The sequence below is a fragment of the Pseudochrobactrum algeriensis genome, from assembly GCF_018436245.1.
GTDB lineage: Bacteria > Pseudomonadota > Alphaproteobacteria > Rhizobiales > Rhizobiaceae > Pseudochrobactrum > Pseudochrobactrum saccharolyticum.
The window spans coordinates 3,150,001-3,206,661 of record NZ_CP075361.1; the positions used below are offsets into that span (position 1 = coordinate 3,150,001).

58 protein-coding genes and 2 tRNA genes (2 of these 60 cut by a window edge) are annotated in these 56,661 nt (G+C 51.3%); 30 read left to right on the top strand and 30 right to left on the bottom strand.

Annotation, left to right across the window (positions count from 1 at the left end):
• Positions 1 to 169, bottom strand: partial view of a 3-isopropylmalate dehydratase small subunit gene (leuD, locus tag KHQ09_RS16660; RefSeq protein ID WP_022709609.1) — the beginning only. 437 nt of this gene lie to the left of the window's left edge; only the first 169 of its 606 coding nucleotides appear in the window; the start codon lies at positions 167 to 169; its stop codon lies off the left edge, out of view.
• A gap of 243 nt (positions 170 to 412) precedes the next feature.
• Between leuD and KHQ09_RS16665 the strand changes: the two genes are divergently transcribed.
• Together KHQ09_RS16665 and KHQ09_RS16670 are read left to right on the top strand one after the other, a co-directional pair.
• Positions 413 to 1,282 carry an HpcH/HpaI aldolase/citrate lyase family protein gene (locus KHQ09_RS16665; protein ID WP_213599426.1) on the top strand — a complete coding sequence of 290 codons (870 nt, stop codon included), beginning with the start codon at positions 413 to 415 and terminating at the stop codon, positions 1,280 to 1,282.
• Positions 1,283 to 1,317: 35 nt separating this feature from the next.
• Positions 1,318 to 1,524, top strand: a complete 207-nt coding sequence (locus tag KHQ09_RS16670; protein ID WP_022709608.1) for a DUF1737 domain-containing protein — start codon at positions 1,318 to 1,320, stop codon at positions 1,522 to 1,524.
• Between the two features lie 40 nt (positions 1,525 to 1,564).
• On the opposite strand, the gene KHQ09_RS16675 is transcribed toward KHQ09_RS16670, so the two are convergent.
• The gene (locus KHQ09_RS16675) at positions 1,565 to 3,601 is read right to left on the bottom strand and encodes a M3 family metallopeptidase (RefSeq protein WP_213600071.1); all 2,037 of its coding nucleotides are present in this window, start codon (positions 3,599 to 3,601) and stop codon (positions 1,565 to 1,567) included.
• 155 nt (positions 3,602 to 3,756) lie between these two features.
• On the opposite strand from KHQ09_RS16675, the gene KHQ09_RS16680 reads away from it, so the two are divergent.
• The 4 genes from KHQ09_RS16680 to typA all read left to right on the top strand — a co-directional run bounded on the left by KHQ09_RS16680 (position 3,757) and on the right by typA (position 9,197).
• Entirely contained in the window at positions 3,757 to 4,224 is a 468-nt protein-coding gene (locus tag KHQ09_RS16680) for a MarR family winged helix-turn-helix transcriptional regulator (protein WP_213599428.1), read from the top strand.
• Positions 4,225 to 4,268: 44 nt separating this feature from the next.
• Positions 4,269 to 5,537, top strand: coding sequence for a multidrug effflux MFS transporter (locus tag KHQ09_RS16685; RefSeq protein WP_213599430.1), 1,269 nt, complete (start codon positions 4,269 to 4,271; stop codon positions 5,535 to 5,537).
• Between the two features lie 231 nt (positions 5,538 to 5,768).
• Positions 5,769 to 7,157: a magnesium transporter gene (gene mgtE, locus KHQ09_RS16690; RefSeq protein WP_213599432.1), complete on the top strand. Its 1,389-nt coding sequence runs from the start codon at positions 5,769 to 5,771 to the stop codon at positions 7,155 to 7,157.
• A gap of 222 nt (positions 7,158 to 7,379) precedes the next feature.
• Positions 7,380 to 9,197, top strand: a complete 1,818-nt coding sequence (gene typA / locus KHQ09_RS16695) for a translational GTPase TypA (protein WP_022709449.1) — start codon at positions 7,380 to 7,382, stop codon at positions 9,195 to 9,197.
• A gap of 66 nt (positions 9,198 to 9,263) precedes the next feature.
• Here the strand turns inward: typA and KHQ09_RS16700 are convergent, their stop codons facing one another.
• The gene (locus tag KHQ09_RS16700) at positions 9,264 to 9,713 is read right to left on the bottom strand and encodes a universal stress protein (RefSeq protein ID WP_022709763.1); all 450 of its coding nucleotides are present in this window, start codon (positions 9,711 to 9,713) and stop codon (positions 9,264 to 9,266) included.
• Between the two features lie 393 nt (positions 9,714 to 10,106).
• On the opposite strand from KHQ09_RS16700, the gene cysK reads away from it, so the two are divergent.
• Together cysK and KHQ09_RS16710 are read left to right on the top strand one after the other, a co-directional pair.
• Complete coding sequence (gene cysK, locus KHQ09_RS16705; RefSeq protein ID WP_213599434.1) at positions 10,107 to 11,075, top strand: cysteine synthase A; 969 nt, start codon at positions 10,107 to 10,109, stop codon at positions 11,073 to 11,075.
• A gap of 345 nt (positions 11,076 to 11,420) precedes the next feature.
• Complete coding sequence (locus tag KHQ09_RS16710; protein ID WP_213599436.1) at positions 11,421 to 11,864, top strand: DoxX family protein; 444 nt, start codon at positions 11,421 to 11,423, stop codon at positions 11,862 to 11,864.
• A gap of 117 nt (positions 11,865 to 11,981) precedes the next feature.
• Here KHQ09_RS16710 and KHQ09_RS18515 read toward each other — a convergent pair whose 3' ends face one another.
• From KHQ09_RS18515 to KHQ09_RS16740, 7 genes are all read right to left on the bottom strand, one after another.
• Positions 11,982 to 12,110: a hypothetical protein gene (locus KHQ09_RS18515; RefSeq protein WP_272491713.1), complete on the bottom strand. Its 129-nt coding sequence runs from the start codon at positions 12,108 to 12,110 to the stop codon at positions 11,982 to 11,984.
• A gap of 216 nt (positions 12,111 to 12,326) precedes the next feature.
• Entirely contained in the window at positions 12,327 to 13,208 is an 882-nt protein-coding gene (locus KHQ09_RS16715) for a 3-hydroxybutyryl-CoA dehydrogenase (protein WP_213599438.1), read from the bottom strand.
• A gap of 179 nt (positions 13,209 to 13,387) precedes the next feature.
• A complete protein-coding gene (locus KHQ09_RS16720; RefSeq protein ID WP_213599440.1) occupies positions 13,388 to 14,317 on the bottom strand; it encodes an electron transfer flavoprotein subunit alpha/FixB family protein in 930 nt (309 codons plus the stop codon).
• 23 nt (positions 14,318 to 14,340) lie between these two features.
• Complete coding sequence (locus tag KHQ09_RS16725) at positions 14,341 to 15,090, bottom strand: electron transfer flavoprotein subunit beta/FixA family protein (protein WP_213599442.1); 750 nt, start codon at positions 15,088 to 15,090, stop codon at positions 14,341 to 14,343.
• A gap of 521 nt (positions 15,091 to 15,611) precedes the next feature.
• Positions 15,612 to 16,217, bottom strand: coding sequence for a cob(I)yrinic acid a,c-diamide adenosyltransferase (locus tag KHQ09_RS16730; protein ID WP_213599444.1), 606 nt, complete (start codon positions 16,215 to 16,217; stop codon positions 15,612 to 15,614).
• A 35-nt stretch (positions 16,218 to 16,252) separates the two neighbouring features.
• The gene (locus KHQ09_RS16735) at positions 16,253 to 16,444 is read right to left on the bottom strand and encodes a twin transmembrane helix small protein (protein WP_022709359.1); all 192 of its coding nucleotides are present in this window, start codon (positions 16,442 to 16,444) and stop codon (positions 16,253 to 16,255) included.
• Positions 16,445 to 16,675: 231 nt separating this feature from the next.
• Positions 16,676 to 17,533, bottom strand: coding sequence for an SDR family oxidoreductase (locus KHQ09_RS16740; protein ID WP_151159005.1), 858 nt, complete (start codon positions 17,531 to 17,533; stop codon positions 16,676 to 16,678).
• Positions 17,534 to 17,702: 169 nt separating this feature from the next.
• On the opposite strand from KHQ09_RS16740, the gene KHQ09_RS16745 reads away from it, so the two are divergent.
• Entirely contained in the window at positions 17,703 to 18,548 is an 846-nt protein-coding gene (locus KHQ09_RS16745) for a YihY/virulence factor BrkB family protein (RefSeq protein WP_022709357.1), read from the top strand.
• Between the two features lie 53 nt (positions 18,549 to 18,601).
• Here KHQ09_RS16745 and KHQ09_RS16750 read toward each other — a convergent pair whose 3' ends face one another.
• Positions 18,602 to 19,633 (bottom strand): aspartate-semialdehyde dehydrogenase, encoded by a 1,032-nt coding sequence (locus KHQ09_RS16750; RefSeq protein WP_022709801.1) that lies wholly within the window; start codon positions 19,631 to 19,633, stop codon positions 18,602 to 18,604.
• 104 nt (positions 19,634 to 19,737) lie between these two features.
• Positions 19,738 to 19,896, bottom strand: a complete 159-nt coding sequence (locus KHQ09_RS16755) for a hypothetical protein (protein WP_210215493.1) — start codon at positions 19,894 to 19,896, stop codon at positions 19,738 to 19,740.
• A 360-nt stretch (positions 19,897 to 20,256) separates the two neighbouring features.
• Between KHQ09_RS16755 and KHQ09_RS16760 the strand changes: the two genes are divergently transcribed.
• Entirely contained in the window at positions 20,257 to 22,134 is a 1,878-nt protein-coding gene (locus KHQ09_RS16760) for an MFS transporter (RefSeq protein ID WP_213599446.1), read from the top strand.
• Between the two features lie 77 nt (positions 22,135 to 22,211).
• Here KHQ09_RS16760 and leuB read toward each other — a convergent pair whose 3' ends face one another.
• The 5 genes from leuB to KHQ09_RS16785 all read right to left on the bottom strand — a co-directional run bounded on the left by leuB (position 22,212) and on the right by KHQ09_RS16785 (position 26,424).
• Positions 22,212 to 23,324, bottom strand: coding sequence for a 3-isopropylmalate dehydrogenase (gene leuB / locus KHQ09_RS16765; RefSeq protein ID WP_213599448.1), 1,113 nt, complete (start codon positions 23,322 to 23,324; stop codon positions 22,212 to 22,214).
• A 388-nt stretch (positions 23,325 to 23,712) separates the two neighbouring features.
• On the bottom strand, positions 23,713 to 23,904 hold the full coding sequence (locus KHQ09_RS16770) for a Trm112 family protein (RefSeq protein WP_022709272.1): 192 nt from the start codon (positions 23,902 to 23,904) through the stop codon (positions 23,713 to 23,715).
• A gap of 24 nt (positions 23,905 to 23,928) precedes the next feature.
• On the bottom strand, positions 23,929 to 24,627 hold the full coding sequence (locus tag KHQ09_RS16775; protein ID WP_213599450.1) for an LON peptidase substrate-binding domain-containing protein: 699 nt from the start codon (positions 24,625 to 24,627) through the stop codon (positions 23,929 to 23,931).
• 73 nt (positions 24,628 to 24,700) lie between these two features.
• Positions 24,701 to 25,768 carry a thioredoxin gene (gene trxA / locus KHQ09_RS16780; protein WP_213599452.1) on the bottom strand — a complete coding sequence of 356 codons (1,068 nt, stop codon included), beginning with the start codon at positions 25,766 to 25,768 and terminating at the stop codon, positions 24,701 to 24,703.
• Between the two features lie 140 nt (positions 25,769 to 25,908).
• Positions 25,909 to 26,424 (bottom strand): prolyl-tRNA synthetase associated domain-containing protein, encoded by a 516-nt coding sequence (locus KHQ09_RS16785; RefSeq protein ID WP_213599454.1) that lies wholly within the window; start codon positions 26,422 to 26,424, stop codon positions 25,909 to 25,911.
• Positions 26,425 to 26,812: 388 nt separating this feature from the next.
• On the opposite strand from KHQ09_RS16785, the gene KHQ09_RS16790 reads away from it, so the two are divergent.
• Positions 26,813 to 26,887: transfer RNA gene (locus KHQ09_RS16790), tRNA-Gly, on the top strand.
• A gap of 202 nt (positions 26,888 to 27,089) precedes the next feature.
• Positions 27,090 to 27,164, top strand: a tRNA-Gly gene (locus KHQ09_RS16795).
• Between the two features lie 145 nt (positions 27,165 to 27,309).
• On the opposite strand, the gene KHQ09_RS16800 is transcribed toward KHQ09_RS16795, so the two are convergent.
• From KHQ09_RS16800 to KHQ09_RS16815, 4 genes are read right to left on the bottom strand one after another with little or no spacing between them, the layout of a single operon-like run.
• Positions 27,310 to 28,158 (bottom strand): metal ABC transporter permease, encoded by an 849-nt coding sequence (locus KHQ09_RS16800; RefSeq protein WP_213599456.1) that lies wholly within the window; start codon positions 28,156 to 28,158, stop codon positions 27,310 to 27,312.
• Complete coding sequence (locus KHQ09_RS16805; RefSeq protein ID WP_116088567.1) at positions 28,155 to 29,018, bottom strand: metal ABC transporter permease; 864 nt, start codon at positions 29,016 to 29,018, stop codon at positions 28,155 to 28,157. Before KHQ09_RS16805 ends, KHQ09_RS16800 begins: the two co-directional genes overlap by 4 nt.
• Complete coding sequence (locus KHQ09_RS16810) at positions 29,018 to 29,911, bottom strand: manganese/iron ABC transporter ATP-binding protein (protein WP_213599459.1); 894 nt, start codon at positions 29,909 to 29,911, stop codon at positions 29,018 to 29,020. The genes KHQ09_RS16805 and KHQ09_RS16810 overlap by 1 nt, the downstream gene beginning before the upstream one ends.
• Entirely contained in the window at positions 29,911 to 30,831 is a 921-nt protein-coding gene (locus tag KHQ09_RS16815; RefSeq protein ID WP_272491714.1) for a metal ABC transporter substrate-binding protein, read from the bottom strand. The genes KHQ09_RS16810 and KHQ09_RS16815 overlap by 1 nt, the downstream gene beginning before the upstream one ends.
• Positions 30,832 to 30,964: 133 nt before the next feature.
• Between KHQ09_RS16815 and irrA the strand changes: the two genes are divergently transcribed.
• The 6 genes from irrA to KHQ09_RS16845 all read left to right on the top strand — a co-directional run bounded on the left by irrA (position 30,965) and on the right by KHQ09_RS16845 (position 36,690).
• Positions 30,965 to 31,441 carry an iron response transcriptional regulator IrrA gene (irrA, locus tag KHQ09_RS16820; protein WP_238481676.1) on the top strand — a complete coding sequence of 159 codons (477 nt, stop codon included), beginning with the start codon at positions 30,965 to 30,967 and terminating at the stop codon, positions 31,439 to 31,441.
• A 143-nt stretch (positions 31,442 to 31,584) separates the two neighbouring features.
• A complete protein-coding gene (locus tag KHQ09_RS16825; protein WP_213599461.1) occupies positions 31,585 to 32,433 on the top strand; it encodes a metallophosphoesterase family protein in 849 nt (282 codons plus the stop codon).
• Entirely contained in the window at positions 32,433 to 33,614 is a 1,182-nt protein-coding gene (locus tag KHQ09_RS16830; RefSeq protein WP_213599463.1) for an ABC transporter ATP-binding protein, read from the top strand. The genes KHQ09_RS16825 and KHQ09_RS16830 overlap by 1 nt, the downstream gene beginning before the upstream one ends.
• On the top strand, positions 33,607 to 34,539 hold the full coding sequence (locus tag KHQ09_RS16835; protein WP_213599465.1) for a carbohydrate ABC transporter permease: 933 nt from the start codon (positions 33,607 to 33,609) through the stop codon (positions 34,537 to 34,539). The genes KHQ09_RS16830 and KHQ09_RS16835 overlap by 8 nt, the downstream gene beginning before the upstream one ends.
• A gap of 12 nt (positions 34,540 to 34,551) precedes the next feature.
• Complete coding sequence (locus KHQ09_RS16840; RefSeq protein ID WP_213599467.1) at positions 34,552 to 35,373, top strand: carbohydrate ABC transporter permease; 822 nt, start codon at positions 34,552 to 34,554, stop codon at positions 35,371 to 35,373.
• 51 nt (positions 35,374 to 35,424) lie between these two features.
• Positions 35,425 to 36,690, top strand: coding sequence for an ABC transporter substrate-binding protein (locus KHQ09_RS16845; protein WP_213599469.1), 1,266 nt, complete (start codon positions 35,425 to 35,427; stop codon positions 36,688 to 36,690).
• Between the two features lie 31 nt (positions 36,691 to 36,721).
• Here the strand turns inward: KHQ09_RS16845 and KHQ09_RS16850 are convergent, their stop codons facing one another.
• Complete coding sequence (locus KHQ09_RS16850; protein ID WP_213599471.1) at positions 36,722 to 37,597, bottom strand: DMT family transporter; 876 nt, start codon at positions 37,595 to 37,597, stop codon at positions 36,722 to 36,724.
• Positions 37,598 to 37,697: 100 nt separating this feature from the next.
• Here KHQ09_RS16850 and KHQ09_RS16855 point away from each other — a divergent pair, with 100 nt between their 5' ends.
• Positions 37,698 to 38,198, top strand: coding sequence for a YaiI/YqxD family protein (locus KHQ09_RS16855; protein WP_213599473.1), 501 nt, complete (start codon positions 37,698 to 37,700; stop codon positions 38,196 to 38,198).
• An 8-nt stretch (positions 38,199 to 38,206) separates the two neighbouring features.
• Here the strand turns inward: KHQ09_RS16855 and KHQ09_RS16860 are convergent, their stop codons facing one another.
• Together KHQ09_RS16860 and tlpA are read right to left on the bottom strand one after the other, a co-directional pair.
• Positions 38,207 to 38,827, bottom strand: a complete 621-nt coding sequence (locus tag KHQ09_RS16860) for a LysE family translocator (RefSeq protein WP_213599474.1) — start codon at positions 38,825 to 38,827, stop codon at positions 38,207 to 38,209.
• An 80-nt stretch (positions 38,828 to 38,907) separates the two neighbouring features.
• Entirely contained in the window at positions 38,908 to 39,621 is a 714-nt protein-coding gene (gene tlpA, locus KHQ09_RS16865; RefSeq protein WP_213599476.1) for a thiol:disulfide interchange protein TlpA, read from the bottom strand.
• A gap of 45 nt (positions 39,622 to 39,666) precedes the next feature.
• On the opposite strand from tlpA, the gene argH reads away from it, so the two are divergent.
• The 3 genes from argH (at position 39,667) to KHQ09_RS16880 (ending at position 44,046) form a co-directional block, all read left to right on the top strand.
• The gene (argH, locus tag KHQ09_RS16870) at positions 39,667 to 41,067 is read left to right on the top strand and encodes an argininosuccinate lyase (protein WP_075653840.1); all 1,401 of its coding nucleotides are present in this window, start codon (positions 39,667 to 39,669) and stop codon (positions 41,065 to 41,067) included.
• Between the two features lie 170 nt (positions 41,068 to 41,237).
• Positions 41,238 to 41,420: a lipoprotein gene (locus KHQ09_RS16875; protein ID WP_022709648.1), complete on the top strand. Its 183-nt coding sequence runs from the start codon at positions 41,238 to 41,240 to the stop codon at positions 41,418 to 41,420.
• Between the two features lie 118 nt (positions 41,421 to 41,538).
• Positions 41,539 to 44,046 (top strand): TIGR02302 family protein, encoded by a 2,508-nt coding sequence (locus KHQ09_RS16880; RefSeq protein ID WP_213599478.1) that lies wholly within the window; start codon positions 41,539 to 41,541, stop codon positions 44,044 to 44,046.
• A gap of 163 nt (positions 44,047 to 44,209) precedes the next feature.
• Here the strand turns inward: KHQ09_RS16880 and hpt are convergent, their stop codons facing one another.
• Positions 44,210 to 44,755 carry a hypoxanthine phosphoribosyltransferase gene (gene hpt, locus KHQ09_RS16885; protein WP_213599480.1) on the bottom strand — a complete coding sequence of 182 codons (546 nt, stop codon included), beginning with the start codon at positions 44,753 to 44,755 and terminating at the stop codon, positions 44,210 to 44,212.
• 408 nt (positions 44,756 to 45,163) lie between these two features.
• Here hpt and ftsE point away from each other — a divergent pair, with 408 nt between their 5' ends.
• The 5 genes from ftsE (at position 45,164) to ppa (ending at position 49,248) form a co-directional block, all read left to right on the top strand.
• The gene (ftsE, locus tag KHQ09_RS16890) at positions 45,164 to 45,823 is read left to right on the top strand and encodes a cell division ATP-binding protein FtsE (RefSeq protein ID WP_033315839.1); all 660 of its coding nucleotides are present in this window, start codon (positions 45,164 to 45,166) and stop codon (positions 45,821 to 45,823) included.
• A complete protein-coding gene (locus tag KHQ09_RS16895; RefSeq protein ID WP_022709652.1) occupies positions 45,816 to 46,811 on the top strand; it encodes a cell division protein FtsX in 996 nt (331 codons plus the stop codon). The genes ftsE and KHQ09_RS16895 overlap by 8 nt, the downstream gene beginning before the upstream one ends.
• Positions 46,812 to 46,934: 123 nt before the next feature.
• Positions 46,935 to 47,657: a YdcF family protein gene (locus KHQ09_RS16900; protein WP_238481677.1), complete on the top strand. Its 723-nt coding sequence runs from the start codon at positions 46,935 to 46,937 to the stop codon at positions 47,655 to 47,657.
• A 135-nt stretch (positions 47,658 to 47,792) separates the two neighbouring features.
• A complete protein-coding gene (locus KHQ09_RS16905; protein WP_022709654.1) occupies positions 47,793 to 48,602 on the top strand; it encodes a lysophospholipid acyltransferase family protein in 810 nt (269 codons plus the stop codon).
• 112 nt (positions 48,603 to 48,714) lie between these two features.
• A complete protein-coding gene (ppa, locus tag KHQ09_RS16910) occupies positions 48,715 to 49,248 on the top strand; it encodes an inorganic diphosphatase (protein ID WP_022709655.1) in 534 nt (177 codons plus the stop codon).
• An 88-nt stretch (positions 49,249 to 49,336) separates the two neighbouring features.
• Here the strand turns inward: ppa and KHQ09_RS16915 are convergent, their stop codons facing one another.
• The gene (locus KHQ09_RS16915) at positions 49,337 to 49,630 is read right to left on the bottom strand and encodes a YggT family protein (protein ID WP_022709656.1); all 294 of its coding nucleotides are present in this window, start codon (positions 49,628 to 49,630) and stop codon (positions 49,337 to 49,339) included.
• Positions 49,631 to 49,791: 161 nt separating this feature from the next.
• Positions 49,792 to 50,331 (bottom strand): gamma-glutamylcyclotransferase, encoded by a 540-nt coding sequence (locus KHQ09_RS16920; RefSeq protein ID WP_028233312.1) that lies wholly within the window; start codon positions 50,329 to 50,331, stop codon positions 49,792 to 49,794.
• A 312-nt stretch (positions 50,332 to 50,643) separates the two neighbouring features.
• On the opposite strand from KHQ09_RS16920, the gene KHQ09_RS16925 reads away from it, so the two are divergent.
• Positions 50,644 to 51,660 carry a DUF2125 domain-containing protein gene (locus KHQ09_RS16925; RefSeq protein WP_213599484.1) on the top strand — a complete coding sequence of 339 codons (1,017 nt, stop codon included), beginning with the start codon at positions 50,644 to 50,646 and terminating at the stop codon, positions 51,658 to 51,660.
• Between the two features lie 172 nt (positions 51,661 to 51,832).
• Here the strand turns inward: KHQ09_RS16925 and KHQ09_RS16930 are convergent, their stop codons facing one another.
• Complete coding sequence (locus tag KHQ09_RS16930; RefSeq protein WP_213599486.1) at positions 51,833 to 52,762, bottom strand: prephenate/arogenate dehydrogenase family protein; 930 nt, start codon at positions 52,760 to 52,762, stop codon at positions 51,833 to 51,835.
• Between the two features lies 1 nt (position 52,763).
• Complete coding sequence (locus KHQ09_RS16935) at positions 52,764 to 53,873, bottom strand: pyridoxal phosphate-dependent aminotransferase (protein WP_213600074.1); 1,110 nt, start codon at positions 53,871 to 53,873, stop codon at positions 52,764 to 52,766.
• 427 nt (positions 53,874 to 54,300) lie between these two features.
• Here KHQ09_RS16935 and metX point away from each other — a divergent pair, with 427 nt between their 5' ends.
• Positions 54,301 to 55,482, top strand: coding sequence for a homoserine O-acetyltransferase MetX (gene metX / locus KHQ09_RS16940; RefSeq protein WP_213599488.1), 1,182 nt, complete (start codon positions 54,301 to 54,303; stop codon positions 55,480 to 55,482).
• Between the two features lie 4 nt (positions 55,483 to 55,486).
• Complete coding sequence (metW, locus tag KHQ09_RS16945) at positions 55,487 to 56,158, top strand: methionine biosynthesis protein MetW (protein WP_213599490.1); 672 nt, start codon at positions 55,487 to 55,489, stop codon at positions 56,156 to 56,158.
• A gap of 22 nt (positions 56,159 to 56,180) precedes the next feature.
• Here the strand turns inward: metW and KHQ09_RS16950 are convergent, their stop codons facing one another.
• A protein-coding gene (locus tag KHQ09_RS16950; protein ID WP_213599493.1) for a class I SAM-dependent methyltransferase crosses the window boundary here: on the bottom strand, positions 56,181 to 56,661 show its 3' portion. It continues 299 nt past the right edge of the window; 481 of the gene's 780 nt are visible here — the last part of the coding sequence; the start codon falls outside the window, past its right edge; it ends in the stop codon at positions 56,181 to 56,183.

Below are 56,661 nucleotides of genomic sequence, written 5' to 3' on the forward strand. Positions count from 1 at the left end.
CCGGATTTTCGGAACCGTCTTCATTAAAGCGCATTTCCGCGAATAGACCTTTACCAAGACCTGTACGCTTGATTGTCTTCAGATAATCCTTAGGGATAATCATATCCGTATCGATATTGATGATCGGCAACGGAGCGGCAACGCCGGTAAGCTTGGTAAATTTTTCCATCGGTCTCGTAACCTGTAAGTCAAAATGCTTTTCTCATTGTGCTTTACACCAGCTTTTTGCAGAGTCAAAGACCTGAAATCCAAGCGAAGTGCCGCACCATGATAATAATGCGCCCCTCAACCCCAAAGGCAACTACCTTTTCAATGATTGCCTATGATATTCAATTCAAACAATATCCTGTCATTTTTGACTGGTTTTCAGATCAAAAATAACACGAACATCTTTGCCAGGGAGAAATTCTGAGTGACACTTTATCAGACGCGCCGTGCCGTGCTTTATGTTCCGGCCAGCCATCAGAAAGCCCTCGCCAAAAGCACACAACTACAGCCCGATGCCATTATATATGACCTTGAAGACTCTGTTGCCGAGCAAATGAAACATGAAGCACGTGATAATCTGCGCAAACATTTTCAGGAGCAGCACCAAACAGAACAAAGCCCGCTAAAAGCTATCCGTATCAACAGTCTTGCCACGCAATGGGGTGAGGATGATCTGAAACTGGCGGCAGAACTCAAAACTGAGGCTATTGTTCTGCCGAAAACAGAAACGCCGCAACAGGTGATAGATGCTGCCCGCAAACTTGATGATTATGATGCACCGGAGACCCTCGGCATCTGGGCAATGATTGAAACACCGCGCGGTATTCTCAATGCGGATGAAATTGCACGGCTGGCGCAGAAATCCGCTGCACGCCTCAAATGTTTTATCGTCGGCACCAATGATATTGCTCTGAGCACTGGCGTTAAAACCGTCAACCAACGCAGCGCATTACTGCCATGGATGATGCAGATTATTCTTGCCGCCCGTGCGGGTGGTATTGATGTATTGGACGGTGTTTATAATAATTTTCAGGATCAGGAAGGCTTCAAAGCCGAGTGCGAACAAGGAACAATGCTTGGTTTCGACGGCAAAACTCTGATTCACCCTTCCCAGATTGAAACCGCTTTGAACAGCTATTCCTCAACTGCCGAAGAAGCCGCATGGGCAAATCAGGTAATTGCTGCTTTTAATCTGCCGGAAAATGCTGCCAAAGGTGCCATCTCCTTGAATGGCTCTATGGTCGAGCAATTACATATTCGTCAGGCAGAACGCGTTCTTGCGCGTGTGCGCTGATTCTTTCGTGTTTCTGCAAACTACAGGAGTTTCCTATGCAGCTTTATCGTTTTCTCACCGGTCCGGATGATTCTTCCTTTTGTCATCGTGTTACCGAAGCCCTGAACAAAGGCTGGATGCTCTATGGCTCGCCAAGCCACAGCTATAATGCCGAAGAAAAGAAGATGTATTGCGGTCAGGCCGTAACCAAGACCGTTGAAGGTCATGAATATTCGCCGGATATCAAACTCGGTAGTTTCTAAAAATGAAAGCCCCTGCATATCTTGCAGGGGCTTTTTTTATTTAAAGGCCGCGTTTTTCGATCATCGCCTGCGGGCTTGGCATCCGACCACGGAATGTTTTGTACAATTCTTCCGGATCTTTGGAACCACCCGCCGCATAAATATGGGTCTTCAGCTTTTCTGCCAGATCGGCATTGAAGACATCGCCGCTTTCTTCAAAAGCCGCAAAAGCATCGGCGTCCAGCACTTCCGACCACATATAAGAATAGTATCCGGCCGAATATCCGTCACCGCTGAACACATGCAGGAAATGCGGTGTGCGATGGCGCATGATAATCGCTTCCGGCATATCCAGCTTTTTCAGAACTTCCGCTTCAAAAGCCAGCGGGTCAGTCACAGGCTTGTCACTGGTATGGAATGCCATATCGACCAGCGCCGATGAGGTGAATTCCACCGTGTTGAAACCGGCATTGAAAGTCGCCGCTTTCAGCACTTTATCAATCAGATCCTGCGGGATTGTCTCACCGGTTTTATAATGTGTGGCGAATTTCTCCAGCACCGGACGTTCGGTCAACCAATGTTCATAGAGCTGGGACGGCAGTTCGACAAAATCACGCGACACTGCGGTGCCGGAAATTGCAGGCCATGTCACATCGCTCAGCAGTCCATGCAGGGCATGGCCGAATTCGTGGAACAGTGTATGTGCATCATCCAGCGACAACAGAGCCACCTCACCTTTCGGCGGCTTGGCGAAATTCATCACATTATAAATGATCGGTGGCTGACCATCATCCAGACGATGAGACGACTGCAAAGCGCTCATCCATGCACCGGAGCGTTTGCTCTGACGGGCAAAATAGTCACCCAAGAACAGGCCGCGTCGTGAACCATCTGCATTGAACACTTCCCACACACGCACATCCGGATGCCATGTCTGAATACCCTGATGTTCTTTGAATGTCAGGCCGAACAAACGTGTTGCAACATCAAAAGCTGCTTCAATAATTTTATTGAGCTGCAGATAAGGTTTGAGATCACCCTCATCAAAAGCGAAGCGCTCGGCACGCAGTTTTTCTGCATAATAGCGCCAGTCCCAACCGGCTACCGGATGATTAAGCCCCTCACCGGCAATCAGCTTTTCCAGATCAGCCTGTTCTTCCGATGCGCGTTGTTTGGCTTTATCCCAAACCGGCATCAGCAAATCCATCACCGCATCCGGTGTTTTGGCCATTGTGTCATCGAGCTTGAACGCAGCGAAATTTGCATAGCCCAGCAGCTTTGCCTTTTCATCACGTAAGGCAACAATCTCTGTCACCAAAGACCGGTTATCAGTCTCACCACCGTTTTCACCGCGCTTTGCCCATGCTTCATAGGCTTTTTCACGCAAATGGCGAACAGAGGAGAAAGTCAGAAACGGTTCAACAATCGCACGGGAAAGCGTAACTGCCCAGACATCTTCACGACCGCGCTCTTCAGCTGCCGCTTTCATCGCAGCCCGCAACTGCTCCGGCAGACCGGCAAGCTCGGCCTCATCAGTAATGAACAGAGCCCATGATGCTTCGTCTTTCAGCACATTCTGGCCGAAACCGGCACCAAGACCGGCAAGCTTTTCATTAATATCAGCCAGCCGTGCCTTGTCCTGTGCATTCAGCTTGGCACCGTTACGCACAAAGCCTTTCCAGCTCTTTTCCAGCACACGCAGCGTTTCTGTATCCAGTCCGAGATCGGCACGGTTCTGATAAAGCGCATCAATTCTGGCAAACAGCGCTTCATTCATCATAATGCGTGAGTGATGGCGGGACATTTTCGGCGCGACTTCGCGCTCCAGTGCCTGAATATCCTCATTGGTATGGGCACCGGCACGCATCCAGAAAATCGCGGCAATGTGGGAAAGATCACGACCGGAAAGCTGCAATGCTTTCAGCGTATTCTCAATTGTCGGCGCATCAGGGTTCTGCAAAACAGCCTCCACATCCGCCCAGTCTTTTTCCAGAGCAATATCGAAGGCAGCCTTGAAATCCGCATCACTGAATTTACTGAAATCCGGCAGACCAAGCGGGCCGCTCCACTGGCTGAGTGCTGAATAGGCGGGCGTCATCTGATTGTGCTGCTGCATATCTCACGGTCTCCGGTTTGCAGAATTACATTTCAAACATTTAAGCAGCCCGCTTATCCGCCACAAGTGATTTATGCGGATAATTGACCGGTTTCAAAATAAATAGTAAGGAAACCTTATTATAAGGATGCCTTACAATGTTTACAGGAAAATCCTACGATCCCGATAGTTTCGGTTTCGTCGTCTATGATATCAGCCGGCTTTTCAGCCTTGAGCGGGAACGTAAGATTGTTGCTGCCGGTCTTGAGCTGACAGCTTTCGAGTCACGAACACTGGTTCATGTGGCGCGTTATCAGCCAGCCCGCCAGTCTGTCCTTGCCGAGAGCATGAATATCGAAGCCATGACCCTATCCGGCTATCTCGACAGGCTGGAAAATCGTGGCTTGCTGCGCCGTGAGCCTGATCCCGATGACCGCCGCGCCAAACTGATTTTTCTCAATGATACAGCCGTGCCGGTTCTGGATGAACTGAAACGCATTGCGAAAGAAACCATCGCCGATGCTTCACAGGCGCTGCCGGCGGAAGAATGGCAGAGATTTTTGAATAATCTGCTGACCGTCCGCGCACATTTAAGACAACTCAATCAGGAAAACCGGAAAAGCTGATCCGATTATCCGCAATTTAACTCCCAGCCATAAAGCATGCCGCTATGCCCGATTCATCACCCCGCGAAAAAACATCCCCGCTTGTTATTATGTCCGAGCGCCGCGTTGGCATTATCGGCGGTTTTCTTGCCGCCATCGGCCCGCTGGCTATGTCGCTCTATACACCGGCGATGCCGGAAATTGTCTCGGATTTCGGCACCACGGAAGCGGCAGTTAAGCTGACCCTGACCGCCTATTTCGGCGGCTTTTGTTTTGCTCAGCTGATCTGTGGCCCCTTATCAGACGGCTATGGCCGCAAACCGATCACTATTCTTTTCATGTCTGTCTATCTGGCAGCCAGTGTGCTGGCATTGTTTGCTCCGACGATTGAGATCATGGTGCTGGCACGTCTGTTACAGGGTGTGGGCGCTGCGGTCGGCGTTACCATGTCCCGCGCGATTGTCCGTGATCTGTTTACCAGCGACCGCTCGGCGCGGGTGATGAACCTGATTGGCATTGTCCTCTCCGTCGGCCCTGCCATCGGCCCGACACTTGGCGGGTTGACACTGGAATTCCTCGGCTGGCATGCGATCTTTCTGGTGATGATTTTGCAAGGGGCAGCCGTCATTCTCATGATGTTGCTGTTTGTACAGGAAACCGGCAAGCCCGATCCTTCCCGTGTCCGGCCACGGGCACTTGTGCAATCCTATTTCAGCCCGCTGAAAACCCCGCACTTCCTGTTTGCCAGTCTGGTGCTTACCGGCGCTACCGGTGCGCTTTATACATCAGCCACCATTATGCCCTTTATTCTTATGACGCGTGTGGGACTGTCACCGAGCACTTTCGGCATGGGGATGTTGTTACAAACTGCTTTCTATATTTCAGGCGGCATTATTTACCGCATCCTGATGCAGCGCGTGACCGTTTTCCAGATGTCCTGCATCGGGTTGCTCTGCACCGGCTCCGCCAGTATCCTGCTCGCTGTGTTGCTGCGCATTTATGAACCGGGCTATCTGCTGGTGATGTTACCGATGGGGCTTTACGTGATGGGCATTGCCTTTCTCACGCCGCAGATGACAACGGCAGCCATGGCACCTTTTCCGAAAATTGCCGGTTCGGCTTCCGCTTTGATGGGCTTTTTCCAGATGGGCGGTGGTCTGGTCGGCGGCATCATCTCAGCCTCTATGGGCGATCCGGTTATCGCCATGGCAACATTATTGCCGCTGATGGGATTACTGTCATTAATCAGCTATATCATGTGGAACAGGTTCAAACTGCCTCTGGCCCCTACCTTGGAGCATCCGATCACCCCTGAAAAATCTGCAGACCGGTAAAGTCAGACTCTCATAGAATTGTCAGGCAAAACAGCAGGGTTGACAAGCGCGGCCCGAGAGCACAAAACACGCCCAGACCATCAGGTCTGATTTTAACCGGAGTTTTACTCTTATGCCCAGCGACAGTCACAGTCGATTGTTTATGCCGTCAATGGCAGATCTGACCTGATCGCAGGAGCGATTGGTTTGTCACGATCTGCCATGACGGCGGATCGACAGAGAGGCAAACCAATGAACAACAATAACGGCACCTTCCGTGCTGCTCTCGATACAACGAATCTTGCAATCTCCGCGCTGCTTGAGCAGATCGGCCATTTGCGTACTGGTGATGCTGTTGAACTGATTAACGAGCTTGATCTCGACGATCAGGTCACTTTATTCCGCAGCATTTCAACCGATCAGGCTGTTCTTTTTCTGGATCAGCCGGAACTGCATTATGCAGACCAAATCATTGACAGCCTGGATAACGGACGCGCTGCAGAGATCCTGAACGGCATGTCTGCAGACCGCGCCACTGATATTTTCCATGATCTGGACTGGCCGTCCCGCAACCGTCTGTTTTCAGTTCTTTCGCCGGAAACCAAAACCGCACTGAAAAAACTGATGGGTTATCCGGCTGATACTGCCGGTGGTCTGATGACAACGGAATTTATCGCTGTGCCATCCACATGGACAGTCGAACAGACTTTAGCTCATATCCGGCAGGTCGAGCGCTCCCGTGAAACGGTCTATGCCATCTATGTTGAAAATCCGGAAACCCGCATTTTACAGCATGTGGTATCACTGCGCCGTCTCATCACCGCCAATCCGCAAGCCGGTATTGCAGAAGTCGGCCGTGATCAGGAACCGCTGACAATTCCGCCAATGATGGATCAGGAAGAAGTTGCACGTCTGTTCCGCAAGCACGATCTTCTGGCAATTCCGGTTGTGGACGAACAGCACCATCTGATCGGCATTGTCACCGTGGACGATGTGCTGGATGCCATGACCGAAGAAACTTCGGAAGATGCCTATAAATTTGGTGGTATGGAGGCTTTCACCAAGCCTTATATGCAGATCAGCTTCTTTGAAATGCTGCGTAAACGCGGCGGTTGGCTTTGCATTCTTTTCTTAAGTGAAATGCTGACGGCCAGTGCCATGCAGCATTTTGAAGTGGAACTGGAAAAAGCCATCGTTCTGGCACTGTTCATTCCGCTGATTATGAGTTCGGGTGGTAATTCCGGCTCGCAGGCCACATCCCTGCTGATCCGTGCCTTAGCATTGCAGGATCTCAAACTCGGTGACTGGTGGCGTGTGGCTCTGCGCGAAATACCAACAGGTCTGGCGCTGGGTTCTATGCTGGGCGTGATCGGCTTTGTCCGTATCGCAATCTGGCAGAAAACCGGCCTCTATGATTACGGTGAGCATTGGGTGCTGATCGGCATTACAATTGCCGTGGCACTGATCGGTATTGTGCTGTTCGGCTCTCTCTCCGGCTCGATGCTGCCGTTTGTTCTGCAGCGTCTCGGTCTTGATCCGGCCAGCGCCTCTGCACCTTTTGTGGCCACACTTGTCGATGTGATGGGCTTGGTCATCTATTTCAGTGTTGCGGTTATTTTCCTCACCGGAACACTGCTTTAAGCTTGGAATAGGCCGGAATTTTCCGGCCTTTTTCTTATGCTGAAAATGTCCGTCAGGCTTTTTATGCAGTCAGTGCACAGCAGCAATGAGATATGCAATATGCTAAAATCAGCCCGCCCCCTTTTAAAATTGGCGAAAAACCTGTAAGAGCGCCCCATTATCTGCGGCGTTCACGAGGGATATCCTTAAGCGTCCCAACCCCCTATTCAGAGTGATAACTCAATGCAATTGCGCAACATCGCGATCATCGCACACGTTGACCACGGCAAAACTACCCTGGTTGACGAACTTCTGAAACAGTCCGGTGTATTCCGCGACAATCAACGCGTTACCGAACGCATGATGGACTCCGGCGATATCGAGCGCGAGCGCGGCATCACCATTCTTGCCAAGGCAACTTCCGCTGTCTGGAAAGATACACGCATCAATATCGTTGATACTCCGGGCCACGCCGACTTCGGCGGTGAGGTTGAGCGTATCCTTTCGATGGTTGACGGTGTTGTTGTTCTCGTTGACTCCGCTGAAGGCCCGATGCCACAGACCAAATTCGTGGTCGGTAAAGCCCTGAAGCTCGGCCTGCGTCCTATCGTTGCGATCAACAAGATCGACCGTCCGGATGGCCGTCATGAAGAAGTCATCAACGAAGTTTTCGACATGTTCGCAGCGCTCGATGCGACTGACGAACAGCTCGACTTCCCGATCCTTTACGGTTCAGGCCGTAACGGCTGGATGGCAGAAAATCCGGAAGGTCCAAGCGATCAGGGTCTGGCTCCGCTTTACGATCTGATCGTCAAGCACGTTCCTGCACCAAAGGTTGCTGAAGGCCCGTTCTCGATGATCGGTACCATTCTGGAATCTGATCCGTTCCTAGGCCGCATCATTACCGGTCGTATTCACTCCGGTACTTTGAAGCCGAACCAGTCGGTTAAAGTGCTCGGTCAGGACGGTAAGCTACTGGAAAACGGTCGTATTTCCAAGATCCTCGCTTTCCGTGGCCTGGAACGTACTGCCATTGAAGAAGGTGTGGCAGGCGATATCGTTGCTATTGCCGGTCTTTCCAAAGGTACTGTGGCTGACACATTCTGCGATCCTTCAATCAACGAAGCCATGAAGGCTCAGCCGATTGATCCGCCGACCGTTACCATGTCCTTCATCGTGAATGACAGCCCGCTGGCCGGCACCGAAGGTGACAAAGTTACCAGCCGTGTTATCCGCGACCGTCTGCTGAAAGAAGCTGAAGGTTCAGTTGCTCTGCGCATCGAAGAATCCGAAGACAAAGATTCGTTCTATGTTTCCGGCCGCGGTGAATTGCAGCTTGCTGTTCTCATCGAAAACATGCGTCGTGAAGGCTTCGAGCTGAGCATTTCCCGTCCGCGTGTTGTGATGCACAAAGACGAAGACGGCAATCTGCTGGAACCGGTAGAAGAAGTCGTTATCGACGTTGACGAAGAATATTCCGGTACTGTTGTTCAGAAAATGTCTGAACGCAAAGCGGAAATGGTTGAGCTGCGTCCATCCGGCGGCAACCGCGTTCGTCTGGTATTCTTTGCACCAACCCGCGGTCTGATCGGTTACCAGTCTGAACTGATGACTGACACACGCGGTACAGCGATCATGAACCGTCTGTTCCACGAATATCAGCAGCACAAAGGCGAAATCGGCGGACGTAACAACGGCGTGCTGATCTCCAATGATCAGGGCGAATCGGTTGCCTATGCAATGTTCAACCTTGAAGACCGCGGCCCGATGATTATCGATGCCGGTACCAAAGTTTATCAGGGCATGATCGTTGGTATTCATACCCGCGACAACGATCTGGAAGTCAACGTGCTGAAAGGCAAGAAGCTGACCAACATGCGTGCATCCGGTAAGGATGAAGCTGTTAAGCTGACCCCGCCGATCCGCATGACTCTGGAACGCGCTCTGTCCTGGATTCAGGATGACGAACTGATGGAAGTAACACCAAAATCCATCCGTCTGCGTAAGCTTTATCTGGATCCGAATGAACGCAAGCGTTTCTCGAAGTCCAAAGGCATGTAATTATGCTTAAAAAGAAAACGGCGCTTAAAGCGCCGTTTTTTTATTCCCTGAAGAACTCAAGGCCGGTTATTTAACAACCAGAACCGGTATTTTGCTCAGCGACAGGACTTCTGCTGCCTGACTGCCCAGCAAAAGCTTGTTCATGCCACGGCGGCCATGCGATGCAACCACAATCAGTTCAGCCTGATGGGTCTCGGCAGCTTCAACAATACCCACGGCCGGTGACTGATTTTCAATATGCAAGCCTTCAACAGTCACACCTGCATCGCGCGCTTTGGCGATCGCCTGCTGCACAATGGCTTTGGCCTGCTCTGCCATGGAGGTACGGTATTCTTCAAAAATTTCAGGCGAAGTGCTTAAGCCCGGCGCTACAACAATGCCGTAGCTCGGAAACAGATCCGTTACAGTCAGCACTGTAATTTTAGCGGACAGTTCTTTGGCCAGACCAATTGCCTGTTCCAGCCCTTTATTGGCAAGCTCCGAACCATCAGTCGCCACTAAAATATGTTTATACATGTTCTCGTCTTTCCCTTTTACAGCATCCGCCGGAATGCACCCTGTCTATTATATGTGTGTTTCTGTTCCGGTTTTTCAATCAGCATCACCATAAACACGCAATATTCAGAATAGACTCCTGTGAAACACATCATAATATAAATCTAGGAATGAACAGGCCAAATTACATTGATCAGGATCAAAATGATTGTGATTTCCCGCATCGGAAAAAGCCTGAAAACTATATGGAATTTGCTGAACTGCGGCTCCCGCTCCGCCCTCATGCTATAAAATAATTCTAATATTTCACATTGATAGAATAATATTCTAAGTTACCCCTGCATTCTGGAAGCCTGCTTCTATAATCCTGAACGGTCAGGCTCTATGCTTTGCGAAAAGATCAGGAGATTTGGTATGAGCGATTCTAACAAACCAGGCCGCGGCCGTATTTATTCTTCTATTATTGATACAATCGGCAACACACCGCTTGTCCGCGCGGATAAATTTGCCCGCGAAAACGGCGTGGTCGCCAATCTTCTCGTTAAACTCGAATTCTTTAACCCGCTGGCCAGCGTCAAAGACCGTATTGGTCTGGCTATGATTGAAAGCCTTGAAGCCGAAGGCAAAGCTGTTCCGGGTAAAACCGTATTTATCGAGCCGACATCCGGTAATACCGGTATCGCACTGGCTTTTGCCGCCGCTGCCAAAGGCTACAGCCTGATTCTCACCATGCCTGAAACCATGTCGATTGAGCGCCGTAAATTGCTCAAATTGCTGGGTGCGGATCTGGTGCTGACCGAAGGTGCAAAAGGCATGAAGGGTGCGATTGCCAAAGCGGAAGAACTGGCTGCAGGCAATCCGAACGCAATTATTCCGCAGCAGTTTGAAAATGCCGCGAATCCGGAAATTCACCGTAAAACAACAGCGGAAGAAATCTGGAATGACACCAATGGTGAAGCGGATATTCTGGTTTCCGGTATCGGTACCGGCGGCACGATCACCGGTGTTGGTCAGGTGCTGAAAGCCCGCAAGCCGTCATTCAAGGTCGTCGCGGTTGAACCCAAGGATTCGCCTGTGCTTTCCGGTGGCAATCCGGGGCCGCATAAAATTCAGGGAATCGGCGCAGGCTTTGCACCGAAAACACTGGATACCGGTGTTTATGATGAGATCATTCAGGTCGCCAATGAAGATGCATTCGCTTTTGCACGCCAGATCGCCAAAGTTGAAGGTATTCCGGTCGGTATCTCTTCAGGTGCGGCACTGAAAGCTGCTGTGGAAGTCGGCAAACGTCCGGAAAATAAAGGCAAAAACATTGTCGTTATTATTCCGTCCTTTGCCGAGCGCTATCTCTCAACCGCTCTGTTCGACGGGCTTGATGCCTGATCTGCCTGCTTAACACCATCAGCTATAAAACCGGCGCAATCGTGCCGGTTTTTTTATGTCACTCTTTGGTTTCCGGTACTGAATCGCTCCCGTAAATAAAGCCACTACAAGCGAGAGCTTTGTCACCCATACCCGATACAGCCATCAGGTACAGGTCTCTCAGGTACAGACTCTTTCATCACGCAAAATTCATATCAGAAAAATATCCGGTTCTGTTAAATGGGAATAAGAATCGAACCGTACGGTTTAATACACTTAACCTATGTTTCAGTTCGTCTATCTCAGGAAAATACAAAAAAGATTTCACGTGAAACGCAAACAATCCAAGCGCAGAGCAACTGATCTATGACAGACAAACTTTCTGAACCATCTTTAATGCTGCCATTTCTGGCGCCTGTTTATGCCCGTTTTCATGATATTGCCTATGCAGTGATGCGTGCGGCGAGCGGCGGTATCATGGCGTTCTTCGGCTGGGGGAAGCTGTTCAACGGAGACATGCCACGCGATATCGAATTGTTCCAGCAACTGGGGCTGGAACCGGCAATCCCTTTGGCCTATTTCACCAGTATTCTGGAATTTATAGGGGGTATAGCCATAGCGATCGGCCTGTTCACCCGCCCTCTCGCCTTTATGCTCTTCATTCAGATGATTGTTATTTTGGTGATGGTGATGATCCCGCGCAGCAGCGGTTTCCAGCTTTCTACCGTCTGGTTCGGTGTCTTCATGTATCTGAGCGTGGCTGGCAGCGGACGCCTGTCGCTGGATCGCCTGATCGGCAAACAGTTCTGAAATACAAAAGCCGGCTCATGAGCCGGCTTTATTCATTTTCAGTTGACCGGATCTGGGAGCTATCCGGAAAACAGTAAAGCTAATACCTATACGCCCAGCGGGCGCACAGAGATCGCTTTAGTGCGAATGACGGGCAGCACAGGCCGGACCCGGGCCACGCATATAATGGCGTTCCGGACGATAGCTTGGTGCCAGAAACTCGCGAAGAACTTTAAAAATTTGACGAAACTGAACGATCAGACCCATCACACTACACCCTGATTAATTTAACATTATTATTTTTGCTGAAGCACAAATCACAACAGTGAATTTAAGGTAAATATTAGCGAAGAAAGGTGAACACGAAGTGAATTCACATGCTTAATGAGCGATTAAAAATAACCTTTTATTTATTAACCCGACAAAAAACCCTGCATTTCTTGACCAAATGCAGGGTTTTCAGCAATTTATGCACTCAAAATATTAACGGGTCGGTACCGGTTCGTCACCGCGATAGTCATAGAAACCGCGACCGGTTTTACGTCCGAGCCAACCGGCTTCAACATATTTCACCAGCAGCGGGCACGGACGATATTTCGAATCCGACAGTCCTTCATAAAGCACCTGCATAATCGACAAGCAGGTATCCAGCCCGATGAAATCGGCCAACTGCAACGGCCCCATCGGATGATTGGCACCAAGCTTCATGGCTGTATCAATGGCATCCACAGTGCCAACACCTTCATAAAGCGTATAAATCGCTTCATTAATCATCGGCAGCAAAATACGATTGACGATAAAAGCAGGGAAGTCAGCGGAAACCGTGATGGTTTTGCCCAGCTTCTGCACGAAATCCTGTGCAACGGCGAAAGTCGGTTCTTCTGTGGCGATACCGCGGATCAGTTCAACCAGTTTCATCACCGGCACCGGATTCATAAAATGAATACCGATAAAGCGTTCAGGACGATCAGTGGTAGCAGCCAGACGGGTAATTGAAATCGAAGATGTGTTGGTTGCCAGAATAGCATTGCTGTGAAGATGCGGGCAGACCTGCGCAAAAATCTGCTTCTTAATGGCTTCATTTTCTGTTGCAGCTTCGATCACCAGATCGCAAGGTGCCAGATCAGCCATGGTTTTGGCTGGCTTAATCAGCGCAAGGCTGGCAATACGTGCTTCCTCAGCCAGTTTGCCCGAAGCAACCTGACGCGCCATGTTACCGCTGATAGTGGCAATACCGTTTTCCAGTCGCTCATGCGAAGCATCATGCAGGAGCACATCATAGCCTGCCAGCGCGCAAACATGAGCAATACCATTACCCATCTGCCCTGCACCGATGATACCCACTGTTTTGATTGTAAAACTCATGATCCGCTCCGATCCCTTCGTATCAATAAATTTACAGCAATAACGCCAATTTTTCTCCGCCTACATGAGCAGTCTCATGCAGATAAGTCTATCCCTGATTAAAGCAAAACGCGCCCGGATTAAATATCCGGACGCGTTATAATATCAGAGACAATCATGCCTGATTGTCATGATCCTGATTAAAGTGCTTTTTCAAGCTCCGGCAAAATAGTGAACAAGTCACCAACCAGACCATAATCCGCGACCTGGAAAATTGGTGCTTCTTCATCCTTGTTGATCGCAACGATCACTTTGGAATCTTTCATACCGGCCAGATGCTGGATCGCACCGGAAATACCGCAAGCGATATACAATTGAGGCGCAACCACTTTACCGGTCTGACCAACCTGCCAGTCATTCGGCGCATAACCCGCATCAACAGCCGCACGGCTCGCGCCGATTGCAGCACCGAGCTTGTCAGCAACCGGTGTGATCACTTCGTTGAATTTCTCAGCGGAACCGAGTGCACGGCCACCGGAGATGATGATTTTCGCTGAAGTCAGCTCAGGGCGGTCACCGCCGGAGATTTTTGCCTCAACAAATTTCGACACAGCCGGATCATTGCCTGCATCCACACTCTCAACCGTAGCAGAACCGCCTTCACCGGCAGCCGCAAAAGAAGCGGTACGCACAGTGATAACCTTCTTGGCATCTGTGGTTTCAACAGTCTGAATCGCATTACCCGCATAAATCGGACGTTTGAAGACTGTCGGAGACACAACTTCGGTAATTTCCGAAACCTGTGCCACATCGAGAAGTGCTGCAACGCGTGGCAGTACGTTTTTACCCGAAGTGGTCGCCGGAGCAATTACAGTGTCATAGGAACCGGCAAGAGCAACCAGCAATGCTGCGGTTGGTTCTGCCAGACGGTTTTCCAGTGCATCGCTTTCAGCGAGCAGGACTTTGCGCACGCCTTTCAGCTTGGCCGCAGCATCAGCAGCAGCTTTGGCGCCTTTACCCGCAACCAGAACATCCACATCACCGCCGATAGCGAGCGCAGCAGTCAGTGCCTTTGCAGTCTGGTCAGAGAGGCTTGCATTATCGTGTTCTGCAAAAAGAAGAATAGCCATAATCGTTTTCCTGTCCTGACCGCTTACAATACGCCTGCTTCGTTTTTGAGCTTGTCAACAAGCTCAGCAACGGAAGCCACTTTCACACCGGCTTTACGACCGGAAGGCTCTTCGGTTTTGAGGTTTTTCAGACGCGGCGCAGTATCAACACCGTAATCAGCCGGTGCCTTCTCATCCAGCGGCTTCTTCTTCGCCTTCATAATATTCGGCAGAGAAGCATAGCGCGGCTGGTTCAGACGCAGGTCGGTCGTGACAATCGCAGGCAGCTTGACTTCAATCGTCTGCAAACCACCGTCAACTTCACGGGTCACATTGGCAGAAGCGTCTGAGAGCTGTACTTCCGAGGCAAAAGTTGCCTGTGCCCAGCCAAGCAATGCAGAAAGCATCTGACCGGTCTGGTTCGCATCATCATCAATCGCCTGTTTGCCGAGAATAACCAGCTTCGGTTCTTCTGCGGCAACAACGCCTTTCAGAATCTTTGCAACGGCAAGCGGCTCGACAGCATCATCGGTTTTCACGAGGATAGCGCGGTCTGCGCCCATCGCCAGAGCGGTACGCAGGGTTTCCTGCGCCTGTGCAGGTCCGATAGACACAACCACAACTTCAGAAACTTTACCGGCTTCTTTAAGTTTCAGCGCTTCTTCAACCGCGATTTCATCAAACGGGTTCATCGACATTTTGACATTGGTCAGCTCAACGCCTGAACCGTCACTTTTCACCCGGATTTTGACGTTGTAATCAACAACCCGCTTAACTGCGACCAGAACTTTCATTCGGTTAAGATCCTCTCCACTTGAGCAGCATTTGCTGCTCTCTTCGACCGGACATAAGCCCTTTTCTTGCCTGTGTCCGCCTGCCTCTTAGTCAGATACAGTTTTAAAGCATGGCCTCATAAACAACTTGCCTGAAGCCGACATACCAAAACTCTATCGCAAACACGCCTGATGCACCGCCAATTTTTGACGGAGATTTCAGAAATTTCATAAGACCGTAATTCTGAACCATAGAGAGGTCAATCATAACCGGCAGAAGGGCTATGAAATATCATCATAACTATCTTCGAAACATGACGGATGATGTCGCAAATATACAAAGATTAACGCGCATTTTGATCTGATCGTAGTGGGATAAGAAATCAGTCCGGTGGACTGATTTCCCCGCGAAGGAGCATACACTTTCCAGAATGCGCTCTAGAGCATGTCGCTTTTAATTCCACCCACTGCGCTCGCTCTATCCTTTGTTTTAACGCATGTCGTTATCGGAAAACCGGTGCCCACTTTTCCGCGACATGCTCTTAGCGTGTCAGCGCCGGTATCCATAAAATATCATCCCGCCCCTGATTATTCGCAATACGGGCAGCCACAAAAAGCAGATCAGACAAACGATTGATATAACGCAGGGCAGCGCCTGAAACCTGCTCATCAGTCTGCGCCGCCAGTGCTACCATGGCACGCTCTGCACGTCGTGCAATCGTTCTGGCCATGTGCAGATGCGCGGCGGCCGGTGAACCACCGGGCAAAATAAAGGAGCGGAGCGGTTCCAGTTGTGCATTCAGCACATCAATTTCCTGTTCCAGCCGGTCAACCTGCTTGTCCACAATCCTCAAAGGCTCATAGCCGAGATCTGCAGCAGTGCCGGAGGCAGGATCTGAAACAGCAGCGGGGGTGGCAATGTCAGCACCGAGGTCAAAAAGATCATTTTGCGCCCTTGTCAGCATAGCATCAACATCCGACAGGATCAGCGCGGTATAAAGCCGTGCCATACCGATCGATGCATTCAGCTCATCAATATCACCACAGGTCACGATGCGCAGATCATCTTTTCTGCGTCGCGGACCGCAGGCCAGACCTGTTGTACCGTCATCACCGGTACGCGTGTAAATTTTATTCAGCTTAACCAAAAATGCCTCACCGGTTACTGCTCATACAAGTGCAATTAGCGGCGGGCAAAATATAATGCACCAACCATCAGCACCACGGCAATGAACTGAAACATAATACGCAGACGCATCAGCTTGTTGGATGTATTGCCATCGCCGTTGCGCATCATATTGCGCAAGCCCAGCAACAGAACAATCGCCACGGCAATCATGGCAATGATCGCTGCAAATTTAAAACCGCTGTCCATTCTTTCCTCCCGATTGCTTTTCAGCAATCCTCCGTCTTTCCCGCTCAATGTGTAACAGAAGCTTTTTGCGGCAGATAGAGCATTTCCCGCAAAAGTGTGTAGCGGTTTTGCGTAAGGACAATGCGACTAAACAGACCAGCATTTCCCGCAAAAGTGCGAAGCGGTTTTACGCAAAAATAATGCGACTAAACAAACCGACATCTCCTGCAAAAAAGCACCTACCGGCTTTCCCTACGACTGATCGGCCAGCATTTTATAAAGCCAGCGTGCAGGCAGCAGGCGTTTGGCAAGTATGCCGAGTTTTGCCGGACGGGTAACCGGATAATGCGGGCGCGGACGATCACTTTCCAGCGCATGCAACAGAACCTCGTAAACAGCATCCGGCCCCAGTTTCACCGAGGATTTCGTGCCACCGCTTTGTAACTTGGCGAATTGCCGCCGGTAATCTTCTGCATGAACAGAATTGTCCATGTCGATATATCTTTGCGCATAGGCCGCGGCATTGGCTGCAAATTTACTGGTAATCGGCCCCGGCTCGATCATAGAAACAGAGATACCGGAACCTTCCAGTTCCATACGCTGCACCAGCATCAGCCCTTCCAATGCAAATTTGGAGGAAACATAAGCTCCGCGCCATTTCATCGGCACCAGACCGAGAATAGACGAACAATGTACCAGACGCCCCTGTTTACGCGCCCGCATTGCAGGGATCAGCCGCTGTGTCAGATCCTGCCAACCGAAGAAATTGGCCTCGAACTGCAAACGCAGTGCCTCCATCGGTAAGTCTTCCACCGCACCCGGTTGTGCATAAGCACCATTGTTAAACAGCGCATCAAGCTGATGATTACACAGATTCAGCACGCTCTCAGCCACAGCGGCAATCGACTCCGGCTCGCAATAATCCAGATAAAAAGCTTCAAAACCCTGTTCCCGCAAATAGGCCAGATCCTGGTCTTTACGGGCAGTGGCAAAAACCCGCCAGCCGCGCTCTTTAAGAGCCTGCGCACAATAGGCACCAATACCGCTGGAACAACCGGTGATTAAAATGGTTCTTTGCTGCGCAGATGGAATTTGCACATTTTTGGCCATATGCTGATCTTTATCCGTTGGTTTGCGGGCTGATATCATTGCAATTCCTGTCCGCAGAGTTTTTATACACGTTGAATTTTTGACTTGTGGTCGGTTATACCACACAAACTTGTAATCAGCTCTGCCACAGACGAAAACGAATGAGCCGAAATAAAGGAATTTTCTGTCTATGCGAAAAATAATCCGTTTCCTCAGACAGACCCTTACCGATGCAATCGGTCATTTTATATCCGATGATGGCTGGGCATTTGCATCCCATATCGCTCTCTCAGGACTGATGGCGCTGTTTCCGTTTCTGATTTTTGCAACAGCACTTGCCAGTTTTCTTGGAGCGGATGCATTTGCCGAGACAGCGGTGCATGTGATTTTTGATACCTGGCCACCCGCCATTGCCGCTCCGATCGCCCGTGAAGTGCAAAATGTTCTGACTATCCCGCGCGGTGACCTCCTGACTCTCAGTGTGATTGCTGCTGCCTATTTTGCCTCCAACGGTGTGGAAGCTTTGCGTGTGGCGCTCAACCGCGCCTATCGCGTGACCGACACCCGCTCTATTCTGTTTTGCCGTGCGCAAAGCCTTGGCTTTGTGATTATCGCCACGCTCAGCATCATGGCCATCAGCTTCCTGCTGGTGCTTGCGCCGCTGGCCATCCGCCTTGCAGAACAATGGGTGCCGGCACTGGAAACCATGTCGATTTCATTCGGCTTCTGGCGCTATGCAATTGCGCTTTCAGTGTTGGTTTTCGGATTATTTGTCGTGCATATCTGGCTGCCGGCCGGACAAAGATCATTGCTGGATATTCTGCCCGGTATTGCGCTGACACTGATTGCATGGCTGGCCGGTGCAACCGCCTTTGCCCGTTATCTTGAAAGTTTTGCCAGCTATGTCACCACCTATGCCGGTCTGGCATCGATCATGGTGGCGATTGTCTTTCTCTATATTATTGCCGCGATTTTCATCATTGGCGCGGAAATCAACGCCGCTATCATGCAATACCGCAATCGCGAGCAACAGTAGGATAATAAAAAGGCGCGGAAACCGCGCCTTTTTATTTATTATTTTCTCAAAAATCAGGCAGCTGATTTCGGCTTGATCAGATTACGCTCCAGCAACAATTCAGCGATCTGAATCGTGTTGAGTGCTGCACCTTTGCGCAAATTATCCGCAACGATCCACATGGAAAGACCGTTTTCCAATGTGATGTCTTCACGGATGCGCGAAATGAATGTTGCGTCTTCGCCAGCGCTTTCATAAGGGGTGATGTAACCACCGTCTTCATGCTTATCAACAACCTGACAACCCGGTGCATCGCGCAGGATATCACGGGCTTCATCAGCGCTGATCGGCTTGTCGAATTCAATATTCACAGCTTCAGAGTGACCGATAAAGACCGGTACACGCACGGCAGTGCAGGAAACTTTGATCTTTGGATCCAGCATTTTCTTGGTTTCCGCCATGACTTTCCACTCTTCTTTGGTGGAGCCGTCTTCCATGAAGGAATCAATATGCGGGATAACGTTGAAAGCAATGCGTTTGGTGAATTTCTGTGCTGTGACAGGATCAGCAACAAAAACCGCGCGGGACTGCTGGAACAGCTCGTCCATACCTTCTTTACCGGCACCGGAAACCGACTGATAGGTTGCAACAACAATACGCTTGATGGTGGCCGCATCATGCAAAGGCTTGAGTGCAACAACGAGCTGGGCAGTCGAGCAATTCGGATTGGCAATGATATTGCGCTTGCGGAAACCGTCAATTGCATCCGGATTGACTTCCGGCACGATCAGCGGCACATCGGCATCATAGCGCCATGCGGAAGAGTTATCGATAACTACGCAACCCTGCGCGCCGATTTTTGGTGACCATTCCTTGGAAATATTACCACCGGCCGACATCAGACAAATGTCAGTATCGGAAAAATCATAGGTGTCGAGCGCTTTAACTTTCAGTGTCTTATCGCCGTAAGACACTTCCGAACCCTGACTGCGGCGGGAAGCAAGTGCCACCACCTCAGAAGCCGGAAAACCACGCTCTTCGAGAATATTGAGCATTTCGCGACCCACATTACCTGTGGCGCCGACAACAGCAACTTTGAAACCCATGTGAAAAATCTCCTGTCCCTCTCCGCTTTCACACCAGAAAACCCGTGGCCACGCAGGTTCTCCGCCCCGGGCCTAACCCGGGAGAGGGTGAGCAGGCCAAGGGATCAGACCGTTTTGGTGGTCGTTTTCGAGGTGATTGTCTTCAGGGCAATCATGGCCGTTTTGGTAATACCGAATGCAGGAGAAGCTACACCCATAGCTCCGCCGCCGGAGAAATCTCCGGAAAATGCTGGCAAAACTGATGGCAAAGCGAGGGATTCCACGCGGTGTCTCCTAATTCACTGCTGCTTTTAACGCGATTTTGCCAAGAGTCAATTGCCGTTTATGTCGTCAAAGCCGCCAAATGTTTAAGAAAATACCAAATTTCCAATAAGCTGCGTTCGCATCCGCGCCGTAAAGAAAAATATTTCACCATTATTATACTAAAGAATACTGACGCAAATCCCGTTTTCAGTTCATTCTGTCTGCGACTGCTTTGCCAGGCGGCAATAGAAACCGCGCGACTGCAGGCACCTCCGGCCACACCGGCCACGAGACGAATTCCGCATATTGAAAGGCTGAGAATAATCAACACCCGGTGGCAATAAGGGAACTGCCGCAGGGTTTATCCGGGAGGACAAATTATGGCAGCAATTGATGGTGCGCGTGAACGCGCCCCTAAAATGACCAAGGAGGAGCGCAAAGTTATTTTTGCCTCGTCGCTTGGTACAGTATTTGAATGGTATGATTTCTATCTCTACGGCTCACTGGCAATTTATATCGGTGCGGCCTTCTTCAGTGAATATCCTGAAACAACCCGTAATATTTTCGCGCTGCTGGCTTTTGCGGCGGGCTTTCTTGTACGCCCGTTCGGCGCGTTGTTCTTTGGCCGTATCGGCGATCTGGTAGGTCGTAAATATACATTCCTTGTCACCATTGTGGTGATGGGACTTTCCACCTTCCTCGTCGGTCTGTTGCCGGGCTCGGCATCAATCGGCATTATCGCACCGATCATTCTGATTGGTCTGCGTATGCTGCAGGGTCTTGCACTTGGCGGTGAATATGGCGGTGCGGCCACTTACGTGGCTGAACATGCACCAAACGGACGCCGCGGTTTCTATACTTCATGGATTCAAACCACAGCGACTTTCGGTCTCTTCCTGTCTCTGGTGGTAATTCTGCTGATCCAGAATTCCATGACAGCTGAAGAATTTGCAGCATGGGGCTGGCGTATTCCGTTCCTGATTTCCGTCGTTCTGCTCGGTATTTCCGTCTGGATCCGTATGCAGATGAGTGAATCCCCTGCTTTCAAGAAAATGAAAGAAGAAGGCAAACAGTCCAAGGCTCCGCTGAAAGAAGCTTTTGGTCAGTGGAAAAACGCCAAGATTGCTCTGATTGCCCTGTTCGGCCTCACCGCCGGTCAGGCTGTGGTCTGGTATTCCGGTCAGTTCTATACGCTGTTCTTCCTGCAAAACGTGCTGAAGGTTGAAAGCATCTCGGCCAATATCATGATTGCTATTGCCCTTCTGATCGCAACCCCGTTCTTCCTGTTCTGGGGCTGGCTGTCGGATAAAGTCGGCCGTAAGCCGATCATTATGGCAGGTCTGGCACTGGCAATCTTCACCTATTTCCCGCTGTTTAAAGCTCTCACAGCAGCCGCCAATCCGGCGCTTGCCCGTGCGGAAGCAACAATCAGCGCAACCATCACCGCAGCACCGGGCGATTGTACTTTCCAGTTCAATCCGGTCGGTACAGCCAAATTCACAACATCCTGTGACGTGGCAACCGCCTTCCTGTCCCGCTCTTCCGTTCCTTATACGGTTGAAACCGGCGCAGCAGGCACACCAGCAAGCGTGAAAATCGGTGAAAGCACCATCACATCCTATGATGCGACCGGTGCGGATGCCGCAACACGTGCACCGGCTTTTGTTCACGATGTGAATCTGGCTCTGCAAAAAGCAGGCTTCCCTCTGGTGCGTAATGCTGCCAAAGTACCGGATGCCAAGCTGGATGCATTTGTTGCCGCCAATCCGGAACTGTCGCTGAACGCAGATACGATCCGCGCCGGTGAATCCGTCAGCATGACAGCCGATCAGATGGTTGCAGCCAAACTGGTTCCGGCGGCTGAAGCCGCAACAATCGGCGAGCAGAAAGTTTACACTATTCCTGATGCAGGCACCTTCAAAATGGTTGCCGATCCGGATGAAGTAAACTGGCCGCTGACCATTCTGATCCTCACCATTCTAGTGATCTATGTGACGATGGTTTATGGCCCGATTGCCGCTATTCTGGTGGAAATGTTCCCGACCCGCATCCGTTATACCGGTATGTCACTGCCTTACCATATTGGTAACGGCTGGTTCGGTGGTCTGCTTCCGGCAACCGTGTTTGCGATGAGCGCTGCCAAAGGTGATATTTATTATGGCCTCTGGTATCCGATCATTATCGCTCTGATGACTTTGATTATCGGTCTGATCTTTGTACGTGAAACCAAAGACCGTGACCTCAATCACGTAGAGTAAAAACTCTGCTGCAAAATAAAACCGCCGGAGCAGCAATGCTCCGGCGGTTTTTTATGATCAATCGGCTACTATAAATGTTAAGCAGACAATGCTTTGAACTTGGCGAGAATTGTGTCACCCATTTCAACAGTGCCGACTTTCTTCGAGCCTTCCGACCAGATATCACCGGTACGGATACCATCATCAAGAACCGCAGCAATCGCAGCTTCCAGACGATCTGCTTCTTCAATCAGGTTGAAAGAATAACGCAGGCACATTGCGAAAGAAGCAATCATTGCAATCGGGTTGGCAATGCCTTTGCCAGCAATATCCGGTGCCGAACCATGTACCGGCTCATACAGCGCTTTGCGTTTGCCTGTTGTTGCATCCGGCGCACCGAGCGAAGCGGATGGCAACATACCAAGCGAACCGGTCAGCATAGCAGCAACGTCAGACAGCATATCACCGAACAGGTTATCGGTTACGATCACGTCGAACTGTTTCGGCCAGCGTACCAGCTGCATACCACCGGCATCCGCCAGCATATGCTCAAGCTGCACATCGGCATATTTTGCTTTATGGGTTGCGGTGACAACTTCGTTCCACAACACGCCGGATTTCATCACATTGCGCTTTTCCATCGAGGTGACTTTGTTGCCGCGTGTCCGCGCCAGTTCAAAAGCCACACCGGCAATGCGCTCGATTTCATAAGTTTCATAAACCTGCGTATCGATACCACGCTTCTGACCATTGCCCAGATCAATGATTTCTTTAGGCTCACCGAAATACACACCGCCGGTCAGTTCGCGAACGATCAGGATGTCCAGACCTTCAACGACTTCCGGACGCAGCGACGAGGCATCAGCCAGTGCCGGATAGCAGATTGCAGGGCGCAGATTGGCAAACAGAGCCAGATCTTTACGCAGACGCAGCAGACCAGCTTCCGGACGCACTTCATAAGGCACGCTGTCCCATTTCGGGCCACCAACAGCACCAAACAACACGGCATCAGCGGCGAGCGCTTTTTCCATATCGCCTTCTGAAATCGCCTGACCATGGGCATCATAGGCGGAACCGCCGACAAGACCTTCCTCTGTCTCGAAGCCGAGGCCTTTTTCTTCATTCAGATAAGTGATGATTTTGCGGACTTCCGCCATTGACTCAGGGCCGATGCCGTCGCCGGGCAGAAGAAACAGTTTTCTGGTCGCCATAATGCCATGCCTTTTTTCAGATCGCCGGACGGTCTGTTCCCGCCAGCGATCTTCTTTAAATTCAGAGCACCCTCCCCCGCAATTAATCTCAAAGGCAAAGCGCTCACGCGAAAAATTCGCGTTATTCATAGCCCAGAATCTCAGAGAGGGGGAAGTGTCAAACGCAAGATTTGACTCATATTTTTGCGATTCTCGCAATAATCCTAAACGGCATGCATTCGGAGCTAACAATGCTACGGACTGCTATGCGACTTAGACGCTTGCCGCTTTTAGGAGACGCACTCTAGAGCGGATTACGTCCAGATTGGATCATAGCGCTCGCTCTAGATTCTTTATTTGGTCGCATTATCACGGGCGTCAAGTTGATCCAACTTGACTGTGAAATGCTCTAATCTAAAGAACGGGCTTCCGATGCCAGCAGAATCGGTATGCCTTCCCGCACCGGATAGGCCAGTTTTGCCTTTTTAGAAATCAGCTCACTGTGCTCGCGGTCATAATCCAGCACGCCCTTGGTCAGAGGGCAAACCAGCAATTCAAGCATTTTCGGATCGATCTGCTTTATACTATCCTGATCATGCATACTTCAGACCCATATATTCTCAGGCTATTGCAAGCCTGAACCATAATCATCGCCGTTGCGTACCAGAGCAATTTCAGTAATCGCGACCAGCGTTTCCGCACGGGTTTTCAGATCAGGCGCTTCCAGCAAAGCCTGTTTTTCCGCCTCACCAAAAGGCGACATCATTGACAGCGCATTGACCAGTGTTTCATTGCCTGCCTTGGCAATGCTTTCCCAATCCGCCTCAAGACCATTGGCTTCGAGATAATCGCGAAAAGCCTGCAACAGCGCTTCACGATCAACCTCTTTTTCGCCCTGCTCTTCTTCGAGATCCTGCAAATAAGGCGTGATCCGCGCCATACGGAACGGATGCGGTACCGGCAGTTCCTCCTCCAGCCGGAAGCGGCAAACGCCCTGCAATGTAATCAGCACACGGCCATCACCGGTTTCGGTATAGGATGTGATACGTCCGAGACAGCCAACTGCACTCAGTTCCGGCCTGTCCGTGCCTTTGGCAGCGCCTTCTTTATCTTGCACCGCAACACCATTGACGATTTGCGGCTGGATAATCCCGATCACACGGTCACCGGCCAAGGCCTCATCAACCATCACCAGATAACGCGGCTCAAAAATATTCAGAGGCATTTGCCCGCGGGGTAAAAGCAGACCGGCTACCAGCGGAAATACAGGAATCACTTCCGGTAAGTCTGACGCTTTTCGGTAATGGACATTGCCCGCCTGCATAAATTCACCTCACATCTCAATACCGGATTACTGTTCCGGTATTGTATCATAATTTAACAATCGTGCCCGCTGCTCAGGAGAATAGCAGCGACGACAATTTACGGCGACCGTTCAAAGTTGCCGGATCTTTAAAGCCCCATGCTTCAAAGAATTGCAGCAATTGCTTGCGCGCACCATCATCATTCCATGTACGATCCGCTTTCATAATCGCCAGAAGACCGTCAGCGGCTTCCTCACGTTTATCCAGCGCATTGGCAATCATCGCCAGATCAAAACGGGCCTGATGGTCGTCCGGATTGGCAGCCAGTCGTGCCTGCAACTCAGCAGGATTGCCGAGATGTGCAACCTGATCTGCCAAAGCGAGACGCGCCTCAACGGCGCGGATTTTCGCATCGTCTTTCTGCTTATCCGGCACCTGAGCAAGCACTTCCCGCGCTTTTTCAAGTTCACCGAGATCAAACAGGCATTCGGCCAGACCGGCAAGAGCGGTCACATTATCCGGCACATTCTGCAAAACCGCGGCATAAATCTGTGCAGCCTGATCCGGTTCGCCATGCTCCTGCATTTCTTGCGCAGCAGCCAGCGCCTCTTCAATCGCAGCCTGAGGGCCGCTTTTTGCACCGGCGCTTTTGGCAACCTTATCAATAAATTCTTTGATTTTGCTTTCCGGCAAAGCGCCCATGAAACCGTCAACCGGCTGACCATTGACGAAAGCAATCACGGCTGGGATCGACTGAATACCCAATTGTCCGGCAATGACCGGATGGTCATCAATATTCATTTTCACCAGCTTGACCGTGCCCTGCGCAGCATTGACAGCGCTTTCAATCAGCGGTGTCAACTGACGGCACGGGCCGCACCACGGCGCCCAGAAATCCACCAGCACCGGCTGATTGCGGGACTCACTGATAACATCCGCTGCAAAGCCCGCAGTCGTTGTATCTTTAATCAAACCGGCTGCGGAATCAGAAGTGCCAAAACCCGCCAGCGATGACAGCGCACCGGCACTGTCTTCAACCTCTGCCGGAGCTGCAGTTTCAGCGGACGTATTATAGGTCACGCTGGTATTACCCTGACCGGAGGCTTGGCCATAAGTTGCCCCGTAAGGGTTACCGCCATAAGGATTATTAGCGCTGTTCATTGTCGTCCCTTAATCCGTTCTTCCCGTAGCCATATTACATCATAAATTCAGCTGACTGCGAGCCATGCTGTAATTATGGCAGAATATAATATCTCTGCCATGTTAATTCGGCATTTTCAGCGGCGCTTTCAAGCCCCGCTTTAAGCCGGAGCTGTTTCTGCAGTGCTGACAGACACTATACGCGCTTCATGTCCGGTGGCTTCCAGAAACTTCAGCAAATCATCACGGTGAATCGAGGTCGTCGCCTCATTGGTCAACGGATGCGCATTGATAATCTCTTGACGCATCAAGGCTTCGTCCAGAATGATGCTGACCTGATGGTGCGTATCATTAATCGCACCGAATGCAGATACGGCACCCGGTATAAGCCCCAGATATTCCATCAGCTTTTCCGGTTTGCCGAAAGAGACCTTACTGGCTGCACCGATCAGCGTATGAATGGTCTTGAGATCAACAACCGCATCTTCTTCAACAGTCACAAGGAAGAAATTGTCTTTCTTGTCTTTCAGAAAAAGATTTTTAGTATGGCCACCGGCAATTTCCCCGCGCAAATTCTGAGAATCGGCAACTGTAAACAGAGGCGGATGTGTAACGGTTTGCACCTTGATCCCGAGCGTATCGAGATAATCATGCAAATCAGCAGCGGTTTTAGGCATTTTTGTCTTCTCCTCCAAAGCAGGCTGCATATCTCTTACAAGACAAGCATAAAAAGCTGCAAGAAAACGACAAAGATATGCGTTTGAAACAAAAATGCCGCCGCTTTCACGACAACAGCCTCAAATTAATGACTGCACCATGCTTCGACTCATTTATTTGCGCTCAAAATATCCTGCTCTCAGGGCTCAAGATCGAATCATTACAAGGATTTATACACCTTAAAACGGTGCTTCCCGATATATCAGGCCATCCAGCCGTGCGAAAAATGCCTGTATTCAGGGCTTATAGAATTATACACAAAACTGTTTGAAGTTTTTGCAGATTTCCTGTTGCAAATCACTCAGGCTTTTGCCATATAGCGCAGGCCTAACCAACAAACTGGCGCGAGCGGGTGTAGCTCAGGGGTAGAGCACAACCTTGCCAAGGTTGGGGTCGAGGGTTCGAATCCCTTCGCCCGCTCCAGTTTGGTTAAGCCTTCAAAAGCCGCGCACTGCGCGGCTTTTTGCTTTTCTGATGCAATTTCTCCGAATTATTGCTACGATAAAGCCACCTCTCAGTTTCGTCTTAAATCCTTTAAAAAAATTACAGATTTTTGCATTTTTCCTGTTGCAAATCACTCAGGCTTTTGCCATATAGCGCAGGCCTAACCAACAAACTGGCGCGAGCGGGTGTAGCTCAGGGGTAGAGCACAACCTTGCCAAGGTTGGGGTCGAGGGTTCGAATCCCTTCGCCCGCTCCAGTTTGGTTAAGTCTTCAAAAGCCGCGCACTGCGCGGCTTTTTGCTTTTCAGATTTCCGCTGCAATATAATTTTCAGCTCAAAAAAATATGGCGCCGCACTCACATGCGACGCCTTGCCTGCAGAGAATCGTTTTCTTGCATGAAGTTAAGAGGAGAAAACCTGTCTCTCCGCACGGGCAACACGGCGACGCGCAATAATAAACGCCGCAATGAACATCAATGTCATCAGCAGAACGATTGTCGGTGCCGGTGCGCTGTCGATAAAGAAGCTGGCATAAACACCAAGCCCAGACGCAGCGACTGCCACAACAACCGCAACAACCAGCATGGAACTGAAATTGCGCGTCAGCAGGAAGGCAATTGCCCCCGGTGCAATCAAAATCGCAATGGCCAGAATGATACCCACCGCTTTCAAAGCACCGACAATAGTCAGCGAGAGAATAGCCAGCAGACCATAATGCAGCAGCCTGACCGGCAGCCCCACAGCCTGTGCCTGCGCCGGATCAAAAGCATGCAGCAACAGATCCCGCCATTTCAGCACCAGCAGACCGGTAACAATGACAGCAATGATTGCTGTTTCAATCATATCCTGCTTGCCGATACCAAGAATGTCACCGAACAGAATATGATCCAGATGCACATCAGACTGCACCTTCACATACATCACCAGTCCGAGGCCGAACATACCGGAGAAGACAACGCCCATAATGGTATCTTGTTTGATCCGGCTGTTTTCTTTCAGAAAACCGGTTGCCAGCGCACAGAACATCCCTGCAACGAAAGCGCCGATCGCCAGCGGAATATTGATGATATAGGCCAGCACCACGCCCGGCAGCACTGCATGGGAAACGGCATCCCCCATCAGCGACCAGCCTTTAAGCACGAGAAAACACGACAATAACGCAGCCGGTATCGCGATCAGCATGGCAATGACCATAGCATTGACCATAAATTCAAAGCGAAACGGCATCATCAGAGTTTCAAACAGGCTCATGACTGCACCTCTGCTTTGAGAGTTTCAGCTGCCCGACGTCTTGCAGCCAGCATACCGTGTTTTGGTGCGAAGAAAAATGCCGCCAGAAAGATCAGTGTCTGCATCACAACGATAATTCCGCCGGTCGCACCATCGAGAAAATAGCTGATATAAGCGCCGGTAAAACTGGTGAGCGTTCCAATGATCACAGCAATCATCAGCAACCGCGGGAAGCGATCTGTCAAAAGATAGGCTGTAGCCCCCGGTGTCACCACCATAGAAATCACCAGAAATGCACCGACTGTCTGCATTGCTGCAACAGTACAGGCCGACAGCAATGTGAAGAAAATCACTTTCAGCACAGTCGGGTTCAAGCCGATAGAACGGGCATGACTTTCATCAAAGAAAGTCACCATCAGGTCTTTCCAGATGAACAGCAGCACGGCCAGTGATACAAAACCGATAATCGCCAGTTGCAGCGTATCCGCTGGTGTAATCGCAAGAATATTGCCAAGCACAATCGTCTGAATGCTGACTGCCGTTGGCTTCAGCGATACCATAAACAGGCCGAGACCAAAGAAAGACGTAAAGATCAGGCCGATAATCGCATCTTCTTTCAGCTTGGTACGCTCATTGAGAAACAGCATCGCGGCTGCAGCCAAGCCACCGGAGAAGAAAGCACCGATCGCAAAAGGCAGGCCAAGCATATAAGCACCCGCCACCCCCGGTACGATGGAGTGAGACAGAGCATCGCCGATCAGCGACCAGCCTTTGAGCATCAGATAGCCGGACAGGAATGCGCACACACCGCCAACCAGCGCCGAAACCCACATGGCATTGATCATATATTGATAGGAGAACGGCTCAAGCAGCAGTTCCATTACTCTGCTCCCTTACCGTGGTTGTCCTGATAGAGCACCAGCGGCCGCTCATCATCAGTCAGAATATTCACCGGATGCGCTTTGCCTTTATCGGCATCATTGAGCACGAAATGGCGCAGAACACCGCCAAAGGTTTTCTCAAGATTGGCCTGCGTAAAGATGGTTTCTGTAGCGCCATAGGCCAGAACCGTGCGGTTCAGCAGCACTGTACGATCACAGAATTCCGGCACACTGCCGAGATTATGGGTCGAGACAAACATCACCCGCCCTTCATCACGCAGATCACGCAACAGCTTGATAATGGCTTCTTCGGTTTTAACATCCACACCGGTAAAAGGCTCATCCAGCAGAATGACTTTGCCATCCTGTGCCAGTGCACGCGCCAAGAATACGCGCTTCTTTTGACCACCGGATAATTCACCAATCTGGCGCTTGCGGAAGTCACTCATGCCAACACGTGCCAGCGCCTCCGTCACGGCCTGATAATCGGCAGGCTTGGCACGGCGCATCATGCCCATATGGCCGTAGCGACCCATCATCACCACATCTTCAACGAGAACCGGAAAATTCCAGTCCACATCTTCCGACTGCGGAACATAGGCTACGAGATTACTCTTAAGTGCCTGCTTCACCGGAAGGCCGAGAATGCGGATATCGCCTTTCGCCAGCCGTACAAAGCCCATCAGGGCTTTAAACAAGGTGGATTTACCGGAACCATTCACACCCACCAGTGCGGTGATTGTGCCGGTCGGAATCTCAAAACTCGCATCACGCAGCGCTGTATGGCCATTGCGATAGGTTACTGTCGCCCCACTGACCATAAGCCCTGCTCCCGCATCGGATGATGCGGGAGACAGAGATGCCTTTGGGAGGACATTAAGCGGGGCATTCATTATTTTGCATCTCCGGATTTAAGGCCCTTCGCAATCGTGTCAGTCGTCACACGAAGCAGGTCGAGATAAGTCGGCACGGCACCGTCCGGCTCTGAAAGCGAGTCCACATACAGAACACCGCCGTAATTCGCGCCGGTTTCAGAAGCGACCTGCTGAGCAGGTGCCGGAGAGATTGTGCTTTCAGAGAAAACCACATTGATATTGTTCTTGCGAACGGCATCAATCACTTTACGCACCTGCTGTGGTGTGCCCTGCTGATCGGCATTGATCGGCCAGAGATAAAGCTCTTTCAGATTGAGATCACGCGCCAGATAACTGAAGGCACCTTCACTGGTCACCAGCCAGCGCTTGTCTTCCGGAATATCTTTCAGTTCATCCTTGATCGGATCAATCAGCGCCTTGAGCTTGGCCTTATAGGCTTCAGCATTGGCCTTATAGGTTTCGGCATTTTTCGGATCATGTTTCATGAAAGCATCGCGAATGTTATCGACATAGATCATACCTGCAGACGGGGACATCCATGCATGCGGGTTAGGCTTGCCGCTATACGGGCCTTCAACAATACCCATCGGCTCAACACCTTCAGACACCACTACACTTGGCACATCTTTCAGATGCTGGAAGAATTTTTCAAACCAGCGCTCAAGATTAAGACCGTTCCAGAAAATCAGCTGTGCGCCTTGCGCCTTCATAATATCGCCCGGTGTCGGCTGATAATCATGAATCTCGGCATTCGGTTTGGTAATAGATTCAACAATCGCAGCATCACCGGCCACATTGCGGGCAATATCCGCAATCACAGTAAAGGTTGTTACTGCCTTGAATTTTTCTTGTGCCGTAGCGGGCACCACCACCAGCGCGGCAGAGAAAGCTGTACCAATAATACCGGCCAGCAGCACGCGCCTCATTTTGCTGAACATCCTCAACTCCTCGATCCATACCAATTTTGTTTATTGCAAATAGAAAATCCTACTTGCAAATGATTGTCAATTGCACTCTTCGTAATGAGTCTGTAATAATTTTGCAAGTGAAAATCATTCGCAACTGAAACTGATGGATTTTACAATGCTGGAAGTGCCTGAAAAACTACGTGCGCAAATGCGTATGCAACGCCTGATACAAATGCAGGATACGTCTCTTATCCGGCCCATTCTGCAAAAGGCTGGCCTGCGCCCTACCCGTCAGCGCCTGATACTCGGGCAATTCCTGCTCAGTGGCCAGCATCAGCATATTTCTGCCGATGAGCTGCACCTGCTCACCATGCAATGTGGCTTCAGCATGTCACTGGCGACCGTCTATAATACGCTCAATCAATTTGCTGAGGCTGGTCTGATCCGCAAAATCTCTGTCAGCGGCCAGCGCACATTTTTTGATACCAATGCCCATAATCATCAGCATTTTTATCTGGAAGATGAAGATCGCATGATTGATATCGGCGGTGTCCCGCTCATGCTTTCACCAGCGCCTCAGGCACCGGCCGGTTATACGATTACCAAAATCGACATTCTGGTGAGCCTGAAGAAAATATAGGCAATGACCGATGTTACAATAGTGTCATCCGCCTGATGTTTGCTTGTCACTTACACAGTGTAGTGAACCCGCATTAGCGGCCTGTGTTCCCCGATTTGAAATACACATCCGCGTTTTTCAAATCTTAATGAGGGAGCAGATCCATGCGGATTGTTCAGATTACCGACACCCATTTCAGCCCGTCCAAAACACATTTTACTAAAAACTGGCAGCCTCTCGCCGAATGGCTGGAAGAAGTTAAGCCGGATCTCGTGATCCATACCGGCGATCTGGCCGTGGATGGTGCGGATTTTGACGACGACCTGACTTATTGCGTCGATCTTTTCAGTGAGTTGAACCTGCCGGTGCTTTGCGTTCCGGGCAATCACGATGTCGGGCATCTGCCTTCCTCCCTGCAACCGGTCAATGATGAGCGCCTTGAGCGCTGGCGTGATCTGGTCGGCCCTGATCGTTGGGTGCATGACCAATCCGGCTGGCGGCTGATCGGCCTCAACAGTCTGCTGATCGGCAGCGGCCATATAGAGGAAGAAGAACAATTCCAATGGCTGGAAGATGTTCTGAACGGTGCCGGTGGCAAACCTGTTGCAATCTTTGCCCATAAACCGCTTTTCGTCGATAGCCCAGATGAAGGCGACAGCGGCTATTGGGGCGCCTCTCCGAAAGATCGCAAACGTCTGATGGATTTATTCAGCGCATATAATGTCCGCCTTTATGCCAGCGGCCATCTGCACCGCGCATGGGCCGGTCATCATCAGGGCATTTCGCTGATCTGGGGGCCTTCATCAGGCTTTATCGTCGGACCAATGGAACGGGATTTGCCGGGCGAGCGTATTGTCGGCGCTGTTATTCACACTCTGACCGATAATGTGCATAGCGAAATCACCGAACTGACGCAGCTGCGCCCTTATCTGCTTGATGACGTGGTGCATGAAGTTTACCCGTCGAGCCACACTGCCGCCATTACCAGCGCCGATGCAACGGAGCAGGCATAATGGCGCATTTCGCACTGAAAAATATCTCCAAATCTTTCGGCGATCAGCACATTCTCAAAGATGTAACGATTGAAGCCGAAGACGGTGAATTCATTGCATTGGTCGGGCCTTCCGGTTGTGGCAAAAGCACAATCCTGCGCATTGCCGCCGGTCTGGAACATGCCGATGACGGTAATATCTGGCTTGGCGGGCGCAATATTACCGCCGCTCATCCTTCAGACCGCAATATCGCAATGGTGTTCCAGTCCTATGCGCTCTATCCGCATCTGACCACGCGGGAGAATATCGCCGTACCGCTGGCCATGCGCGATCTGACCATAACAGAACGCCTGCCACTGATAGGCAACTGGATGCCGGGTCAGGCAGCGAAACGTGCCGCCATTCAGCAACAGGTGCAGGCAACTGCGCAGAGCCTCAAGATCGATCATCTCCTCGATCGCAAGCCTGCGCAAATGTCCGGCGGTCAGCGCCAGCGTGTCGCTCTTGCCCGCGCTATGGTGCGCCAGCCGCAAGTCTTCCTGATGGATGAGCCGCTCTCCAATCTCGATGCCAATTTACGCGTGCATACCCGCGCTGAAATTGTCGATCTGCATCGCCGTGCCGGTGTGCCAAGCCTCTATGTGACTCATGACCAGTCCGAAGCTCTCAGCATGGCCGACCGCGTTGCTGTGATGATCGGTGGCCACCTGCTGCAAATCGATACACCGTCCGAGATTTATAATAATCCACGCCATATCGAAGTTGCCCGCTTTATCGGTAGTCCGAAAATCAATGTGCTGAGTGCCCGCGCCAGCGATCAGGGCATTATTCATTTTGCCGGAAAGCCGATTTTAAATCAGGTTGATATTCACGCTGGTTCTGCACTCAGTGTAGCGATCCGGCCTGAAGATCTGCAAATCCGCCGCGCCCATGAAAAACCTGCGGACAGGACGATCTCAGCCACAGTATCGCGTATTGAATTTCTTGGCTCTGAAGCGCTGATCTATCTCAATGCTCCGGGTGCTCAGGAATTGCTGACTGCGCGATGCAGTCCGGCCATGGCAGCAGATCTGCAACCGGAAATGCCGGTTTTTCTGACTTTTGATCCGCATAAAGCACTGCTGTTTGATACCGAAGGCCAGCGCCTGCGCAAACTTTCTCATACAGTTTCAAGCCGCATCAAGGCAGACAGCCATGTCTGATATTGCGCAAAGCTTTTCCACTGTAATGACAGCGCGTGAGGCAGCCAATGCCGCCCGCAAACGTGAAGAGCGGCTGGCATGGAGGCTGATGGCACCGGCTGTGTCGCTGGTGCTTCTGTTCATTTTACTGCCAACCTTGGCGGTGTTTTATCTCAGCTTCACCAATTTTGAACTCGGCTATGCGGATTATCAGTTCATCGGTCTGGAAAATTACATCGAGCTTTTCAAAGACCGTACCTTCCGTATTTCCCTGCAAAACACCGCACTCTACACGCTGATCGTCACCCCGCTTTCCGTTTTTCTCGGATTAGGTGCAGCTTTGCTGATTGAGAGTGAAACACGTGGCAAAGCCTTTTTCCGTACTGTCTATTTTCTGCCGGTTGCCTCGCTGCTCGTGGCTATGGCCACTGTCTGGCAATATCTGCTGCATCCGACAATGGGGCCGGTCAATGCCATGCTTGGCTTGCTAGGTATCGACGGGCCAAACTGGCTCGGCAGTTCGTCAACTGTGCTGCCAAGTCTTGCCATGATCGGCATCTGGCAATCCGTCGGCTTCAATATGGTTCTGTTTTTGGCTGGCCTTACCGCCATTCCACGCGAGTTATATGCTGCTGCCGAAATGGACGGCGCTAAAAGCGCATGGGAGCGTTTCCGGCTGGTGACATGGCCGCTGCTCGGCCCAACCACACTTTTTGTTCTCACTATCAGTGTCATCAATTCCGTCAAAGTCTTTGAATCGGTCAAAACCCTCACACAAGGCGGGCCGAATAAAGCCTCGGAAGTGCTGCTGCATACGATCTATCAGGAAGGTTTCGTGTTCCTGCGCGTCGGCTATGCCTCCGCCATGACCGTGATTTTCCTCATGGTGCTGATCGTGATGATGTTGCTGCAATATCGCGTGCTTGACCGCCGCGTGCATTATTAAGAGGCGGAAATCATGTCAGTCTTACGTTTTACCCGCCTCGGGATTTTGTCTCTCGGTGCGCTGCTGTTCCTTGTACCCTATATCTGGATGCTCTCCACGGCCGCTAAATCGCAATCGGATATTTTCTCCTCATCGCTCAGCCTCATTCCGCAAAACTGGGCGCTGATCGAAAATATCACCAAGGCCTTTTCCCGTGTACCGATGGGGCAATTGCTGCTCAACGGCGTTCTGGTCTGCGCACTCATTCTGGTCGTGCAGGTCATTATCGCTATCCCTTGCGCCTATGCCATGGCCAAGCTGCGCTTTCGTGCAGCACAGGTGATGATGAGCGCGGTGATGCTCGGCCTGCTGGTGCCGATCCACGCTACGGCTTTGCCGTTCTACTTAGGTTTTGAGCGCACAGGCCTGCTGAACACCTATTTTGCCATCAGCGCACCATTCTTCATCTCGGTATTCGGCATCTTCCTGTTTCTGCAGTTTTTCCGCTCGATGCCGGATGATCTGATTAATGCTGCCCGCCTCGACGGCATGTCGGAAACCGGCATTGTCGCCCGTGTTATTGTACCGAATGCATGGCCTGCGATTACTGCATTCTCGATCTTTTCCGTGGTTGCCCACTGGAATGATCTGTTCTGGCCGCTGATCGTTGTCACCAATATGGACATGGCCACACCGCCTCTGGGGCTGCTGTATTTCCGCGCTGCCGAAGCCGGTGATGACTATGGCGCACTGATGGCTGCCACGCTGATTATCACCCTTCCCCTCGTTCTTGCTTTTCTTGCAGCGCAACGCCGCTTCATTGAGGGCATTACCATGACCGGCCTCAAAGGCTGATCAACCTCACGTCTGTAACGCTCTTCCTCCCAAACATTTACGGAGCCTGTAATGACATTCTTCTCCCGTACTCTGACTGCTGCTGCCCTTTTTTCCGGTCTGTGCAGCACAGCTCTGGCTGAAACCACGCTCAATGTGCATTATCCTATGCCGGGCTTTTTTCAGGACGTGATGGCCAATATTTCCAAGAAATTCACGGAAGAAAATCCGGATATCAAAATCCATTTCGTCAATCCTTCCGCGACCTATGAAGACGGCATTCAGCTGATTATGCGCCAGAACGGCACCGCAGAGCTGCCGGATATCACTTTTACCGGTCTGAACCGTCTGCGCATTTTGAGCGAGCGCAATATCGGCCTTGATCTGAAACCGCTGGTCGAGAAAGAAACTGATTTTGAAGCTCAGGGTTTTACCCAGACTATTCTGAACCTTGCCAAAGTCGGCGACCGTCAGGTTGGTTTGGCTTTCGCCACCTCCAATCCGATCATGTATTACAATGCGGATCTATTTAAAAAAGTCGGCGAGAACCCGGATACGCCTCCGGCAACATGGGATGATGTCATCCGCATCGGCGGCAAGATCAAAGCGCTCGGCAACGGCGTTCAGGGTATCGATTTCCGCTGGCAGGGTGATGAGTGGATGATCTCCGCATTGCTGCTTGGTGCAGGCGGAAGAATGCTGTCAGAAGATGAAAAGCAAGTGACTTTCGGTGATGCAGAGGGGCAAGCTGCATTCAAACTGGTAGATCGCATGGTCAAAGAAGGCGGCCTGCCGGTCTTTACCAAAGAAGCCGGTGAACAGGCCTTTGCTGCGGGCAATGTCGGCTTTGCTTTCCAGACCACCGGTGGCCTGCGCAATACGATTAAAAATGTCGGCGACAAATTCGACATGCGCACCGCTAAAATCCCTCTGCTTAATCCGGAAAAAGGCCGCCTGCCAACCGGCGGTAATGCAGTTGTTATCCTGACATCCGACGACGCGAAAATTGAAGCCGCATGGAAATTTGCCAAATTTGCTGCCGGTCCTTACGGCGCTTCCGTTGTGGTGCCGGGCACCGGCTATGTGCCGAACAATGAACTGGCCGCAAAATCTGACGAATATCTCGGCAAATTCTATGACGAAAACCCGCTATTCAAAGCCGGTCTCAGCCAGATGAATATCATGATCCCTTGGTATGCTTTCCCCGGTTCGAACGGCGTGAAAGTAACCCAGACTATTGTTGATAATCTGTCCCGCGTTGTTGAACAGAAGGCCACACCGGAAGAAGCCCTTGCCGATGCGGCCGATGAAGTGAAAAAGCTGCTGCCGCGCCGCTAATCATATCAAAATAATGATCAGACCGGCAGCTTTAAGCGGCCGGTTTTTTCTTTTGTAAAGTTGCCAGTGCCACACCGAAAGTGGTCAGCACCATACCGGCAATCTGCACCAGCGTCAGCGTTTCTCCAAACAGCAGATAGGCCATAATCGCCGCTGTTCCCGGCACCAGATAGAAGAACGACGCGACTTTTGACACTTCACCCTGCCCGATCAGGATCAGCAGCAGCAAAATCGCACCGATTGACAGAACCAACACAAGCCAGAGCATTGCAAACAGCAATTCCGGCGACCAGATCACCGTCTGCGTTTCGAAAGTCAGCGACAACAAGCCGGTCAGAATACCTGCAGCGATATATTGCACGGTCGTACCGGTTTTCAGGTCAATTTTCACCGCAAAGCGTTTTTGCCATACCGTTCCGATACTGATCGCCATAACCGCTGCCAGTGCCGCACTCAAAGTCGCCGGATTAATCCCACCGGAACTCAACGAAAATTTCGGCGCAACTACCAGCGCCACACCACAGAAGCCGATCAGCAGGCCTAACCATTGCCGTGGCAACACAGTCTCTCGCAGGAAGAGTGCGGCAATCAGCGTGGTAATCAGCGGCTGCAAGCCGGAAACCAGCGCCGTCATCCCCGCAGGCAAGCCATGACGCACTGCCCAGAACACACCGGAGAGATAAATCCCGTGAATGAGACAGCCGACAATCGCGGCGTTCACAAGCCCGCGTTTGTCAGGCCAGCGGGCACCGGTTATCAGTGCCCAAACCGCCAGAATAATAGCAGCAATGAAAAACCGTGCGGTCATAAACCAGAACGGCTCAGCATAGGGCATAGCAAGCCCCGCACCGATAAAACCGGTTGCCCAGAGAAAGACGAATAAAGCAGGGAAATATTTGACTGGCATGATCTGTTCCACGAACTATACAACCGGCTTATCCCTGCCGCCCTGCCTCGCCAAGCGTTAAACGCTTGCCATTCACATTTGGCTTTGTCATGAAGCATGAATGACACACTCCGATGAAAACAAAACCATCTGCATTTATGTCGATGCCGATGCCTGTCCGGTTAAAAACGAGACCTATAAAGTTGCTGAGCGTCATGGCATCAGAACCTTTGTGGTCGCCAACAGCTTCATCGCTATTCCGCGTGATGAACCGCTGATTGAACGGGTGATCGTCCCTGCCGGTCTGGATGTGGCCGATGACTGGATTGCCGAGCGGTCCCGTGCCGGTGCGGTTGTTATCACGGCAGATATTCCGCTGGCACATCGTGCAGTCACCGCCGGTGCTGTTGCACTTGCACCGGACGGCCGCCTGTTCAATGCGGCCAATATCGGCAATATTCTTGCCACCCGCAATCTGATGGATGAACTGCGTTCCGCTAATCCGGTTTCATCCGGCCAATTCGGCGGATCAAAGCCGTTTTCACCCCGTGACCGTTCTGCTTTTCTCTCGGCGCTTGATCTCGCAATTGTGCGGTTGAAGCGTGACAGTTTCACCGCATAACAAAAAAATTACGAAGAGCGCATAGTTGCCGTTGCCACGCCGGCACCGATCAGCAATGTGCCGCCGGTACGGTTGAAAGCACGCAAAATCCGCGGGCTTTTAAACAGTGTGCGCGCACGATGCGCTGCAAAAGCGTAGAGAAACGCATTGCTGAAAGACAGCACCAGAAATGTGGCTTCAAAAATCAGCATCTGCGTCCAGAAATCACCATGCCGGTCGAGAAACTGCGGCAGGAAAGCCACGAAAAACGTAATGCTTTTCGGGTTGAGGGATGTCACCAGCCATGCATGCGCCAGCATTTTCACAGGTGATACATCGGCATCCCGCGCTTCTGCCTGCATCGAGGCACCGGAGCGGAGTAATTTGATACCAAGCCAGATCAGATAGGCAGCGCCAAGCCATTTCACGATTGTAAATATTGTGGCAGAGGCAGCAAGCAATGCACCGATGCCGAGCATCGACAATGTCATAGCCGTAAAGTCACCAAGCGCCACACCGGCGGCCATAGGCATGGCAGTGCGCCAGCCCTGCCCCAAGGCATAGGAAACCACCAATAAAATTGTTGGCCCCGGTATCACCAGCAAAACAATTGATGCAGCCGTGAAGGCAAGCCAGACATCCAGCCCCATAGAAAATCTCCCTTAAGATCTTCAGCAGAGCAGAAAACCCAAATCCTGTAAAATCACATTATACAGGATTTGGCGACCAATCAGTTACGCAGGCTCTTAGCGGTATTCACCAGATTAACAGCGTCCTGCCCCGCCCAGTGTGCTGGTCCGTTCATTGCCGCAATCTGACAACCGGTTTCATCAATCAGCAAAGTTACAGGTAAACCAAAAGCCAAACCTCTGCGTTTCAGATCATTAAAGACCGTCAGACTGGCATCACGATAAAAGCCAAGCTTTTCAACGCCGATTTCGTTGAGAAAATTCTTCGGCTTGGAAATATCGCCGGTGTCGATATTCAGCGCTACGACCTCGAAATCATCACTGCCCTGCTCGGCCTGCAATTTATCCAAAGCAGGCATTTCCTCACGGCACGGCGCGCACCAGCTCGCCCAGAGATTAACCAGCAGGGTCTTGCCCTTCATATCGCCGATGGTAGTTTTGGAGCCATCCGGCGCATCAAATTGCAGATGTGTCAGCAAAGCAGGCTTATCCGATGGCTGCATTCCGGCAACTTCACCGGTTGCAGCAGCGGAGAGTTTAGCTAACTGTTCCTGATTCAACGCACATTTTGCATCCTCTCCGGTACTTACTGCGGCATTACTGGCCGTATTCTCTGTCGGAACAACATTGCCAGGAGGCGGTTCCATCACGTATACCGCAAGGGCACCGGCCAGAAGTCCGGCAATACCGGCGAACAAAATCATCTTCGGGCTGATTGCGCTTTTCGGTTTTGTCTCTTTATTATCTTCGGCCATAATATCGTTCTTTTACTTCACAGTTCCGGCTCAGGGCATAAGCGCATGACGACAGAAAAATCCAGTAACCAGATGTGGGGTGGCCGTTTCGCCTCAGGACCCTCTGCCATCATGGAAGAGATTAATGCTTCGATCGGTTATGACCGCAAACTCTATGCTCAGGACATTGCCGGATCGCTGGCGCATGCTGCCATGCTTGCCAAGACCGGCATTATCTCTGCAGATGATCACAAACAGATCTCCGATGGTCTCAATACCATATTAGCCGAGATCGAAAATGGCAAATTTACCTTCTCGCGCAAGCTTGAAGATATTCACATGAATGTGGAAGCCCGTCTGGCTGATCTGATCGGCGCACCTGCAGGTCGTCTGCACACTGCCCGTTCGCGTAACGATCAGGTGGCACTGGATTTCCGTCTCTGGGTCAAAAATGAGCTGGAAAAGACTGCTGCCTCGCTGAAAATTCTGATCGAAGCCTTCCTGATCCGTGCAGAAGAACATGCAGCAACGGTTATGCCGGGCTTCACCCATTTGCAAACAGCACAGCCGGTGACTTTCGGCCATCATTGCATGGCCTATGTGGAAATGTTCGGCCGTGATCTCTCCCGCGTGCGCGATGCGATTGAGCGTATGAATGAATCTCCGCTCGGTGCCGCAGCACTGGCCGGTACCGGCTTCCCGATTGACCGTCACATGACTGCCGAAGCGCTCGGTTTCCGCGAACCGACCCGCAATTCCATCGACAGCGTTTCCGACCGTGACTACGCGCTGGAATTCCTGTCGATTGCTTCGATCTGCGCAACCCATCTGTCGCGTCTGGCCGAAGAAATTGTGATCTGGTCAACCTCGCAGTTCAATTTCATCCGTCTGTCCGATGCTTTCTCCACCGGCTCTTCCATCATGCCGCAGAAGAAAAATCCGGATGCCGCAGAACTGGTGCGTGCCAAGACCGGTCGTATCACCGGCTCGCTTGTCGGCCTGCTGATGGTCATGAAAGGCCTGCCGCTGGCTTATTCCAAAGATATGCAGGAAGACAAAGAAGCGGTTTTTGATGCAGCCGAATCCATCGAGCTGGCACTGGCTGCGATGAGCGGTATGGTTTCCGACCTCACCGTGATTGAAGCCTCGATGAAAAAAGCTGCCGGTTCCGGTTATTCAACGGCAACTGACCTTGCTGACTGGCTGGTGCGTGAGCTTGGCCTGCCATTCCGTGAAGCCCATCATGTGACCGGCCGTGCCGTTGCATTGGCAGAATCGAAGAAAGTCGACTTGTCCAAACTGACACTGGAAGACATGCAGTCGATCCATCCGCAGATTAATGATGCAGTGTTCGGTTTCCTGACTGTGGATAAATCTGTGAAAAGCCGTCAGTCTTTCGGTGGCACCGCACCGCAGGAAGTGCGCCGCCAGATCAAATACTGGAAAAAACGCCTGATTAAGGCCTGATCCGCCCCGCTATACAACAGACCGGAGGCCGTTCACGTCTCCGGTCTGCATCCCTTCAAAGATTTGTGTTTGTCTCCGAACAGTTTGCGTTGTTCCGTAATTCAGCTAAAACTGTCAGCGAAAATTACTCACGGCTTTGCGACCAACCACCAGTTTCAGGATATTTTTTGATGAATAGCCGCGTATTCATGACCTCTGTGATTATGCTTGTTGCCGTTGGCAGCATTGTATCCGGCTGCGGCCGTCGCGGCGCGCTGGAAGCCCCGCCAAATGCGACAGTGCATGATGACTGGCGCAAACCGGATAAAAAAGCTGTCGAAGAAAAACCATTTATTCTGGATAAGCTGATTTAAAGCGGGTCGCATTTCAACCTATCCACTGCGTCCGCTTCAGATTTTTTGAGCAGCCGCATGTTCGCTGAGGTTAAATTCAGTCAATTTAACTGCGCTAAGATACAGAACCGGATATTGAATGCCTGAACCGGACACCAGATCTTTTGAAAACGCAGACCGCAGGCTTTACCGTCTGCGGATCAAAGCGGCATTGGTCTTGTGCTTTGAGCGTTTATGGCCGCTGATATTACCGGTTCTGCTTTTAACCGCATTATTGGCCAGTCTGGCTTGGCTCGGTCTGTTTCAGGCCATGCCGCGCTGGCTGTATTTCACACTGTCTGCCGCTTTTATATTGGCCTATGCCTATGCGCTTTTCCGTTTCCGGCATTTTCAATTGCCGGGCGATCAGACGGTCAATAGCCGGATTGAGCGTGAAAACGGCTTGCAACATAGTCCGTTGCAACTGAGCGACGACCAGCTTGCCGGACAGAGTGACGATCCGCTGGCACAGGCGCTCTGGCAGGAACACCGCAAGCGTATGGCCGCGCTGACGGACAAGCTGCACGGATTTCTGCCCCATCCCGATATCCCGCAACGCGACCCCTATGCCCTGCGCACATTTGTCATTCTGCTGTTTGCTTCAACGGCGGCTTATTCCTTCAGCCCGTCTTCCGGTAAAATCAGTGATCTGTGGAACCCGCCTGAAGGCTTTGCTGGACCGGAAGGCCGCATTGATGCATGGATAACCCCGCCTGCCTATACGGGTAAAGCACCGGTCTTTTTGAGTGCCAATACAGATGTAAAACCGCTGGATGTGCCTCAGGGCAGTATTCTCAGCGTTCAGATCAGTGGCAGTACACGCAATCAATTGACTATGACCGGTCAGGACGGCAAAGCCTATTCTGTTGAAGCCAAACCGGCTTCCGAGACAGTAAAAACACAAGACAGCACCAATTTTGAACTGCTTCTGAATAAAACTGTCGCTGCCAGTCTGCAGGCCGGTTCACGCCGTCAGGCGTGGCAGTTTAACATCACGCCGGATACGCCGCCCATCGTCGATTTTACCCGTAATCCGACCTATGCTCTGAACGGCACACTGGAACTGCATTATAAAGCCGGTGATGATTATGGTGTGACTAAATTACAGCCTGTCATCAAACTGCTGGAACAGCCGGAAGAAGGCGCGCAATCGCTGACAGATGCGCCGGAACTGCGGCTGACTATACCAAAGCGCGGCAAAAACAGCGCGGACGAGACCACAGCCCTTCAGGATCTGACGATGCATCCGTGGGCTGGCAAATATGTTTCCCTGCAATTGCAGGCGATTGATGATGCAGGCCAGACAGGCACAAGCAAAGAAATCCGCTTTGTGCTGCCGCAGCGCCCGTTTATCAATCCGCTGGCACGCGCCGTTGCTGAGCAGCGTCAGGTGCTGGCGCTCGACAGCAATCAGAAAACACCTGTTGTACAAATGCTGGATGCGCTGACTATGCATCCGCAGACCACCATTGCCAATGTCAGCCATTTTCTGGGTCTGCGCTCTGTACGGGAACGCCTGAAACTGGCACGCAATGATGAGGATCTGCGCGAGATCGTCAGCTATATGTGGAATGTCGCGCGCGGCATTGAAGATGGTCAGCTTTCCGATGCGGAAAAAGCCCTGCGTGCAGCGCAGGAGGCGTTAAGTCAGGCATTGCAGAATAATGCCAGCCCTGAGGAAATTGCCCGTCTGACGAAAGAATTGCGCGAAGCCATGAACCGATACTTAAACGAAATGGCACGCCGCCAGCAGACCAATCCGAATAAAAACGCCCAGAATAATCCCAATACCCGCGTGCTCAGCCAGCGCGATATTGACCGGATGATGCAGCAGATTGAAGACCTCGCCCGTTCAGGCAATCATGCGGAAGCTCAGCAGATGCTGTCGCAATTGCAGGAAATGCTCAACAATCTTCAGCCTGGTCAGAGCGCTCAGCAAGGCCAAGGTCAGGGTCAGGGACAAGGCAGCGGCGCACAGCAACAACTGAACAAACTCGGTGATCTGATGCGCCGTCAGCAGGAGCTGATGAATGAAACTTTCAAACTGGATCAGCAATTGCAGGAACAGTCTGATGATTTCAACTATGACGGCGAAGGAGAGCAGCGTCCGCAAAACGGCCAGTCCCGTCAGGAAACCGAACAGGCTCTGAAAGATTTACAGCAGCAGCAGCGCGACTTGCAAAATGAGCTGAATGCACTGACCGATCAGCTGAAACAACAGGGGCTGGAATCTTCGAAAGAAATGGATCAGGCGCTGAATTCCATGGGGCGTGCAGGCCGCTCGCTGGGCAATGGCGAAAGCGGACAGGCCACAGATCAGCAGGCCGAGGCGCTTGATGCCTTGCGCCGCGGTGCCCGCTCCATGATGCAGCAATTGCAGCAGGCGCAGGGTGAAGGTCAGGGGCAGCAGACCGGCGAAGGTCAGGACCCGTTAGGGCGTCAAACCGGTCAGGGCAGCTCGGAAGGTACCGGCAATCAGCTGCCGAACCAGATTGATATTCAGAAAGCCCGCCGCATTCTCGATGAAATCCGCAAAAAACTGGGCGATGCGCTGAGCCCGCAGCAGGAAAAAGACTATCTGGAACGTCTGCTGAAACGCGATCAATAAAGCATTTTCAGAAAAAGTGCGAAGCGGTTTTGCGTTGGATATTGCGCAAAACAAAAGGATAGAGCGGTTCCAAAAATTCAGACTTAACTGGAACCGCTCTATTTCATAAAAAAGCCGCTCAGAATCATGAGCGGCTTTTTAAATTCAGCGAATGGTCGGAAGCTTATTCCTGCTCATCCATAACGCGGCCGACATAAGGCAGCTGGCGGAAAGAATGCGCCACATCCATGCCATAGCCGACAACGAAATAATCCGGACATTCAAAAGCTGTGAAATCCGCATAAAGATCAAGCTTACGGTGACCCGGCTTGTCCAGCAGCACGGCAATGCTCACACTGCGTGCGCCGCGTGACATCATCAGTTCACGCACAAAATTCAGTGTTTTGCCGGATTCAAGAATATCGTCAATCAGCAGAATATCGCGGCCATCAACATCGCTGTCGATATCACGCACCAGACGGATCTCGCCGCCTTTTGTGCCTGCGCCATAGCTGGAGACAGTGATGAATTCCACATCCGGCTCAACACCGGCATCATGCATGGCGCGGATCAGGTCTGCCGCAAAAATGAATGAGCCTTTGAGGATAGAAACTGCCAGTGGCCGTTCCAGCTTACGCTCGGCAATTTTTTGTGCCAGTTCACGATTGCGTTCTGCAATCTGCTCCGCACTGAACAGAATTTCAAGATTTCTGCCACCTACATAAGGCATAAACACGTCTCCGGTCTTAATCCGCACTAGGATTTTATATTACGCAGTTTCTAACGGATCGAAGCGGGAAAAGAAAACAATCCGGTGAATTGTTTTCCCCGCCGAGGCGGTTCCCACTTTTCCTGAAACTGCTTGAACCGAAATATCTCCGGCAAGAAAAAAGTAGCTGTTACAGTACTACGGCTTTTGCTGAAAGGGCAGTTTTACATTATTTACGCCTGTTCCGCATCAAATCTGCGTTTTAACCGGTTACACACAGCAGGTCTGTGCACAAAGCGCCGTAAAATTTCTATTCTTTTTTCAACCTCAAAATGCCAAACTTGCATGCAGATTAACGCGAGATTAACCACAAGGGTCAATGTTCGGCAACCATAAGAAAACCGGCAAAAAACATCGGGAAAATAATCAGTGATTCGCTTTGAAAATGTAGGATTACGGTACGGCATGGGATCGGAAATCCTGCGGGATGTTTCCTTTCATATTCCGCCGCGCTCCTTTCAGTTTCTGACCGGCCCGTCGGGTGCCGGTAAAACATCGCTGATGCGTCTGCTTTTCATGGCGCTGAAACCGACACGCGGCCTGATTACCATTTTCGGCAAAGACATCTCCACAATGCAGCGCAGTGAAATTCCGCTGCTGCGCCGCCGCATCGGCATCGTCTTTCAGGATTTTCGCCTGCTCGACCATATGACGACCTATGAGAATGTTTCATTGCCATTGCGTGTTCGCGGCAAGGAAGAAGCAACCTACCGCCATGAAGTACAGGAACTGATGCAGTGGGTTGGTCTCGGTGATCGTATGCATGTGCTGCCTCCGGTTCTGTCCGGCGGTGAAAAACAACGTGCCGCCATTGCCCGAGCGCTGATTGACCAACCGGAAATTCTGCTGGCCGATGAGCCGACCGGTAATGTGGATCCGCCGCTGGCACGCCGCCTGTTGCGCTTATTCGCGGAACTTAACCGTTCCGGCACTGCAGTGATTATCGCCACCCATGATCTGACATTGATGGATCAGGTAGATGCGCGCCGTATGATTCTCGATCAGGGAAGGCTGGATATTTATGGCTGACCTGCGTGCAACGATTGATCATTATCACGGGATTTTTCTCGAACTGCTGGGTAAGCGCAAACGGGAAAAACGCGGACCAACGCCGATTGTACCGCCGGTCAGTGTTTCCGGCACTACGCTGATTACCGTTATCGCAATCATGACCTTTCTCGCCTGCATCACTATTGGCGGGGTTAGTCTGGTGCGCGCATCAGCAGCCCAATGGCAGAGCCAGATTTCACGGGAAGCAACAATCCAGATCCGGCCGGTCGACGGACAGGATATGGAAGCTGCCCTTGCGCAGGCCAGTCAGATTGCATCCGGTTTTGCCGGTGTCACAGGCACCAATATTGTTGACCGTGCAGCTACAGCACGCCTGCTGGAACCATGGCTCGGTACAGGTCTGGATATTGATGAATTGCCGGTGCCGCGCCTCGTGGTGGTGACAATTGACGAGCAAAATCCGCCGGATTTTGAAACTCTACGCTCGGAATTGCAGAAGAATATTCCCGGTGCCAGTTTTGATGATCACCGCACATGGGTGGATCGTCTGGTGTCCATGGCGCACACAACCGTACTGATCGGTATGGGCGTCTTATTCTTAATGCTATCTGCCACTGTGCTGACAGTGATTTTTGCCACGCGTGGCGCGATGGCCGGAAACAGCCATATTATTGAAGTGCTGCATTTTATCGGTGCTGAAGCCCGCTTTGTTGCCCGTGAATTTGAATGGCATTTCTTCCGTACAGCACTCAAAGGTGCCTGTTACGGCGGCGCGGCGGCCTTGCTGGTATTTTTGATTGTTTCCTGGTGGACCAGCCGCAATCTGGCAACGCCGGAAGGCGATCAGGCCGCAGCTTTGTTTGGCAGTTTTGCCATCGGACGCGAAGGCTATATCGGCATTGCTGCCACAATTATCATTGTCAGCATTCTCACAATGCTGACCAGCCGTCTGACCGTGATCCGGCAGCTCAAAGATATGGACAGTATCAGCGGCAGCAAAGATTAGGCAGTCAGCGGACAAAGCAGTTTCCTCCGCTGTCCTGTCTGCTCTATACTATAAGACTGATTTGCGCAGGTTACAGCAATCTGCGCTGATACAAGAAAATGAACAGGCCAAACGGCAATGCATGTGCAAAACAATGCTTCAGACACTGCGGAACAAAACCGGCAGAATGGCGAGCGACCGGCAGAAACAACCGGCCGCGAAGCATCCGTGCATGTCGCTAAAGACGGCTTTATTCGTCATTGGCTGAAGCGTCTGCGCAGACGCATTCCGCCTGTCGCCGTTGTCTTGTTCTCGCTGATCGTCGCTCTCGGCATCGGCTTTGTCATTTTCAGCGAGCATGTCAGCAATTTACAGGCACCGCCTGCTGATCAGAAAGCCGATGCGATTATCGTGTTGACCGGCGGGAAATCCCGTATTGAAGTCGCATTGGAACTGCTGGCAGAGAAACGCGGCGAACGACTGCTGATTAGCGGCGTTCATCCGTCTACCAAACGTGAGGCTTTGCAACGGGTTACCAGAACAGATCCGGCTTTGTTTTCCTGCTGCGTAGATCTTGACCGTTCGGCGCTCAATACAATCGGCAATGCGGTTGAAAGCGCCAAATGGATTAAACAGCATAATTACAAGCGCATATTCATTGTAACCAATAATTATCACATTCCGCGCTCAATTCTGGAATTGTCGCGGCAGGTCGGTAATGTCGAACTCCTGCCCTATCCGGTCATTAACAGCGATCTGAAAAACAATAACTGGATGCGTCAGGGCGATACGCTGCGCGTGTTATTTACCGAATATGTCAAATATATTGGCGCTCTTGCGCATATCAGTCTCAGTCAAAATGATTAAAACACAAGCTGCTGATCGATACGCGATGATGTCCGGAATTGATAAGCACTGATTTTTCTTCTATTTGAAGAACCGCTCTGTTTAAAATCGAGCTATTTTACCTGTCATGCACGTATTAAAAGGCTGATACAAGATATGATAATAGTCATCCGGTCAGTGCTGTTTAATCTGGCTTTCTATATCAGTCTGATCATACAGATGATCCTGTTTTTACCGCTCACTCTGATTTTGCCGCGCAAAAAAGCATGGATCGTCCCTAAATTCTGGGCACGTTCCAATCTGTTTCTGCAAAAATATATTGTCGGCACCGATTTTGTGGTCGAAGGGGCGGAAAACCTGCCGGAAGGCGCCTATATTTGCGCACCAAAACACCAGTCTTTCTGGGATGTTTATGCGTTTTTGTCTTACACGCCCGATCCGGTTTATATTCTCAAACGCGACCTGATGCGTATTCCGCTATTCGGCTGGTATCTGAAGAAAATGAAAATGATCCCAGTCGATCGCGGTACGGGGATCAAGGCTTTGCATTCCATTTCCGGCGGCACGCAGGAAGCCATTGCTGACGGACGCCAGATCATGATCTATCCGGAGGGCACACGTCGCGCACCCGGTGCGCCGCCGGCTTATAAATATGGTGTCGTCCATCTCTATGCCAATCTCGGTCTGCCAGTCGTGCCGATTGCCCATAATGCCGGTCTGTACTGGCCGCGCCGTAAGTTCCTTCGCTATCCCGGCACCATCCGTTGCCGTATTCTGCCACCGATTGAAGCGGGTCTGGATAAGGAAGTCTTTTTGCAGCGTCTGATTGAAGCCACAGAAACAGCTTGTGACGAATTTCTGGTACAGGCCTCACAGGATAAAAATGCGCCGCCTATGCCGCCGACAGCCAAAGCCCGCCTCGCAGAATTGCAGGCGCAGCGCAATGAGGCTGAAACAAAGGCATAACAGCGCTCAGAATTTCACGAACATGACAATAAGCCGCTTTATCTGAAATTGCGTTTTTGTTGCACGGTTTCACGAAAACCGATATCAGAACGCCAAATGAAAGGACACGCCCATGAATATCGATGCCATTTCCATCGGCTCCAACCCTCCTGAAGACGTTAACGTCATTATCGAAGTACCGGTCGGTGGTCATCCGATCAAATACGAGATGGACAAAAGCGCCGGCGCTCTGATCGTCGACCGTTTTCTCTACACACCAATGACCTATCCGGGCAATTACGGCTTTGTTCCGCACACTCTGTCGGAAGATGGCGACCCGATTGACGTTCTGGTTTGCAACACCCGTCCGCTGATTCCGGGCTGCGTGATCAATGTTCGCCCGATCGGCGTTCTGGTGATGGAAGACAATGCCGGCAAAGATGAGAAAATCATTGCCGTGCCGTCACCAAAGCTGACCCGTCGTTATGAAAAAGTTCATAACTACACTGATCTGCCGGAAATCACTCTGCAGCAGATTGCTCATTTCTTCGAACATTACAAAGATCTGGAGCCAGGCAAATGGGTAAAGATCGGCGACTGGGGCGATGAAGATTACGCACGTAAATTCATCGTTGAAGCGATCGAACGCGCTAAAAATGCGAAATAACTGAAAAACTGGCCAGTCTCCCAAGTGGCCGGATTTTCAATCACAGATAATAAAAAACCCGCTTTCAAGCGGGTTTTTTTATAACTGATTAGCTCAACAACATCGGAGCCAATGTCGTCCACATGAACTGGCGGATAAAGAAGATCGCCAGCAGCAGAACAATCGGCGAAATATCAATACCGCCGAGATCCGGCAAAATTTTACGGATCGGGCGCAGTGCCGGTTCTGTCACCTTGTAGAGAAACTCACCGATCGAGGCGACAAAGCGGTTGCGGGAATTGACCACGTTAAAAGCATACAGCCAGGAAAACACCGCACTGGCAATGATGATCCAGGTATAAATATCCAGCGCCAGATCAACGGTGCGCAAAATTGCGAGCATAAATGTCTCCTACTCAGTCGGACTGTTCATTGCACCGGCACTTCAATCAGCACGGGCAAAGGTTGAGACACATTTAAACAGCGCTCTTGCTATTCACAAGATCACAGACCGGAAAAAGTCTGTCAAAGACAGGCAAAGATCGGGTAAAACTGCCAATCCTGTCAGTCTGTATGATTATCCAGCAGCTTTAAAACAGCTTCCAGCCGCTCATCCCAGATATCCATTGCCTGCAAATGACGGGCAGTATTGGCAACATAATCGCGGTTTGGTCCGGCCTGACCACTGGCGCGCCGGACAAGCAAAGCCATATCCTCAGCGCTGAGACCGCCTGCATATTGTTTATGTAAAGGATCAGCCACATAGACCAGCGCTTCGACATCACGGCCGTCTGCCAGCTCAACCGTCAGCCATTTTTCCACATAAACACCGCTGATCTGTTCGCGTTCACGCAGATAGTTCATCACCGGCAGTCTGTTGTCTGCCGTCACGCGAAATGCCTGCCCGTGGCAGAAACCGCCGCTGTTCAGACCCAGCACCAGCCCCGGCAATTCAGGTGTGCCGCGATAAACATGAGAATAGATGCATAAAGACCGGCTGAAGCCTGTCAGCAGCGCCGGAATATTCTCGGCACTGTCAAAACCCGGCCGCCACATCAGTGACCCGTAACCGAAGACCCAGAAGTCAGAACCGGAATCAGCCACATTATTCTGGAACACGAAATCCGTGTGTGAACTATCCATTGGGGTCATTTGTTTGCTTTTGCTTGTCTCGCCAAATTCATATAATGCATAGAATGCACAGGCATATAGTTTACACCCTGTGCCCTGCATTTCCCAACAGGCAAACATTTTTCCGGCATGATTTTGTGTAGAAAAATGTACCGCCGAATGACTTTTATCTGCAAAACAATACCGCATGATGTGTTGTCAACGCGGCATTGTGAATAAAAAGATTATAGAAGAGTTCTTCTGCCCTGTCAGCAGAATGCCCTTTGAAATCTGAGAGGCATAGCTATGGTAGCTAAATCGCGTCCTAACCCGCAAAGCTCAAAACGCATGACATGGGGCATTCTCTTTGCTCTGGTCATCGTCATTTTATACACGGCGGGCTGGTTTTATCTCGCTTCCATGGCCAAAGACCGCGTTCGCACTGAGCTAGCCAATACTGCCGGTCAGGGCGAAACGCTGGAATGTCAGTCCCTCTCGGCACGCGGCTACCCCTTCTCCATGTATATCAGTTGTTCCGGCTTTAACTTCCGTGACAAAGATCAGACGCTGAATGCAGCAACCAGCGCTGTAAATGTCGGTGCTTCCCTGTTCTCTTTCCGCACGGTGCAGACACAGCTCACCGGCCCTGCGGCACTTGCCATGTCCGGCGCTGACCCGTTGAAAGCAGATTGGGATAATCTCAAAGCATCTGCGCGCATTGACGGCCGCTCACCACAGAATATCAGCCTCAGTGCCGATAATCTGCGCGTGCAAACTGTGACCGCTGAAAATGCGGCTGCACCGGCAACACTTTCCCTCCTCGGCCTGCAATTTGATCTCAACAGTCTTGAAGAGCCGCTTCAGGCTAAAATGACCTTTGATGATCTACGCCTTACCGGCGACAAATCTCTGGCTGCCCTGCCAGAGCTCGACGGTCTGATTGATATCACCTCTCCGGCAAGCCTCGCAGCCTTCAAAGAGCCGGATGAAAGCGGCAGTCTGCTGCGCGGAAAATCCTTGCAGCTTAATCAGATGCTGTTTCTGCTGCCTTCCGGCGCCAGCATCAGCATCAGCGGCCCGCTTGCAGTCGACAGCGAAGGTCTGGCCAATGCGGATCTGAAAATCCGTCTGACCAATGCTCCGGCAATCGGCCAGACATTGCAAGCTGCCTTTCCTAATCAGGCTAAAAATATCAATACAGTGGTTTTTGCACTCGGTTCCATGCCGAAAGATGAGACAGGAGCAACAATTGTTCCGGTTGTCATCAAAGAAGGCAAAATCAGCGCCGGCTTTATCCCGCTGGGACGATTACCACTGCTCTAGAGCGGTTTACGTTCATGTTGGATCGCAGTGTTCGCTCTAGATTCCTTAGTCTGTCGCATTATCCCGACGTCAAGTTGATCCAACTTGACTGTGAAATGCTTTAATAAAAAACCCGCCGAAATGACGGGTTTTTATTTTCATATAACATCACTCAAACGTGCAGCTTCGCATATTACTTTTGCTTGCTTGCAGCTTCACGGCCAAAGTTCGGTGCATCCACTTCCTGACCGGCATCAATAATGCCACGGCGGATTGCGCGGGTTCGCGTAAACAGGTCAAACAAGGCATCGCCGTCACTCCAGCGGATTGCCCGCTGCAATGAGGCCAGATCTTCCGAGAAACGTCCCAGCATTTCCAGAATAGCATCCTTATTATGCAGGCAAACATCGCGCCACATTGTCGGATCAGATGCCGCAAGACGGGTAAAGTCACGGAAACCGGAAGCGGAATATTTAATCACTTCCGACTCCGTTACCTTCTCCAGATCATTGGCCGTGCCGACAATATTATAAGCGATGATATGCGGCAGATGCGAAACAATCGCCAGCACCAGATCATGATGCTGTGGATCCATCTGGTCTGTCTTGGAACCGCAGGCTTCCCAAAACGCATTGAGCTTTGCCAGCGCATCTGCATCCGTATCCGGCAGCGGTGTGAGAATGCACCATCGGTTGATAAACAGATCAGCAAACCCTGCATCCGGCCCTGAATATTCGGTACCAGCAATCGGGTGCCCCGGAATGAAATGCACATGATCCGGCAATTCCGGTTGCATCTGCGCAATCACCGAGCCTTTTGTAGAGCCCACATCGGTGACAATCGCACCGGCTTTGAGGCTGCCGGCAATCTGGCTGGCAACCAAACCGGAAGAGCCAACAGGCACAGAGACAATCACCAGATCAGCATCGCGGACAACTTCAGCATTATCCGTTGTGTAGCTGTCACCCAACCCCAGTTCTTCCGCGCGTTTCAGCGTTTCAGGACTGCGAGTAGCAATAGCAATATGACCGGCCAGCCCTTCGCGGCGGATGACACGAGCCAGCGACGAGCCGATCAGACCAATACCGATCAGCGCAATTTTATTAAAATGAATATCAGACATATCAAGACTTCAAAAATTCTGTGAGAGCGGCAATCACGCCGCGATTGGCTTCTTCCGAGCCGATGCTCATCCGCAGGGCTTCAGGGAAGCCATAGGATGTCACGCGACGCAGAATATATCCCTTGGACTGCAGATATTCATCAGCTTTGGCAGCAGACTTGTTCTGTGTGTCAGGGAAATGCACCAGCAGGAAATTGGTGACCGATGGCGTAACCTTCAGACCGAGCTTGGTGAACTCGTCTGTCAGCCACTGCGCCCATTCCGCATTGAACGCACAGGCTTTCTGCACATGATCGCGGTCGCGGATCGCCGCAGTACCGGCAGCAATCGCCGCGCTGTTCATGTTGAAAGGTCCGCGCACACGGTTCACCGCGTCTGTGACATGCAATGGTGCATACATCCAGCCGATACGCAGCGCAGGCAGGCCGTGAATCTTCGAGAATGTGCGGGTCATCACCACATTGTCGCTCGCAGAGACCAGCGCCACACCGGCATCATAATCATTCTTGCGCACATATTCCGCATAGGCCGCATCCAGCACCAGCAGAACATGCGGCGGCAGACCGGCATGCAGGCGCTTCACTTCCTCAAACGGGACATAAGTACCGGTCGGATTGCCCGGATTGGTGATGAAAACAACCTTGGTCTTGTCTGTGACCGCAGCAAGTACCGCATCCACATCAATCACCGTATCATTTTCTTTCACGATCACCGGTTTTGCACCGGCCGCCAATGTCTGGATTTTATAGACCAGAAAGCCGTGATCGGTAAAAATCGCTTCATCGCCCGGTGCCAGATAGGTCTGGCACAACAGGCCGAGCAATTCATCCGAACCGTTGCCGCAGAGAATATTCTCAATATTCAGGCCTTGCGTTTCCGCAATAGCCTGACGCAGCGCAATGACTTCGCCGTCCGGATAAGAGCTCAGATAATGATCGGTTGCACGATAGGCTTCAACAGCATACGGGCTTGCACCCAGCGGGCTTTCATTGGCAGACAGCTTGTGCACTTTGGCAACACCGTGAACGGTGGCTTTGCCAGGAACATAAGCAGCAATATCCATGACGCCGGCTTTAGGTGTCGGGCGTTGAGCTTTCGCGAAATCGTTCATCATTCTTATCCAATATTAAGAGCCTGTATTGTTGATAGAGATTATGTACGGAAACAGCATTGCAGTAACATTTGCCGGTCTGTGACCAGCGAAATATTCCCGCTGAAACCGAATGACTTTAGCGGCATAAACCGCATCGCAGAACAAGTCGAGAGAAACCTTGACTTTAAACCCCTCTAGCCCCTAGATCGCAGTAGTTTCAGATAAAAATATCTGAAATCATCAACGCGGCCGGCTAGTCAAAAATGCGCAAAACAGGCAGAAATTGCCTGCATATCCGCATCCAGTTCCGGTCACCGGACAAATTCTAACGCATAATTCCGAAAAACAAATCGGCTTTCGGAGAGGATTATGCGTAAAATCAGGGAATTAGAGCATTGGGTTTGTTGCAAACAGACCGGAAAATGCTCTGACGCAGACATGTTTTATGACGATATCAGCTGAAACTGCCGCCCTATCAGACAGCCGCAATCAGGAAGCTGTTCAGCCGAACAGTCCTGTGGTGTATTTTGGTGAAGACAAACCGCTCCAGCTCGACAGCGGTTCCGTTCTGAGCCCGTTTCAGCTCGCTTATCAGTCCTATGGCACACTCAATGCCGATAAGAGCAATGCCATCCTGATCTGCCATGCCCTGACCGGCGATCAGCATGTTGCCAGTACCAATCCGCTCACCGGTAAAGACGGCTGGTGGACTTCGCTTGTCGGCCCCGGCAAGCCGATTGATACTGACCGCTATTTTGTGCTCTGTTCCAATGTTATCGGCAGCTGCATGGGCTCAACTGGCCCTGCATCCATTAATCCGGCAACCGGCAAACCTTATGCACTTGATCTGCCGATTATCACCATCGGTGATATGGTGCGGGCACAGGCGATGCTGGTAGAGCATTTCGGTATTGAACAGCTTCTGGCTGTTGTCGGCGGCTCCGTTGGCGGCATGCAGGTGCTGCAATGGGCATCAAGTTATCCGGACAAAGTTTTCTCGGCTGTGGTTCTGGCCAGCGGCGCGCGTTTGTCAGCGCAAAATATCGCCTTTAACGAGGTTGGCCGTCAGGCGGTCATGGCCGATCCGCTGTGGCTCAACGGTCAATATCTCACGCAATCGGACTCCGTTCCGCGCAAAGGCCTGTCGGTTGCGCGTATGGCAGCGCATATCACCTATTTGTCGGAAGCCGCACTGCACCGTAAATTCGGACGCAATCTGCAGGATCGCACCAATATTACCTTCGGTTTTGAAGCTGATTTCCAGATTGAGAGCTATTTGCGCCATCAGGGTAACAGCTTCGTTGACCGTTTTGACGCCAATTCCTATCTCTATCTGACCCGTGCCATGGATTATTTCGACATGGCAGCGGAACATAACGGCTTGCTGGCTTCGGCTTTTTCCGGCACCAAAACCCGCTTTTTCGTTGCATCCTTCTCCAGCGACTGGTTGTTTCCGACATCCGAAAGCCGTCTCGTTGTCCATGCACTGAATGCTGCAGGGGCGTCCGTTTCATTCGTTGAAATCGAAACCGACCGCGGTCACGATGCTTTCCTGCTGGATGAACCGGTTCTTTTCTCAACCATTGACGGTTTCATCCGCTCCGCAGCCCGTGCGAAAGGTCTGTAATCCGATGACTGATACCAAGGCCGGTTCAGGCGACGCGACATTTTTCGCAGCTGAAAATACCGAAAACCTGCATATCCATAACCGTGTTGATTTTGATATTATCGCCTCACTGGTGCGCCCCGGAACACGGGTTCTGGATGTCGGCTGCAGTGATGGTGAATTGCTGCAATTGCTGCGCGACAGCCGCAATGTAGACGGACGCGGCGTGGAATTGTCGCAAAGCGGTGTGAACCAGTGCCTGATGCGCGGATTGTCGGTGATACAAGGTGATGCTGACCGTGATCTGGTCTATTACCCCGATTCCAGCTTCGATTATGTGATCCTGTCGCAGACTTTGCAGGCCACGCTCAATCCGAAAAAGGTTCTCAGCGAATTATTGCGTATCGGCGAACGCGCCATCGTTTCCATTCCGAATTTCGGTTACTGGCGGGTACGCGGCTCATTGCTGTTTCGCGGACGGATGCCGGTAACCAAAGAACTGCCATTCAGCTGGTATGATACGCCCAATATTCACTTCTGCACCATCCGCGATTTTGTCGATATGACCAAAGAGGTCGGCGCAACAGTTGAAGATGCTGTGGCACTGAACCGTAATGGTGAGCGCATGCCGTTCAGCCTGCCATGGGGCATGTGGAACCTGCTTGGCCAGCAGGCTGTTTTTCTGCTTAAACGCTAGAGCATAATTTCTTAAATCCGGTTTATTGACCGGAGCGCTCACGGTGATCGTGAATTTTCACCTTCACCGGCTGCTGCCGTGCTGTCCCCTGCGGTGTCAGCACCGGCACGAAAACACGGCGTGAAGCACGCTTCAGCACCGGCAGTCCCTGATAGAGGCGCTTATGCGCCTCCCCGATCACCACCCCGCCAAACAACGGCCAGAGACGGGTTCCGACCGTTTCTATCAGGCCGGATGATTGCTGCAGCCAACGCCAGCGTGTCGGCGGCACATGCAGCGCATTGACCACTTTTCCCGGTGTGAAATTAGCTTCTCTGAAAGCCTGCAATAACTGCCCGCGACTGAAGGGGCGTCCGCTACCGAAAGGCGTATGTTCCATACGCGCCCAGACACCACGACGGTTCGGCACCACGACGATCAACTGCCCGTTCGGTGATAAGACACGCCACATTTCTTTCAGCGTTTCCGCGCTGCTTTCAGAAAATTCAAGCGTATGTACCAGT

Bases quoted from the DNA above. Each gene is read 5' to 3' on its own strand.
- KHQ09_RS16875 (WP_022709648.1), top strand. From the start codon at position 41,238: ATGAATAGCCGCGTATTCATGACCTCTGTGATTATGCTTGTTGCCGTT.
- KHQ09_RS16930 (WP_213599486.1), bottom strand. From the start codon at position 52,762: ATGTCTGATATTCATTTTAATAAAATTGCGCTGATCGGTATTGGTCTG.
- KHQ09_RS16845 (WP_213599469.1), top strand. From the start codon at position 35,425: ATGACATTCTTCTCCCGTACTCTGACTGCTGCTGCCCTTTTTTCCGGT.
- ppa (WP_022709655.1), top strand. From the start codon at position 48,715: ATGAATATCGATGCCATTTCCATCGGCTCCAACCCTCCTGAAGACGTT.
- metW (WP_213599490.1), top strand. From the start codon at position 55,487: ATGACTGATACCAAGGCCGGTTCAGGCGACGCGACATTTTTCGCAGCT.
- KHQ09_RS16850 (WP_213599471.1), bottom strand. From the start codon at position 37,597: ATGCCAGTCAAATATTTCCCTGCTTTATTCGTCTTTCTCTGGGCAACC.
- KHQ09_RS16680 (WP_213599428.1), top strand. From the start codon at position 3,757: ATGTTTACAGGAAAATCCTACGATCCCGATAGTTTCGGTTTCGTCGTC.
- KHQ09_RS16830 (WP_213599463.1), top strand. From the start codon at position 32,433: ATGGCGCATTTCGCACTGAAAAATATCTCCAAATCTTTCGGCGATCAG.
- KHQ09_RS16700 (WP_022709763.1), bottom strand. From the start codon at position 9,713: ATGTATAAACATATTTTAGTGGCGACTGATGGTTCGGAGCTTGCCAAT.
- KHQ09_RS16840 (WP_213599467.1), top strand. From the start codon at position 34,552: ATGTCAGTCTTACGTTTTACCCGCCTCGGGATTTTGTCTCTCGGTGCG.
- mgtE (WP_213599432.1), top strand. From the start codon at position 5,769: ATGAACAACAATAACGGCACCTTCCGTGCTGCTCTCGATACAACGAAT.
- KHQ09_RS16770 (WP_022709272.1), bottom strand. From the start codon at position 23,904: ATGCATGATCAGGATAGTATAAAGCAGATCGATCCGAAAATGCTTGAA.
- KHQ09_RS16825 (WP_213599461.1), top strand. From the start codon at position 31,585: ATGCGGATTGTTCAGATTACCGACACCCATTTCAGCCCGTCCAAAACA.
- KHQ09_RS16720 (WP_213599440.1), bottom strand. From the start codon at position 14,317: ATGGCTATTCTTCTTTTTGCAGAACACGATAATGCAAGCCTCTCTGAC.
- KHQ09_RS16915 (WP_022709656.1), bottom strand. From the start codon at position 49,630: ATGCTCGCAATTTTGCGCACCGTTGATCTGGCGCTGGATATTTATACC.
- KHQ09_RS16855 (WP_213599473.1), top strand. From the start codon at position 37,698: ATGACACACTCCGATGAAAACAAAACCATCTGCATTTATGTCGATGCC.
- KHQ09_RS16725 (WP_213599442.1), bottom strand. From the start codon at position 15,090: ATGAAAGTTCTGGTCGCAGTTAAGCGGGTTGTTGATTACAACGTCAAA.
- KHQ09_RS16675 (WP_213600071.1), bottom strand. From the start codon at position 3,601: ATGACGCCCGCCTATTCAGCACTCAGCCAGTGGAGCGGCCCGCTTGGT.
- leuB (WP_213599448.1), bottom strand. From the start codon at position 23,324: ATGGCGACCAGAAAACTGTTTCTTCTGCCCGGCGACGGCATCGGCCCT.
- KHQ09_RS16750 (WP_022709801.1), bottom strand. From the start codon at position 19,633: ATGGGTTTCAAAGTTGCTGTTGTCGGCGCCACAGGTAATGTGGGTCGC.
- hpt (WP_213599480.1), bottom strand. From the start codon at position 44,755: ATGCCTTATGTAGGTGGCAGAAATCTTGAAATTCTGTTCAGTGCGGAG.
- KHQ09_RS16710 (WP_213599436.1), top strand. From the start codon at position 11,421: ATGACAGACAAACTTTCTGAACCATCTTTAATGCTGCCATTTCTGGCG.
- KHQ09_RS16935 (WP_213600074.1), bottom strand. From the start codon at position 53,873: ATGAACGATTTCGCGAAAGCTCAACGCCCGACACCTAAAGCCGGCGTC.
- KHQ09_RS16810 (WP_213599459.1), bottom strand. From the start codon at position 29,911: ATGAATGCCCCGCTTAATGTCCTCCCAAAGGCATCTCTGTCTCCCGCA.
- tlpA (WP_213599476.1), bottom strand. From the start codon at position 39,621: ATGGCCGAAGATAATAAAGAGACAAAACCGAAAAGCGCAATCAGCCCG.
- KHQ09_RS16760 (WP_213599446.1), top strand. From the start codon at position 20,257: ATGGCAGCAATTGATGGTGCGCGTGAACGCGCCCCTAAAATGACCAAG.
- KHQ09_RS16670 (WP_022709608.1), top strand. From the start codon at position 1,318: ATGCAGCTTTATCGTTTTCTCACCGGTCCGGATGATTCTTCCTTTTGT.
- KHQ09_RS16925 (WP_213599484.1), top strand. From the start codon at position 50,644: ATGGTAGCTAAATCGCGTCCTAACCCGCAAAGCTCAAAACGCATGACA.
- KHQ09_RS16715 (WP_213599438.1), bottom strand. From the start codon at position 13,208: ATGAGTTTTACAATCAAAACAGTGGGTATCATCGGTGCAGGGCAGATG.
- KHQ09_RS16860 (WP_213599474.1), bottom strand. From the start codon at position 38,827: ATGGGGCTGGATGTCTGGCTTGCCTTCACGGCTGCATCAATTGTTTTG.
- KHQ09_RS16745 (WP_022709357.1), top strand. From the start codon at position 17,703: ATGCGAAAAATAATCCGTTTCCTCAGACAGACCCTTACCGATGCAATC.
- KHQ09_RS16835 (WP_213599465.1), top strand. From the start codon at position 33,607: ATGTCTGATATTGCGCAAAGCTTTTCCACTGTAATGACAGCGCGTGAG.
- metX (WP_213599488.1), top strand. From the start codon at position 54,301: ATGACGATATCAGCTGAAACTGCCGCCCTATCAGACAGCCGCAATCAG.
- trxA (WP_213599452.1), bottom strand. From the start codon at position 25,768: ATGAACAGCGCTAATAATCCTTATGGCGGTAACCCTTACGGGGCAACT.
- cysK (WP_213599434.1), top strand. From the start codon at position 10,107: ATGAGCGATTCTAACAAACCAGGCCGCGGCCGTATTTATTCTTCTATT.
- KHQ09_RS16740 (WP_151159005.1), bottom strand. From the start codon at position 17,533: ATGGCCAAAAATGTGCAAATTCCATCTGCGCAGCAAAGAACCATTTTA.
- KHQ09_RS16880 (WP_213599478.1), top strand. From the start codon at position 41,539: ATGCCTGAACCGGACACCAGATCTTTTGAAAACGCAGACCGCAGGCTT.
- KHQ09_RS16775 (WP_213599450.1), bottom strand. From the start codon at position 24,627: ATGCAGGCGGGCAATGTCCATTACCGAAAAGCGTCAGACTTACCGGAA.
- KHQ09_RS16685 (WP_213599430.1), top strand. From the start codon at position 4,269: ATGCCCGATTCATCACCCCGCGAAAAAACATCCCCGCTTGTTATTATG.
- KHQ09_RS16815 (WP_272491714.1), bottom strand. From the start codon at position 30,831: ATGTTCAGCAAAATGAGGCGCGTGCTGCTGGCCGGTATTATTGGTACA.
- KHQ09_RS16895 (WP_022709652.1), top strand. From the start codon at position 45,816: ATGGCTGACCTGCGTGCAACGATTGATCATTATCACGGGATTTTTCTC.
- KHQ09_RS16800 (WP_213599456.1), bottom strand. From the start codon at position 28,158: ATGAGCCTGTTTGAAACTCTGATGATGCCGTTTCGCTTTGAATTTATG.
- irrA (WP_238481676.1), top strand. From the start codon at position 30,965: ATGGATTTTACAATGCTGGAAGTGCCTGAAAAACTACGTGCGCAAATG.
- typA (WP_022709449.1), top strand. From the start codon at position 7,380: ATGCAATTGCGCAACATCGCGATCATCGCACACGTTGACCACGGCAAA.
- KHQ09_RS16735 (WP_022709359.1), bottom strand. From the start codon at position 16,444: ATGGACAGCGGTTTTAAATTTGCAGCGATCATTGCCATGATTGCCGTG.
- KHQ09_RS16905 (WP_022709654.1), top strand. From the start codon at position 47,793: ATGATAATAGTCATCCGGTCAGTGCTGTTTAATCTGGCTTTCTATATC.
- KHQ09_RS16805 (WP_116088567.1), bottom strand. From the start codon at position 29,018: ATGGAACTGCTGCTTGAGCCGTTCTCCTATCAATATATGATCAATGCC.
- KHQ09_RS18515 (WP_272491713.1), bottom strand. From the start codon at position 12,110: ATGGGTCTGATCGTTCAGTTTCGTCAAATTTTTAAAGTTCTTCGCGAG.
- argH (WP_075653840.1), top strand. From the start codon at position 39,667: ATGACGACAGAAAAATCCAGTAACCAGATGTGGGGTGGCCGTTTCGCC.
- KHQ09_RS16785 (WP_213599454.1), bottom strand. From the start codon at position 26,424: ATGCCTAAAACCGCTGCTGATTTGCATGATTATCTCGATACGCTCGGG.